At 66.9% G+C, this 51951-nt stretch carries 49 protein-coding genes and 1 pseudogene (1 of these 50 running past the window's edge); 19 read left to right on the top strand and 31 right to left on the bottom strand.

Annotated elements, in window-relative coordinates:
- Both ACFFJ7_RS20740 and ACFFJ7_RS20735 read right to left on the bottom strand, forming a co-directional pair.
- Positions 1-719 (bottom strand): sulfite exporter TauE/SafE family protein (locus ACFFJ7_RS20740; RefSeq protein WP_377594953.1); only part of this gene is annotated, 719 nt, incomplete at its 3' end.
- 77 nt (positions 720-796) lie between these two features.
- On the bottom strand, positions 797-1900 hold the full coding sequence (locus tag ACFFJ7_RS20735) for an enoyl-CoA hydratase/isomerase family protein (RefSeq protein ID WP_166951725.1): 1104 nt from the start codon (positions 1898-1900) through the stop codon (positions 797-799).
- 203 nt (positions 1901-2103) lie between these two features.
- On the opposite strand from ACFFJ7_RS20735, the gene zigA reads away from it, so the two are divergent.
- Positions 2104-3336 (top strand): zinc metallochaperone GTPase ZigA, encoded by a 1233-nt coding sequence (zigA, locus tag ACFFJ7_RS20730; protein ID WP_377594952.1) that lies wholly within the window; start codon positions 2104-2106, stop codon positions 3334-3336.
- Between the two features lie 53 nt (positions 3337-3389).
- Here the strand turns inward: zigA and clpB are convergent, their stop codons facing one another.
- The 5 genes and pseudogenes from clpB to ACFFJ7_RS20705 form a co-directional block, all read right to left on the bottom strand.
- Positions 3390-6005 (bottom strand): ATP-dependent chaperone ClpB, encoded by a 2616-nt coding sequence (gene clpB, locus ACFFJ7_RS20725; protein WP_377594951.1) that lies wholly within the window; start codon positions 6003-6005, stop codon positions 3390-3392.
- Positions 6006-6427: 422 nt separating this feature from the next.
- Positions 6428-6688, bottom strand: a pseudogene (gene minE / locus ACFFJ7_RS20720) (cell division topological specificity factor MinE); the annotation flags it as partial.
- The gene (minD, locus tag ACFFJ7_RS20715; RefSeq protein ID WP_377594950.1) at positions 6685-7500 is read right to left on the bottom strand and encodes a septum site-determining protein MinD; all 816 of its coding nucleotides are present in this window, start codon (positions 7498-7500) and stop codon (positions 6685-6687) included. The gene minD and the pseudogene minE, both read right to left, overlap by 4 nt.
- A gap of 12 nt (positions 7501-7512) precedes the next feature.
- A complete protein-coding gene (gene minC, locus ACFFJ7_RS20710; RefSeq protein WP_377594959.1) occupies positions 7513-8271 on the bottom strand; it encodes a septum site-determining protein MinC in 759 nt (252 codons plus the stop codon).
- A 235-nt stretch (positions 8272-8506) separates the two neighbouring features.
- A complete protein-coding gene (locus ACFFJ7_RS20705; protein ID WP_377594949.1) occupies positions 8507-9079 on the bottom strand; it encodes a DJ-1/PfpI family protein in 573 nt (190 codons plus the stop codon).
- Positions 9080-9227: 148 nt separating this feature from the next.
- Here ACFFJ7_RS20705 and ACFFJ7_RS20700 point away from each other — a divergent pair, with 148 nt between their 5' ends.
- The gene (locus ACFFJ7_RS20700) at positions 9228-10445 is read left to right on the top strand and encodes a lytic murein transglycosylase (protein ID WP_377594948.1); all 1218 of its coding nucleotides are present in this window, start codon (positions 9228-9230) and stop codon (positions 10443-10445) included.
- Positions 10446-10454: 9 nt separating this feature from the next.
- Here ACFFJ7_RS20700 and ACFFJ7_RS20695 read toward each other — a convergent pair whose 3' ends face one another.
- Positions 10455-10988 carry a GNAT family N-acetyltransferase gene (locus ACFFJ7_RS20695; protein WP_377594945.1) on the bottom strand — a complete coding sequence of 178 codons (534 nt, stop codon included), beginning with the start codon at positions 10986-10988 and terminating at the stop codon, positions 10455-10457.
- A gap of 122 nt (positions 10989-11110) precedes the next feature.
- The gene (locus tag ACFFJ7_RS20690) at positions 11111-12241 is read right to left on the bottom strand and encodes a type III PLP-dependent enzyme (RefSeq protein WP_377594943.1); all 1131 of its coding nucleotides are present in this window, start codon (positions 12239-12241) and stop codon (positions 11111-11113) included.
- A gap of 684 nt (positions 12242-12925) precedes the next feature.
- Between ACFFJ7_RS20690 and ACFFJ7_RS20685 the strand changes: the two genes are divergently transcribed.
- Positions 12926-14554 carry an OpgD/OpgG family glucan biosynthesis protein gene (locus ACFFJ7_RS20685; RefSeq protein WP_377594941.1) on the top strand — a complete coding sequence of 543 codons (1629 nt, stop codon included), beginning with the start codon at positions 12926-12928 and terminating at the stop codon, positions 14552-14554.
- 11 nt (positions 14555-14565) lie between these two features.
- On the opposite strand, the gene ACFFJ7_RS20680 is transcribed toward ACFFJ7_RS20685, so the two are convergent.
- Positions 14566-15357, bottom strand: a complete 792-nt coding sequence (locus ACFFJ7_RS20680) for a creatininase family protein (protein ID WP_377594939.1) — start codon at positions 15355-15357, stop codon at positions 14566-14568.
- 272 nt (positions 15358-15629) lie between these two features.
- Between ACFFJ7_RS20680 and ACFFJ7_RS20675 the strand changes: the two genes are divergently transcribed.
- The gene (locus tag ACFFJ7_RS20675; RefSeq protein WP_166951693.1) at positions 15630-16127 is read left to right on the top strand and encodes a MarR family winged helix-turn-helix transcriptional regulator; all 498 of its coding nucleotides are present in this window, start codon (positions 15630-15632) and stop codon (positions 16125-16127) included.
- Between the two features lie 8 nt (positions 16128-16135).
- On the top strand, positions 16136-17101 hold the full coding sequence (locus tag ACFFJ7_RS20670) for a 2-hydroxyacid dehydrogenase (RefSeq protein WP_377594936.1): 966 nt from the start codon (positions 16136-16138) through the stop codon (positions 17099-17101).
- Positions 17102-17176: 75 nt separating this feature from the next.
- On the opposite strand, the gene ACFFJ7_RS20665 is transcribed toward ACFFJ7_RS20670, so the two are convergent.
- From ACFFJ7_RS20665 to ACFFJ7_RS20650, 4 genes are all read right to left on the bottom strand, one after another.
- Positions 17177-18166 (bottom strand): WD40 repeat domain-containing protein, encoded by a 990-nt coding sequence (locus ACFFJ7_RS20665; protein WP_377594934.1) that lies wholly within the window; start codon positions 18164-18166, stop codon positions 17177-17179.
- A gap of 4 nt (positions 18167-18170) precedes the next feature.
- Positions 18171-19283 carry a CobW family GTP-binding protein gene (locus ACFFJ7_RS20660; protein WP_377594932.1) on the bottom strand — a complete coding sequence of 371 codons (1113 nt, stop codon included), beginning with the start codon at positions 19281-19283 and terminating at the stop codon, positions 18171-18173.
- Between the two features lie 103 nt (positions 19284-19386).
- Complete coding sequence (locus tag ACFFJ7_RS20655; protein WP_377594931.1) at positions 19387-21027, bottom strand: OpgD/OpgG family glucan biosynthesis protein; 1641 nt, start codon at positions 21025-21027, stop codon at positions 19387-19389.
- A gap of 136 nt (positions 21028-21163) precedes the next feature.
- A complete protein-coding gene (locus ACFFJ7_RS20650) occupies positions 21164-21457 on the bottom strand; it encodes a hypothetical protein (protein ID WP_377594930.1) in 294 nt (97 codons plus the stop codon).
- 187 nt (positions 21458-21644) lie between these two features.
- Here ACFFJ7_RS20650 and ACFFJ7_RS20645 point away from each other — a divergent pair, with 187 nt between their 5' ends.
- The gene (locus ACFFJ7_RS20645; protein WP_377594929.1) at positions 21645-22361 is read left to right on the top strand and encodes a DUF1045 domain-containing protein; all 717 of its coding nucleotides are present in this window, start codon (positions 21645-21647) and stop codon (positions 22359-22361) included.
- Positions 22362-22637: 276 nt separating this feature from the next.
- Here ACFFJ7_RS20645 and hslU read toward each other — a convergent pair whose 3' ends face one another.
- On the bottom strand, positions 22638-23945 hold the full coding sequence (hslU, locus tag ACFFJ7_RS20640; protein WP_166951671.1) for an ATP-dependent protease ATPase subunit HslU: 1308 nt from the start codon (positions 23943-23945) through the stop codon (positions 22638-22640).
- Positions 23942-24517 (bottom strand): ATP-dependent protease subunit HslV, encoded by a 576-nt coding sequence (hslV, locus tag ACFFJ7_RS20635; protein WP_166951652.1) that lies wholly within the window; start codon positions 24515-24517, stop codon positions 23942-23944. The genes hslU and hslV overlap by 4 nt, the downstream gene beginning before the upstream one ends.
- A gap of 157 nt (positions 24518-24674) precedes the next feature.
- Here hslV and hisB point away from each other — a divergent pair, with 157 nt between their 5' ends.
- Genes hisB through coaA form a run of 7 tightly spaced genes read left to right on the top strand, consistent with a single transcriptional unit; the run spans position 24675 to position 29428 of the window.
- Positions 24675-25262, top strand: coding sequence for an imidazoleglycerol-phosphate dehydratase HisB (hisB, locus tag ACFFJ7_RS20630; RefSeq protein ID WP_166951647.1), 588 nt, complete (start codon positions 24675-24677; stop codon positions 25260-25262).
- A 12-nt stretch (positions 25263-25274) separates the two neighbouring features.
- Entirely contained in the window at positions 25275-25820 is a 546-nt protein-coding gene (locus ACFFJ7_RS20625; RefSeq protein ID WP_377594928.1) for a DUF2628 domain-containing protein, read from the top strand.
- Positions 25817-26467 (top strand): imidazole glycerol phosphate synthase subunit HisH, encoded by a 651-nt coding sequence (gene hisH / locus ACFFJ7_RS20620; protein WP_377594927.1) that lies wholly within the window; start codon positions 25817-25819, stop codon positions 26465-26467. Before ACFFJ7_RS20625 ends, hisH begins: the two co-directional genes overlap by 4 nt.
- Complete coding sequence (gene hisA / locus ACFFJ7_RS20615; RefSeq protein WP_377594926.1) at positions 26455-27195, top strand: 1-(5-phosphoribosyl)-5-[(5-phosphoribosylamino)methylideneamino]imidazole-4-carboxamide isomerase; 741 nt, start codon at positions 26455-26457, stop codon at positions 27193-27195. Before hisH ends, hisA begins: the two co-directional genes overlap by 13 nt.
- Positions 27192-28001, top strand: a complete 810-nt coding sequence (gene hisF / locus ACFFJ7_RS20610; protein WP_166951627.1) for an imidazole glycerol phosphate synthase subunit HisF — start codon at positions 27192-27194, stop codon at positions 27999-28001. The genes hisA and hisF overlap by 4 nt, the downstream gene beginning before the upstream one ends.
- Before the next feature lie 3 nt (positions 28002-28004).
- Positions 28005-28340, top strand: coding sequence for a phosphoribosyl-ATP diphosphatase (locus tag ACFFJ7_RS20605; protein ID WP_377594925.1), 336 nt, complete (start codon positions 28005-28007; stop codon positions 28338-28340).
- Positions 28341-28378: 38 nt separating this feature from the next.
- Positions 28379-29428 (top strand): type I pantothenate kinase, encoded by a 1050-nt coding sequence (gene coaA, locus ACFFJ7_RS20600; protein WP_166952523.1) that lies wholly within the window; start codon positions 28379-28381, stop codon positions 29426-29428.
- A 67-nt stretch (positions 29429-29495) separates the two neighbouring features.
- On the opposite strand, the gene ACFFJ7_RS20595 is transcribed toward coaA, so the two are convergent.
- From ACFFJ7_RS20595 to ACFFJ7_RS20575, 5 genes are all read right to left on the bottom strand, one after another.
- A complete protein-coding gene (locus ACFFJ7_RS20595; RefSeq protein ID WP_166951621.1) occupies positions 29496-29945 on the bottom strand; it encodes an RrF2 family transcriptional regulator in 450 nt (149 codons plus the stop codon).
- A gap of 315 nt (positions 29946-30260) precedes the next feature.
- Positions 30261-31088, bottom strand: coding sequence for a dihydropteroate synthase (gene folP, locus ACFFJ7_RS20590; protein ID WP_377594923.1), 828 nt, complete (start codon positions 31086-31088; stop codon positions 30261-30263).
- Positions 31088-32290 (bottom strand): N-acetylglucosamine-6-phosphate deacetylase, encoded by a 1203-nt coding sequence (gene nagA, locus ACFFJ7_RS20585; RefSeq protein ID WP_377594921.1) that lies wholly within the window; start codon positions 32288-32290, stop codon positions 31088-31090. Before nagA ends, folP begins: the two co-directional genes overlap by 1 nt.
- Positions 32287-33204 carry a glucosamine kinase nucleotide-binding domain-containing protein gene (locus ACFFJ7_RS20580; RefSeq protein WP_377594919.1) on the bottom strand — a complete coding sequence of 306 codons (918 nt, stop codon included), beginning with the start codon at positions 33202-33204 and terminating at the stop codon, positions 32287-32289. The genes nagA and ACFFJ7_RS20580 overlap by 4 nt, the downstream gene beginning before the upstream one ends.
- An 89-nt stretch (positions 33205-33293) precedes the next feature.
- Positions 33294-34337, bottom strand: a complete 1044-nt coding sequence (locus ACFFJ7_RS20575) for a cysteine synthase A (protein WP_377594917.1) — start codon at positions 34335-34337, stop codon at positions 33294-33296.
- A 138-nt stretch (positions 34338-34475) separates the two neighbouring features.
- Here ACFFJ7_RS20575 and ACFFJ7_RS20570 point away from each other — a divergent pair, with 138 nt between their 5' ends.
- The 3 genes from ACFFJ7_RS20570 to ACFFJ7_RS20560 all read left to right on the top strand — a co-directional run bounded on the left by ACFFJ7_RS20570 (position 34476) and on the right by ACFFJ7_RS20560 (position 36387).
- A complete protein-coding gene (locus tag ACFFJ7_RS20570; protein ID WP_166951604.1) occupies positions 34476-34820 on the top strand; it encodes a rhodanese-like domain-containing protein in 345 nt (114 codons plus the stop codon).
- A gap of 186 nt (positions 34821-35006) precedes the next feature.
- Positions 35007-35453: a c-type cytochrome gene (locus ACFFJ7_RS20565; RefSeq protein WP_166951601.1), complete on the top strand. Its 447-nt coding sequence runs from the start codon at positions 35007-35009 to the stop codon at positions 35451-35453.
- A gap of 10 nt (positions 35454-35463) precedes the next feature.
- Positions 35464-36387, top strand: a complete 924-nt coding sequence (locus tag ACFFJ7_RS20560) for a c-type cytochrome (protein ID WP_377594913.1) — start codon at positions 35464-35466, stop codon at positions 36385-36387.
- Positions 36388-36426: 39 nt separating this feature from the next.
- On the opposite strand, the gene ACFFJ7_RS20555 is transcribed toward ACFFJ7_RS20560, so the two are convergent.
- From ACFFJ7_RS20555 to ACFFJ7_RS20545, 3 genes are all read right to left on the bottom strand, one after another.
- The gene (locus ACFFJ7_RS20555) at positions 36427-37050 is read right to left on the bottom strand and encodes a helix-turn-helix domain-containing protein (RefSeq protein WP_166951595.1); all 624 of its coding nucleotides are present in this window, start codon (positions 37048-37050) and stop codon (positions 36427-36429) included.
- 150 nt (positions 37051-37200) lie between these two features.
- Entirely contained in the window at positions 37201-38583 is a 1383-nt protein-coding gene (gene gltX / locus ACFFJ7_RS20550) for a glutamate--tRNA ligase (protein WP_377594910.1), read from the bottom strand.
- 4 nt (positions 38584-38587) lie between these two features.
- On the bottom strand, positions 38588-40282 hold the full coding sequence (locus ACFFJ7_RS20545) for an NAD+ synthase (protein WP_377594908.1): 1695 nt from the start codon (positions 40280-40282) through the stop codon (positions 38588-38590).
- A 382-nt stretch (positions 40283-40664) separates the two neighbouring features.
- Here ACFFJ7_RS20545 and dps point away from each other — a divergent pair, with 382 nt between their 5' ends.
- Positions 40665-41153 carry a DNA starvation/stationary phase protection protein Dps gene (dps, locus tag ACFFJ7_RS20540; protein ID WP_166951586.1) on the top strand — a complete coding sequence of 163 codons (489 nt, stop codon included), beginning with the start codon at positions 40665-40667 and terminating at the stop codon, positions 41151-41153.
- A gap of 143 nt (positions 41154-41296) precedes the next feature.
- Here the strand turns inward: dps and thiD are convergent, their stop codons facing one another.
- The 7 genes from thiD to ACFFJ7_RS20505 form a co-directional block, all read right to left on the bottom strand.
- A complete protein-coding gene (gene thiD, locus ACFFJ7_RS20535) occupies positions 41297-42100 on the bottom strand; it encodes a bifunctional hydroxymethylpyrimidine kinase/phosphomethylpyrimidine kinase (protein ID WP_377594905.1) in 804 nt (267 codons plus the stop codon).
- Entirely contained in the window at positions 42097-42828 is a 732-nt protein-coding gene (thiE, locus tag ACFFJ7_RS20530) for a thiamine phosphate synthase (protein ID WP_377594903.1), read from the bottom strand. Before thiE ends, thiD begins: the two co-directional genes overlap by 4 nt.
- A 241-nt stretch (positions 42829-43069) precedes the next feature.
- On the bottom strand, positions 43070-44443 hold the full coding sequence (gene accC, locus ACFFJ7_RS20525; protein ID WP_166951577.1) for an acetyl-CoA carboxylase biotin carboxylase subunit: 1374 nt from the start codon (positions 44441-44443) through the stop codon (positions 43070-43072).
- Positions 44444-44446: 3 nt separating this feature from the next.
- A complete protein-coding gene (gene accB / locus ACFFJ7_RS20520) occupies positions 44447-44920 on the bottom strand; it encodes an acetyl-CoA carboxylase biotin carboxyl carrier protein (RefSeq protein ID WP_166951574.1) in 474 nt (157 codons plus the stop codon).
- Positions 44921-44931: 11 nt separating this feature from the next.
- Positions 44932-45420, bottom strand: coding sequence for a type II 3-dehydroquinate dehydratase (gene aroQ / locus ACFFJ7_RS20515; RefSeq protein ID WP_166951570.1), 489 nt, complete (start codon positions 45418-45420; stop codon positions 44932-44934).
- Between the two features lie 183 nt (positions 45421-45603).
- Complete coding sequence (locus tag ACFFJ7_RS20510) at positions 45604-46374, bottom strand: DsbA family protein (RefSeq protein WP_377594899.1); 771 nt, start codon at positions 46372-46374, stop codon at positions 45604-45606.
- 116 nt (positions 46375-46490) lie between these two features.
- Positions 46491-47498: an adenosine kinase gene (locus ACFFJ7_RS20505; protein WP_377594897.1), complete on the bottom strand. Its 1008-nt coding sequence runs from the start codon at positions 47496-47498 to the stop codon at positions 46491-46493.
- Positions 47499-47812: 314 nt separating this feature from the next.
- On the opposite strand from ACFFJ7_RS20505, the gene ACFFJ7_RS20500 reads away from it, so the two are divergent.
- Both ACFFJ7_RS20500 and ACFFJ7_RS20495 read left to right on the top strand, forming a co-directional pair.
- A complete protein-coding gene (locus ACFFJ7_RS20500; RefSeq protein WP_377594895.1) occupies positions 47813-48979 on the top strand; it encodes an efflux RND transporter periplasmic adaptor subunit in 1167 nt (388 codons plus the stop codon).
- Positions 48980-48997: 18 nt separating this feature from the next.
- Positions 48998-51951: the 5' portion of an efflux RND transporter permease subunit gene (locus ACFFJ7_RS20495; RefSeq protein WP_377594893.1), read on the top strand. 169 nt of this gene lie beyond the right edge of the window; 2954 of the gene's 3123 nt are visible here — the first part of the coding sequence; the start codon lies at positions 48998-49000; the stop codon falls past the right edge of the window.

Raw genomic sequence — 51951 nt, 5'->3', positions numbered from 1 at the left:
ATCAGCGACACCACGAACAAGCCCACCTCGACAAGGGCATAGAAGGTCTTTTCCGGGATGACGTTCAGCGCCCGCCGGCCGGCCACCGCGCCGAGGATGGCTGTGGGCAGCAGCCATGCCACCAGTCGCAACTGGTCGCCGGACAACGGCGACAGCATCCAGAACGGCACGACCTTGGCGGCGTTGATCGCGGCGAAGACGATCGTCGTCGTGCCGACGAAGGTCAGCTTGTCGAGCTTTTGCGGCAGGACATAAATCTGATAAGGCGGCCCGCCGGCGTGCGACAGAAAGCTGGTGAAGCCGGCGGCCGTGCCCCATAGCAGGCCGCGCGGCACATCCGCCGGGCGGGGCGGCATCTCGACGCCGCGTTTGAGCCACGAGTTGAGGGAAAACAGGAGGCCGACCCCGCCCACGATCAGCGCGACCATGGCGTCCGATACGGCCGCGACCGTCAGAAAGCCGAGCAGCACGCCGGTGAGGCCCGCGGGGACGAGAATCAGCAGGTTGCGGCGGCTGAAATGGCGGCGGTAGAGCCATATGCTGATGGCGTCCGTGAAGACGAAGATCGGCAGCAGCAGCGCCGCCGCCTGGAACGCCGGCATGATCAGCGCCAGTGTCGGCACCGCCAGCATGCCGATGAGCGGCAGGCCGCCCTTGGACAGGCCAACCAGAAACGAGGCGACGCAGGCCGCCAGAAAAAACACGTTGTCCTGCGGCATGCGCCGGGTCCCGACGAGAGAAGCGAATGGCGTCGCCGCTGGCCCGACAGGCTCAGCGGCGGCGCGGGAGAGTCGACTCAGGAGAACACGCGCTCGGGCGCGGGGACGAAGTACTGCGCGAGGCCACTGTCGCTCACCGCGTCGAGGGTGGGCGGATTCCAGCGCGGGTTGCGGTCCTTGTCGACGATGGCGGCACGCACGCCCTCATAGAATTCGTGCCCGGCGAGCACCGCGGCCCCCGCCGCGTATTCGCGCTCCAGCGTCTGTTCGAGGCTGGCGTCGTTGCGCGCGAGGCGCAGCAGCTTCAGCGTCAGCTTGAGGCTCGTCGGCGAGCGCGTCTGCAGGGTGGCGAGCGTCTTGCGGGCGAATTCGCTGCCGGATGCCACGAGCGCGGCGACGATCTCCTCCACCGCGTCAAAGGCGAAGGCCGCATCGATCTCGGTCTCGTGCCGTTCCACCGGGCCGGGTTCGCCAGCGGTGGCCAGCATCCGGATGGCCTGTGCCACCGCTTCGGCATCCGCCGTGGCGGGCAGCGCGGACAGGCTCTCCACGAGGGCGGCCAACCGCGCCGCCGGCACCAGATAGTCCGCGAGGCCGGCATGGATGGCGTCCGCTCCGTTGATCTGCTCGCCGGTGAGCGCCAGATAGGTGCCGATCTCGCGCGTGCCCGCATCCGCCCGGCCGCGCGACAGCAGCCAGGTGCCGCCGATGTCCGGGAAGAAGCCGATGCCGGTCTCCGGCATCGCGAGCCGCGTGCGGTCCGTGACGATGCGATGGCTGCCGTGCGCCGACACGCCGACGCCGCCGCCCATGACGATTCCGTCCATGAACGCGATATAGGGTTTTCCGTAACGCTTGATGTGCGCGTTGACGACGTATTCCTCGCGCCAGAACTGACGGCCCGCCGCGCTGTTCTCCGGCCCGCCGTCATAGAGGGCGCGAATGTCGCCGCCCGCGCAGAAGGCGCGCTCCCCCTCGCCGGTGATGAGCACCGCGGCGACCTGCGCATCGTCCTCGAAGCTGTCGAGTGCGCCCGCGATGAGGCGCACCATGTCGAGCGTCAGGCTGTTGAGCGCCTTCGGGCGGTTGAGGTGGATGCGTCCGAGCGTTCCCGAACGGCCGATCTGCACGTGAGCATCCCGCGCTTGGGCGTCGGCCTGATTATTGTCCGTCAAAGGCATGTCGATGTCCGTATGTGGCGTGTCGGTTTCCGGTTCCTGCATTCTTGCACATCGCACGGATCGGCGCGCGCGCCTATGGGGAAATCCGCAGAACCGCCTTGGACAAAACCGCCCCCGCGCAAAGCCTTGCCGAACCGGATTGACGGCATCGGTCTGGAAGGATTAAATTATGCAATAATATAACATTACATATCGAGGTCATGATGCTGGAGAAGAACCGGGGCGACACGCGGCTCCCCGTCACCGTCCTGTCCGGGTTTCTGGGTGCCGGAAAAACCACGCTGCTCAACCACATCCTGAACAACCGCGAGGGCCGGCGCGTCGCGGTGATCGTCAACGACATGAGCGAGGTCAACATCGACGCCGATCTCGTGCGCGAGGGCGGGAGCAACCTGTCCCGGACCGAGGAGAAGCTCGTCGAGATGACGAACGGCTGCATCTGCTGCACCCTGCGCGACGATCTGCTGACGGAGGTGCGCCGCCTCGCCGGAGACGGGCGCTTCGACTACCTGCTGATCGAGGGCACGGGCATCGCCGAGCCGCTGCCGGTCGCCAGCACGTTCTCGTTCCGTGACGAGAACGACGAGAGCCTGTCGGACATCGCCCGCCTCGACACGATGGTGACGCTGGTGGACGCCGCAAGCCTGCTGCGGGACTACGGCTCCAACGATTTCCTGCGTGAACGGGGCGAGAGCAACGGCGAAACGGACGAGCGCACCATCGTCGACCTGCTGGTCGAGCAGATCGAATTCGCCGACGTCATCGTGCTCAACAAGGTGTCGGACATCCCGCCCGCGCAACTGGCGCTGGTGCGCAGCGTGGTGAAGTCGCTCAACGCGGATGCGCGTGTGGTGGAAACCGACTTCGGCCGCGTGCCGCTGGGCGCGGTGCTGGACACGGGCCTCTACAGCGAGGAAAAAGCGCAGGAACACCCGCTCTGGTTCAAGGAACTCTACGGCTTCGCCAACCATGTCCCGGAGACGGAGGAATACGGTATCGCAAGCTTCGTCTACCGTGCGCGACGGCCCTTCCACCCGGAAAAGTTCAACGCCTTCATCAACCGCACCTGGCCGGGCCTCATCCGCGCCAAGGGTCACTTCTGGCTTGCCACCCGTCCGCGCTGGGTGGGCGAATTCTCGCTTGCCGGCGCGGTCGCGCGCGTTTCCGCCATGGGATACTGGTGGGCGGCGATCCCGCGGCAGCACTGGCCGGATCATCCTGAATGGCGGGAGAACTTTCGCCGCCACTGGAACAAGATCTGGGGCGACCGGCGGCAGGAACTGGTGTTCATCGGCACCGGCATGGACGAGACCGCCATCCGTGCCGCACTCGACGATTGCCTCGTCGGACCGGCGGATGCGACGGCGTTCGAGCCGTCCCGCTATCGCGACCTGCCCGATCCATTCCCGCGCTGGGGACAGCCCGACGCCATGTGAGGCGCCACAAAAACCGGGAAGCGGATGCCGCTTCCCGGTTTCTCATGGTTGGATCAGTTCAGCGCAGTATTCGGCGGGCGCTCGACCGATACCGCAACGTCGCCGATGACCAGGCCAAGGGGGCCCGCGGTGACGGGTACCGTCTCGCCGTCCCTGATCTTGCCGCTCAGGATCAGCTCCGCCAGCGGATCCTGCACGTTCTTCTGGATCACGCGCTTCAGCGGGCGCGCGCCATAGGCGGGGTCGTAGCCGCGCTCGGCGAGCCAGTCGCGGGCGCTTTCGTCGAGGTCGAGCGTGATCTTGCGCTCCTCCAGCAGGCGGGCGAGCCGCTGAAGCTGGATGTCGACGATGGCGTTCATCTGCTCCCGCTTCAGGCGGTGAAACAGGATGATCTCGTCGACGCGGTTGAGGAACTCCGGCCGGAAGTGGGCGCGCACGACGGACATGACTTCCTCGCGCACGGCTTCCGTATCCTCGCCCGCCTTCTGCGCCACCAGATACTCCGCGCCGAGGTTCGACGTCATGATGATCAACGTGTTGCGGAAGTCGACCGTGCGGCCCTGTCCGTCCGTCAGCCGCCCGTCGTCGAGCACCTGCAGCAGCACGTTGAACACGTCCGGATGCGCCTTCTCGACCTCGTCGAACAGCACGACCTGATAGGGCCGGCGCCGCACCGCTTCCGTCAGCGCACCGCCTTCCTCATAGCCGACATAGCCGGGAGGGGCGCCGATGAGCCGCGCGACCGAGTGCTTCTCCATGTATTCAGACATGTCCATGCGCACCATCGCCGTCTCGTCGTCGAACAGGAAGGTGGCGAGCGCCTTGGTCAGCTCCGTCTTGCCGACGCCCGTGGGGCCGAGGAACATGAACGAGCCGATGGGGCGGTTGGGGTCCTGAAGGCCGGCCCGCGCGCGCCGCACGGCGGTGGAGACGGCGATCACAGCCTCCTCCTGGCCGACGACGCGCTTCGACAGCACCTCTTCCATCCGCAGCAGCTTCTCGCGCTCGCCTTCCAGCATGCGGTCTACGGGCACGCCCGTCCAGCGCGAGACGACCTGCGCCACGTTGTCGGGCGTCACTTCCTCGCGCACCGCGCTTTCCTTGCCGGCGTGGGCCTCGATCTCCTGCAATTCCTTTTCGAACCCGGGAATGATGCCGTAGGCCAGTTCGCCGGCGCGCTGGTACTGGCCCTGCCGCTGGGCGATGGCGAGTTCGTTGCGGGCTTCGTCGAGCTGCTTCTTGAGGCTCGCGGCGCGGCCGAGCTTGTCCTTCTCCGCCTGCCATCTGGAGGTGAGGGCGGACGAACGCTCCTCAAGCCCGGCGAGTTCCTTCTCCAGCCGCGCCAACCGGTCCTTGGAGGCGGCGTCCTGCTCCTTCTTGAGCGCCTCGGCCTCGATCTTCAGGCGCACGATCTCGCGGTCGATGGAGTCGAGTTCCTCGGGCTTGGAGTCCACCTGCATGCGCAGCCGCGCGGCCGCCTCATCGACGAGGTCGATGGCCTTGTCCGGCAGGAAGCGGTCGGTGATGTAGCGGTTCGACAGCGTCGCCGCCGCAACCAGCGCTGAGTCCTGGATGCGCACGCCGTGGTGCTGCTCGTACTTTTCCTTCAGGCCGCGCAGGATGGAGACGGTATCATCGACCGTGGGCTCGGAGACGAAGACGGGCTGGAAGCGCCGCGCCAGCGCCGGATCCTTCTCGACATGCTTGCGGTACTCGTCGAGCGTGGTCGCGCCGATGCAGTGGAGTTCGCCACGCGCCAGCGCGGGCTTCAGCAGGTTCGAGGCATCCATCGCGCCGTCGGACTTGCCCGCCCCCACCAGCGTGTGCATCTCGTCGATGAACAGGATGATGTTGCCTTCCGCCGCCTGCACCTCGTTGAGCACGCCTTTCAGGCGCTCCTCGAACTCGCCCCGATACTTCGCGCCGGCGATGAGTGCGCCCATGTCGAGCGCGAGCAACTGCTTGTCCTTGAGGCTCTCCGGCACGTCGCCATTGACGATGCGCAGCGCCAGCCCCTCGACGATGGCCGTCTTGCCGACGCCCGGCTCGCCGATCAGCACCGGGTTGTTCTTGGTGCGGCGCGACAGCACCTGGATGGCCCGCCGGATTTCCTCGTCGCGGCCGATCACCGGGTCGAGCTTGCCCTCGCGCGCGGCGGCCGTCAGGTCGCGGGCGTACTTCTTGAGGGCGTCATAGGCATTTTCGGCGGAAGCGTTGTCGGCGGTGCGCCCCTTGCGCAGGGCCTCGATGGCCGCATTCAGATTCTGCGGGGTCACGCCCGCCTGCGCCAGCGCCTTGCCGGCCTCGGTATCCTTCTCCACCACAAGCGCGAGCAGCAGCCGCTCGACCGTGACATATGAATCGCCTGCCTTTTCCGCCGCCTTCTCGGCGGTGTCCAACACGCGCGCAAGGCCCGGCGACAAGTAAATCTGCCCCGATCCGCCCTGCACCTTCGGCAGCTTCGCAAGCGCCTGTTCGGTCTGTTGCAGCGCCAGCCGCGACTGGCCGCCCGCGCGGTCGATCAGGCCGGAGGCAAGGCCCTCGTTGTCGTCGAGCAGCACCTTCAGCAGATGCTCGGGCATGAACTGCTGGTGGTTCTCGCGCAGCGCCAGCGACTGGGCCGATTGCAGAAAGCCTTTCACACGGTCGGTATACTTGTCGATGTTCATCAATCGCGCTCCTCTCGGCAATGCCGACCGTCACTTGGCCCTCCGGAGCTTTTCGCTCCGCAGGGCGCCTGGCCCGGCAAGGCATCCCGCGTCGAATGTCCTCCACGCGGTTCCAGTTGGCAACCGCACGGTGCTGAAAACACTGATCGGCGTCAACCGATCATGAGGCTCATGTAGGTGTTGCGGGGGTGCAACAACAAGAGGAGTGCGACGAGGTGGTGCGATAAATTTCCTCTCCGGCAGAAGCCTTTGGTGCGACGGACCGGGCCGGGAGGGATGCCCGGCCTTCAGGCGCTCGCCGAGCGGGGCAGGGCGCCCGAGGCCGTCTTGGTGTCCGAGACCGCCTTGGCAGCGGGTTTCGACGTGCCGCCCTGCGCGTTCCTGGCCGCCGGCGCGTCGGCGTCCTTCTTCGCGGCGTCCCTGGCGGCGGGCGGCGCGATATGCGAGGGGATCTCGATATCGACCTCAAGGGTGGAGACGGCGTTGCCGCGGTCCATCGTCACCTTCACCTTGTCGCTGTCGAGCTGGATGTGCTTGGCGATGACGGCCAGGATTTCCTCGCGCAGCACGGCGACGAGGTCGGACTGGCCGGTCGAGATGCGCTCGTGGGCGAGCAGGATCTGCAGCCTTTCCCGCGCGACGGGCGCGGAGGAGCGGCGGTTGAACAGTTTGAAGAAACTCATGCTGCCCTCCGTCCGAACAGTTTGTTGAACAGGCCCCGCTTGTCGCTGGGGATGGTCATCTCCACGGTCTCGCCACGCAGCCGGCGGGCGGCGTCGAGATAGGCGCGCGCGGGTGCGCTGGTCGGGTTGCTGATGGTCACCGGCGTGCCGAGGTTCGAGGCGCGCAGCACTTCGTCGCTTTCCGGGATGATGCCGATCAGCGGGATCGAGAGGATTTCCAGCACGTCCTCGACCTTGAGCATCTCGCCGCGCTCGGCGCGCACCGGATCGTAGCGCGTGAGCAGCAGGTGCTTGTCAACCCGCTCGCCGCGCTCGGCCTTCAGCGTCTTCGAGTCGAGGACACCGATGATGCGGTCCGAGTCGCGCACCGACGACACTTCCGGATTGGTGACGACGACGGCGATGTCGGCGTGGCGCATGGCGAGCGTGGGGCCGCGCTCGATGCCGGCGGGGCTGTCGCAGATGATCCAGTCGAACTTGCTGCGCAGCTCGTCGATCACCCGGTCGACGCCTTCTTCCGTCAGCGCGTCCTTGTCGCGGGTCTGGGAGGCGGGCAACAGCGACAGGGTCTCGACCCGCTTGTCGCGGATGAGGGCCTGCGCGAGCTTGGCCTCGCCCTGCACGACATTGATGAGATCGTAGACGACGCGCCGTTCCGCGCCCATCACCAGATCGAGATTGCGCAGGCCGACGTCAAAGTCGATGACGACGACGCTCTGGCCCGATTGCGCCAGCGCCGCTCCGAGGGCGGCCGTGGAGGTCGTCTTGCCGACGCCGCCTTTACCCGATGTCACGACCAGAACCTTGGTCATTTCTTTTCCCTCTCAGTTCAGGGGCGCGATCTTGATCGCGTCGCCCTCCAGCCACAGTTGAACGGCCTGTCCGTGAAATTGCGAATCGAGAACCTCCGCCGTCTTGTAGAGGCCATCGATGGCGACCAGCTCGGCCTCGAGCTTGCCGCAGAAGATGCGCGCGGAAGCATGTCCGGCACAGCCCGCGAGCGCCCGCCCGCGCAGGGCGCCGTAAACGTGGATCGAGCCGCCGGCGATCACCTCCGCCCCCGAGGCGATCGAACCGATGATGGTGACATCGCCCTGCGGATAAACGATCGACTGCCCGGAGCGCACCGGGCGATCCACCAGCAGGGAGGGGCGGATCGCCTCTTCCGCGATGGCGATGGGAGCGGCGTTGTGCGCCGTGTTCGCGGGCTCTGGCGCGGGGGCGGGCGGCGCGCTTTCCGCCCTCGGCTTCGCCGCCGCAGGCGCCTCTTCCCGGGGTGCGGGGATGTCGACCTCGTTCACCTGCTTTCCGCCGCGCACCAGCGGCGGAAAGCCCGGCCCGAGCCATGATTCCTTCGCGCCCTCGATGCCCATCACCTGGATGCGGCGTTCGTTGAGGCGCGCGAGGAGATCGGCGAGCCCTTCCCTGTCGAGGTCGAGATTCGAGACGTCGAGGATGACGGCACGCGCACCGAAGAAGCCGGGCGAGCGGTCGATCAGGCTGGAGAGTTCTTCCAGCCAGATGTCGAGCGGCGCCTCTGGCGACAGCATCAGCGCCAGAAACGAGCGTCCGCGGAAGCGGATGGTGGGGCGCTGCGACTTCGGGGCCGGGCTGCCGGAAGCGGCGCTGGGAGAGGAAATGGCTGTGTCTGTCACGGAACTTCTTCAGGTTTCTGCGCTGTTAACATTTGGCGGCAGTATGGTTACCACTTGGTTAACGCAGGGCAGAAAAGTGAGCCGTCGCCGCTTACCATCTGTTGACAAAGATGAAACGGGAGACATCGTCTCCCGTTCCGTTATCCGCGCGGCTGAGGCCGCGTCACAGCTCTATTTTCGCCCCGAGCACGGCGAGAAACTGGGCGATCCACGCCGGATGGGCGGGCCACGCCGGGGCGGTGACCAGCAGGCCGTCGGTGACCGCCTCCGTTACGGCGATCTCGGCATAGGTCGCTCCGGCCTGTTCCACTTCGGGACGGCAGGCAGGATAGGCGGAGACGCGCTTGCCGCGGATGACGTCGGCCGCCGTCAGGATCTGCGCGCCGTGGCAGACGGCCGCGACGGGCTTGCCGGAGAAGGCCTTCACCAGCGCGATGACGGCGGGATCGAGCCGCAGGTATTCCGGCGCCCGGCCGCCGGGGATGACGAGGCCGGCGTAGTCGTCTGCATTAACCTTCGCGAAATCGGCGTTCAGCGTGAAGTTGTGGCCGGGCTTCTCGCTGTAGGTCTGCGCGCCCTCGAAATCGTGAATGGCGGTTTTCACGCTCTCGCCGGGCTTCTTGCCGGGCGTCACCGCATGCACTTCATAGCCGACGGCGGCAAGCGCCTGAAACGGCACCTGAACTTCGTAGTCCTCGACATAGTCCCCGACGAGGAACAGCAGCTTTTTGGACATCGGACTTTCCTCCTGTTGACACACGCCCACAGGCCCGCGGCCCGGCGCATGCGCATATGGTAGACGAAACGTTATCGAATTTCTCCGATGATCCGCGCCACACTTTAACGACGCGCAGCATGGAAAAGGATTCGTGATGGAGGCACGCATGCGGGACAGGTTCGAAGGGCGCCGCTCGCCGGCAGGCGCGGTCATGGCGCTGGCGGGCGCGATGGCGGTTATGGCGGTCACGGCCTCGCCGGCGTCCGCCAATTTTTCCGCCTGCGTCACCAACCTGAGGGACGCGGCGGCGAAAGCGGGCATCAGCCGGGCGGTGGTGTCGCGAGCGCTCGACATCAGTGCGCCGGACGAGAAGGTGCTGCGCCTTTCCAAAGTGCAGCCGGAATTCAAGACGCCGATCTGGGACTATCTCGGCTTTCTCGTCGATGACCAGCGGGTCGCCGATGGCCAGGCGATGATGCGCCGCTACGACAGCGTGCTGCGGGCCGCCGAGCGGCAGTTCGGCGTCGACAGGCACGTGATCGCCGCCGTGTGGGGCGTGGAGACGGATTTCGGCCGTGAGGCCGGCGACAGTTTTCTGCCGCATGCGCTTGCGACGCTGGTGTGCGAGGGCGGGCGGCGCCGGGATTTCTGGCGCGGCGAACTCATCGCGGCGCTCAAGCTCGTCGACCGCGGCGATCTGGAGCTGAACAAGCTCTACGGCTCATGGGCCGGCGCCTTCGGCCAGACGCAGTTCATTCCCAGCACCTACCAGCGTCTCGCCGTGGACTTCGATGGCGACGGGCGGCGCGATCTCGTCAGCTCCGTGCCGGATGCGCTGGGGTCCACCGCCAACTATCTCAAGCGGGCGGGCTGGCGCACGGGCGAGCCGTGGATGATCGAGGTGAAGGTGCCGGCCGGCTACAGCGGGCCGACGGGACGGCGCAACCGGGCCGCCATCGCCGACTGGTCGCGGCGGGGCGTCACCCGCGCCGATGGACGTCCGCTGACCGGCGGCGGGGAGGCAGGTCTCCTGCTGCCGGCCGGCGGCCGGGGGCCGGGCTTCCTCGTGTTCCGCAACTTCGATGCGATTTATTCGTATAATCAGGCGGAGTCCTACGCGCTCGCCATCTCGCATCTGGCGGATCGCCTCGCCGGCTATCCGCCGCTGCGCACGCCGTGGCCCACGGACGACCCCGGCCTCACCCGCGCGCAGCGCCTCCACCTGCAAAAGCTGTTGCTGGCGAAGGGCTACGCCATCGGCGATGCGGACGGCAAGATCGGCCCGGTGACGCGCGACGCCATCATGGACGTTGAGCGCCAGCTCGGCATGCAGCAGACCGGGCGCGCCGGCACCAAGGTGTACCGGGCGCTCGGCGGGCGGTGAGGCGGCGGTTTACGCAGCCCGCGGAATGGCGATGGCCGGGACGGGCGCCTGCGCGCCGGTGGCGCGGATGACACCGCGGGCGCCCTTCAGCGCATCCGGCGCGAGTTCCAGCGCCAGGAAACGGTGGCGCTCGAACGGCCCGGGCATCCACAGGGCGGCCGTCTTCCCGGCGCTGAAGCCGAAGCGGGCATAGTAGGGCGCATCGCCCACCAGCAGGATGGCGTCGTGGCCGAGGCGGGCGGCGCTGTCGATGGCCTCGCGCATCAACGCGCTGCCGACGCCGCCGGCCTGGCAGGTGGGATCGACAGCGAGTGGGCCGAGCAGAAGGGCCGGGCGGTCCAGGCCGGCCGAGATGTGCCACAGCCGCACGGTGCCGATCAGGCAGCCGTCGGTCAGGGCGGAGAGCGACAGTCCTTCGGCCGGCAGGCGGCCCTCGCGCAGCCGCTCGCTGGTCTTGGCAAAGCGGTTCGCGCCGAAGCAGACGTCAAGCAGGGCTTCGCGCCCGGCGACATCGGCGGGTATTTCCTCACGAATGGCGAACATGGCAAGTTCCTCCCCGCCCGGGCCGAAAGCCGGGCAGCCGGAAAAACGATATGATTGTTGAGAAAATTCGCCGGTCAGGTGCGACCGGCGAACGTGTTGCGCCCTCCCTCCGGAAGGCGCGATCAGATGTGATAGGCCTTCAGCGGCGGGAAGCCGTTGAACGCCACCGCCGCATAGGTGGTGGTGTAGGCGCCCGCGCCCTCGATCAGCACCTTGTCGCCGATGGCGAGGCTGACCGGCAGCGGATAGGGCGTCTTCTCATAGAGCACGTCGGCGGAGTCGCAGGTCGGCCCGGCGAGGATGCAATCCTCCAGGGTATCGCCATCCCGCTCCGTGCGGATCGGGTAGCGGATCGCCTCATCCATGGTCTCGGCGAGGCCGCCGAACTTGCCGATGTCGAGGTAAACCCAGCGCACCACGTCGTCCGCGCTCTTGCGCGACACCAGCACCACTTCCGCCTCGATCACGCCGGCGTTGCCGACCATGCCGCGGCCCGGCTCGATGATCGTCTCGGGGATCGCGTTGCCGAAATGCGCGCGCAGCGAGTCGAAGATCGACGAGCCGTACGCCTCGACCGCCGGAATGTCGTTGAGGTATTTCGCCGGGAAACCACCGCCGAGGTTGACCATCGACAGGCCGATGCCGCGTTCCGCGCAGTCGCGGAAGATGCCGGCGGCGGAGGCGAGCGCCTGGTCCCACGCGCGCGGGTTGCGCTGCTGCGAACCCACGTGGAAGGAGACGCCGTAAGCCTCAAGGCCAAGCCGGTGCGCATGCTCAAGCACGCCCACGGCCAGCGACGGATCGCAGCCGAACTTGCGCGACAGCGGCCATTCCGCGCCGGCGCCGTCGCACAGGATGCGGCAGAACACGCGCGAGCCGGGGGCGACGCGCGCCACCTTCTCGACCTCGGCCTCGCAGTCGACGGCGTAGAGGCGGATGCCAAGCTCGAAGGCACGCGCGACATCGCGCTCCTTCTTGATGGTGTTGCCGAAGGAGATGCGGTCGGGCGTCGCGCCGGCGGCGAGCGCCATCTCGATCTCGGCCACCGACGCGGTGTCGAAGCACGAGCCGAGCGAGGCGAGCAGCTTCAGCACCTCCGGAGCGGGGTTCGCCTTGACGGCGTAGAAGACGCGCGTATCCGGCAGGGCGTGGGCGAAGGCAAGGTAGTTGTCGCGCACCACGTCGAGATCGACCACGAGGCACGGGCCGTCTTCACGTCGGTTGCGGAGAAATTCGCGAATGCGGTCGGTCATTGTATTTCCCTAACACGTGCTCTCAAGGTCGACAGGGGCACCAGCGATATCTGGAGCCCGGCAAATGCGCAGACGGCCGCTCACGTCGTTGTGCTGTGGAGACACAAAACGATACAGACCGAACACGCCCGGGTTGCGCATCAGCAACAACCCGACTGGCTGCCTTGGATTGGAAGGGAAAAACCCGACCGCACGCCTGGCAATGATGGACAAGCCTCTTCGGTGAACCGCCACCAGCCTGTGGAAAGCTGGCAGAGACCAAAAAAGCCCGTTCCGTCGTTGCTTTAAGTCCCGTCCCCTGCGGGAGAGCAGGGTGGGCCGGTTTTCGCCTCCGGCTGCCGGTCGGTCGATGAACGTGGGAACGCAAACTCCCCACGCCACGGGCGAGAAAACCGGCCTCTTGTCCGGCGACCCGCCAACCGGCACGCGACCACAGGCACGTGCGAAATTGGGCAAGCCGACATATAGGGCCATTCTTGATGATTCTCAAGCAATGTTGCGGCTGTTATGCACGGGAAAGCATCGACGTGCTGCATTTCAGGCATGCGATTGACGCATGAGTGGGCACACGAAGCGTTAACCATTTTTCGTGAAAGCCGGTAAGGCTCCGCTATGTCGCCATTATCGTGTGCCAGACGCCACCGACGCGCATAGTTTGCCAGCGAACACCGAGAAGGACGCCTCATGTCTCGCCCCTCCATGTTTCGGTCCTCAGGCCAGTCGCCGCTTTCCCGGCGCGGTGTGCTTAAAAGCCTCGCGGCCACGCTTGCGGCTTCCGCGGCACTCGTGCAGCCGGCGGGCATGGGCTTCGCACAGACGCCGCCGGCCGATGCCGCCGGGGAGGAGACGCCGCAGGTGGCGCGTTTCGGCTATGAGGATGTGGTGCAACGCGCCCGCGAGCTGGCGGCCGTCGCCTTCGACGACCATGTGCCGCCGCTGCCGGAGGGCGTCGCCAACCTCGATTTCGACGCTTACCGCAACATCCGTTTCCGGCCTGACAAGGCGCTGCTCGGCTCCGGGGGCGGGCCGTTCCGGCTGCAGATGTTCCACCTTGGCTTCCTCTTCCGGCGCCCGGTGACGGTCAGCATCATCCGCGACGGCGTGCCGACGCCGGTACCCTATTCGCCGCAGCTATTCGACATGGGCGGCGTGAAGCTCGACAACGAACTGCCCGTCAACCTCGGCTTTGCCGGCTTCAGACTGCATTATCCACTCAATAATCCGCATGTGCTCGACGAGTTGATCTCGTTTCTGGGGGCGAGCTACTTCCGCTTTCTCGGGCGCGGCCAGCAATACGGCCTCTCGGCACGCGGACTTGCGGTCAACGCGGGCGCGCAGGAGGAGTTTCCGTTCTTCCGCGCCTTCTGGATCGATAATCCCGGCCCGGGCGCGGAGCGCGTCACCGTGCTCGGCCTGCTCGACAGCGCATCCGTGACAGGGGCGTTCCAGTTCTTCGTCTACCCGGGCGAGGAAACGGTGGTCGACGTGACGGCGACGCTGTTCGTGCGCCAGCCGATCGAGTGGCTGGGCGTGGCGCCGCTGACATCGATGTATTTCGTCGGCGAGAACGACCGGCGCTTCCTCGACGAGTTCCGGCCGGAACTGCACGATTCGGACGGGCTGCTGGTGCATGCCGGCTCGGGCGAATGGATCTGGCGCCCCCTGCGCAACCCGCCCGAACAGGCGCGCTCCTCCTTCATCGACAAGAACATCCGCGGCTTCGGCCTGCTTCAGCGCGACCGGAATTTCGAGCACTATCAGGACATCGATCTGCATTACGAGCTGCGGCCCGGCTACTGGGTGGAGCCGGTGGGCGACTGGGGGCCGGGGCATGTCGAGCTGCTCGAAATCCCCACCAACGACGAGACGAACGACAACATCGTGGCCTTCTGGGTGCCGGACGCCAAGCCCCAGCCGGGGCAGACCCTCGTCTACCGCTACCGCATCCGCGCCGTGGCGGACGCGGAGGGGCTGCATCCGGGCGGGCGCGCCGTCAACACCTATCAGGGCAAGCCCAAGGCGGCGGGCTCCACCGAGGCCGTGTTGCCCGGCACGCGCCGCTTCCTGGTCGACTTTGCCGGCAACGATCTGGCCTATTACGCGCTCGACCCCGCCAGCGTCACCATCGATGCCTCCGTCTCGAAGGGGCAGGTCGTGCGCACCTTCCTGTCCAGTAATGCCAAGATCAACGGCTTCCGCGCGGGTATCGACGTCGCCGTTCCGCCTGGCGAGACGGTGGATATCCGCGCCTTCCTGCGGGCAGGCGGGCGGGCGCTGACCGAGACGTGGATCCACCCCTGGACGGCGCGCTGATCCGCCGGCGATCAGGGCGTCTCACGCCATTCGAAGGAGCGCACCTCGCGCAGCAGCTCGACGAAGGCGCGCGCGCCGTGCGCCGCCGCCGCCTCGCCCTTCTCGCGCGTGGCGAGCGCCGCGTTTCCGATGGCACCCGTCGGATTGAGATCGTCCGCCATCCAGCCGAGGCCGGCAGGCCGCGCGGCGTTGAGGTGCCGATACCGCTTAGCCAGTTCAATGTTTCGTGAAGGGAAGTCGGCCGCCTTGTCCATGCGGACGAGATCGGGACGGAAGGCGAGCATCAGCGATGTCTCGATATCGCCGCCGTGGATGCCGTGGCGGATTTCCTCCGGATCGAAAAGGCCCTCCGGATAGCCGAATCTTTGCCAGGAAACTGTCGCTGTGACCATGCCGAAGCGTACGCGCAGGTCGCGCGCGACGATATCCATGACCGGCGAGTTGCCGCCGTGAGAGCTGACGATCACCAGCTTGCGGCAGCCGGACCGGTGCAGGCTTTCGCCGATTTCCGTCCACACGCGGATGGCGGTCTCCGGCTGCAGTGTCAGCGTGCCCTTGAAGGCGAGATGCTCGTTCGACAGGCCAACGGGCTGCACCGGCAGGACAAGGGCCGGGGTGTCGGCATCGAGCACGGCGGTGACGTGGGCCAGATAGCCTTCCATGATGAAGACGTCCGTGCCCAGCGGCAGGTGCGGCCCGTGCTGCTCGACGGCGGCCACCGGCAGAACGGCGATCGCCTCGCCGATCGCCTCGCGCTCGAAATCGCCGGTGGTCAGATATGTCCATTGGCTCGAAGGAAGCATTGGAAAAGTCCCTGATATTTCGTGATCCGTATCTTGTGTCACGCAATTTGTCATTGCTGCGTCATAAGAAGGCATGCATTATTTCGACGGCAACCTATCTCACGGTAGCACTGGCAGGTGACAGGTGCATTGTGTTCGTCCGGCCGCATTGGACGTGCCGCCGGGGCATCGCGAATCGCTCGACAATGCCGGCGCCTCGACAATCCTGATCCGCTTCCGGGTCAAAGATGTTCCATAGCAGGGGCTTGCCCTGACACGAGGAGGAAGGGACGATGAAACACCCGGTCGCCAAGAGCGTCGGATGGGCACTCGTCCATGCCGCGCGGCTGCACCGCACGCGCATCGGCGAGAGGCTGGCGGCGCTCGGCCTGTTCCCGGGACAGGAGCAGGTTTTGCAGGCCCTGTCCACCGTCGATACCATGACCATGGGGGAGCTGGCGCATATCCTGCGCGTCAAGCCGCCGACGGCCTCGAAGACCATCGCCCGCCTCGCGGCGCAGGGGCTCGTCGAACGCATCGCGGAGCCGGGCGACGCCCGCATCGTCATCGTGCGGCTGACGGAGGAAGGGGCAATCCGGGCCATCGCCATCGATAAGCTGTGGACAGAAGTCGAGAACGAACTGCTCGACGACTTCGACAACAAGGAACGCAAGCGCCTGCGCAAGCTGCTGCGCAAGGCGGCCCGCAATCTCGCCGGGCTGCAGGCTCTTGACGATGCCGACGAGGACATCGAAACTGACGGGGAAGATGTCGACGACATCGTCGAATAGGGACCCCCATGACGGATATCGATATTGTACTGGTCGGGCGCCTCGTGCCCTCCGCCGAGGCGGCGCTCGACCGCGCGTTCACGGTTCACCGGCTGCGCGACATCGCGAACCGGGAGGAATGGCTGGCGGAGCACGCGCCGATCGTGCGCGGCGTCGCGGTGGCCAATGGCCTGCCGGTCGACGCGGCGTTCGTCGGGGCTCTGCCCAACCTTGAGATCGTCGCCGGTTTCGGTGTCGGCTACGACAACATCGATGCGCGCGCCGCCGCGCGGCGGCGCGTCGTCGTCACCAACACGCCGGACGTGCTGACGGACGAGGTCGCGGACCTCGCCGTCGGCCTGCTGCTCGCCACTATCCGGCAGATTCCGCAGGCGGACCGTTACCTGCGCGCCGGAAAATGGCTGGAGAAGCCGTTTCCGTTCACCGCGACGCTGCGCGGGCGCACCGTCGGCATCTTCGGGCTCGGCCGTATCGGCCTCGCCATCGCCGAGCGTCTTGCCGCCTTCGGCGTGACCATCCTTTACCACAACCGCCAGCCGCGCACGGACGTACCCTTCCGCTACGTCGACAGCCTGAAGGGGCTCGCGGGGGAGGCGGATGTGCTCATCGTCGCCACGCCGGGCGGCGAGGGCACGCGCCATGCCGTCGACGCGGAGGTGCTGGCGGCGCTGGGCAGCGACGGCGTGCTGGTCAACATCGGCCGGGGCAGCGTCGTCGACGAGGTGGCGCTGATCGCGGCGCTGGAGCAGGGCGCGATCCTGTCCGCAGGGCTCGATGTCTTCGCCGACGAACCGCGCGTGCCGCAGGCGCTGATCGATCTCGACCGCGCGGTGCTTCTGCCCCATGTCGGCTCCGCCTCCGTCCATACGCGCGACGCCATGGGGCAACTGGTTGTGGACAACCTGCAATCGTGGTTCGCCGGCAAGGGGCCGCTCACGCCGGTGCCGGAAACGCCGGTGCCTCCGAAGTCCTGAAGCGCGTTCCGATCAGAATTCGCTCAAAGTAAGGAATCCGGAATCTGTCCTGTTTCAACGTAAACAGGACAGATTCTACGGCAGGGTGAGGATGCCCGCCTCGCCGTCTTCGGTGCCGAAGGCGAGCCTTGTGCCCTTGCGGTCCCATGCGAGGGCGGTCACAGGCGCCTCGTCCGCCGTGCGCACCATCAGTTCCGCCGCGTCGGTCAGCCTTATGACCATCGCCGCGCCATCCGCATAGCCCGCCGCCAGCACGAGCGCGGTGGGGTGGAAGGCGACCTGCGTGACGACGGCGGGGCGCACGCCGCATTCGCGGGGGGCCTTGCCCATGGGGCCGCCCTTGGCGAAGGGCCAGACGATGGCCGCCTCCGCGCCGGAGGTCGCGAGCCACTCGCCGTCATGCGACCAGCTCAGCGAGCGCGTCTTGGCCGGATAGCCCGCCATCCGCATGTCCTTGCCGTCCGCCAGCCGCCAGCCGTGCAGCGTGTTTTCCTGCATGGAAGTGACGACGTAATGTCCGTCCGGCGAGACGGCGATATCGAGGTGGGAGCCCTTCCACATCAGCTGTTCGGTGCCGTTTTCGACGGCGGGAAACCACAAGGTCACGCCGTTGTAATGTGCGATGGCGAGGCGGAAGCCCTTCGGCGCGAAGGCCAGCCCCTGCGCGGTGGCCGGCACCTCTGTCGCGGCTTCGCGGCCCTTTGCATCCCGCGCGCTGACCCGCTTGCCCGTGGCCCAGGCAAAGGCGCCGTCGTCGCGGGCGGTGAGCGCCGTGATCCAGCGGCCCTTCTCGTCGACCAGCGTCTCCACCGTGCCGTCGGCGGCGGTGGCCACGATGCGGCCGTCGTCCCCACCGGTGAGCAGGCGCTTGCCCGCCTGCGCGACGACGAGGGCGCCGGCGTCGGGATGCGCCTCCACGCGCCGGCGCTCGCCGGCGCGGTCGAGCAACACCCCGCCGTCGCCGAGCGCGAAGGCGGCCGTCCCGTCGAGCCAGCGGACGCCGGTGACGTGAGCGCCGGCCTCGAAGCCGGCGACCTTGTCGAGCAATGAGACCGCGCTCGTCATCGGATCACGCCGCGCAGGCGAGGAAGCCCTCGCGGATGGCTTTTTCGTCGAGATCGCGGCCGATGAACACGATGCGTGAATCGCGTTTCTCGTCCGGCTTCCATTCGCGCTGTAGATCGCCCTCGATGATCATGTGCACGCCCTGGAACACGAAGCGGCGCGGCTCGCCGCGGAAGGAGAGGATGCCCTTCGAGCGCAGGATGTTCGGCCCGTCGCGCTGCACGAGATCGTTGACCCACGGCAGGAACCTGTCGGGGTTCACGTCGCCCGGAATGACGATGGATACCGACTGCATGTGCTCGTCGTGATAGTGCTTCAGGCCGCCGTGGTGATGGTGGCCGTGCGCGTGCTCATGCTCATGATGGTGGTCATGGTCATGATGGTGATCGTGGCCGCAACCGCAGTTCTCGCCATGCTCATGGTCGTGATGATGGTGGTCGTGCCCGTCGTGATCGTCTTCTTCGAGGAAGGCGGGTTCGAGCGTCAGAATGCGGTCGAGGTCGAAGGCGTTGCGCTCCAGAACCTCGGCCAGCGGCACGGCGGCGCGCTGCGTCTTGTGCAGGCGCGCGTAGGGATTGATGGCGCGGATGCGGCCGACCACCTCCTCCAGTTCCTCCGGCGTCACGAGATCCGTCTTGTTGAGCAGGATGACGTCGGCGAAGGCGATCTGGTTCTTGGCCTCGGGCGCGTCCTTGAGGCGTTCGCTCAGCCACTTGGCGTCGGCGACTGTCACGACGGCGTCGAGCTTCGTGCGCGCCGCCACGTCCTGGTCGACGAAGAAAGTTTGCGCGACGGGCGCGGGGTCGGCGAGGCCCGTCGTCTCCACGATGATGGCGTCGAACTTGCCGCGCCGCTTCACCAGGCCCTCGATGATGCGGATGAGGTCGCCGCGAACGGTGCAGCAGATGCAGCCGTTGTTCATCTCGAACACTTCCTCGTCAGCGCCGACGACGAGGTCGTTATCGATGCCGATCTCGCCGAACTCGTTGACGATGACGGCATATTTGCGTCCATGCTCTTCGGAGAGGATACGGTTCAGCAAGGTGGTCTTGCCGGCGCCCAGATAGCCCGTGAGCACGGTGACGGGAATCTTGTCGCTGGAAATCTTGTCGCTCATGGAAAGCTCCGCAAACGCGCCCCGGCGCGTTCAATCATTTTTGCCGAGAATGTTATATTGTTCAAACCGGAAAAAATGAAAGCCGCAAAAAAGAAACCGTCCGTCAGAACGGATGGTACTGGAACGCCCACGTCTCCGACAGCGTCCTGTCGCCGGCGCGCAGGAAGAGGCGCATCTCCACCGGTTCCGTGCCTTCCACCGTGAGGTCGAACTGCGCGCGCCAGTGGCCGGGCACGTCGTCGGGCACCGCCTCCGTGAACACGTAGGAGAAGGCGCCGCGCGAGGCCCAGAGCACCGCCTCCGGCTTGACGCCGAAAGGCAGTTCCGCCAGCGGTCCGCCGAGAAACTCCACCATGAACTTGCGCACGCCCCTGGGGCGCGGCAGGCCGGGCTGCCCGCCGTTGCCGAGCCGCGTGGCGACGACATGGGCGAGCGGCGAGGGATAGGGATCGCTGTCGCGCCAGTGCAGCCGGTAGCGGAAACGATAGCTGTCGCCCGCCCGCGCAGGCGCCTCCGGCACCCAGAAGGCGACGACGTTGTCGTGAATTTCGTCGTCGGTCGGGATTTCGATGAGTTGCACCGCGCCCCGGCCCCAGGAGCCCTGTTTCGAGGCACCCTGTTCCGCGTTGTCGAGCGGCTCCACCCAGGCGCTGGGGCGGCGCTCGTAATGCACACCGTCCTGATAATGGTCGAACAGGCGGTCGCGTTGCAACAGGCCGAAGCCGCGCGGCGCTTCGTCCGCGAAGGCGGACGCGGTGGTGACGGCGGGATTGTTGAGCGGCCGCCAGATGCGCTCGCCAGCCCCCGTCCACAGCGCAAGGCCGTCGGAGTCGTGGATTTCAGGCCGCCAGTCGACAGCGGTCTTCTTGGCCGTTTCCGAATACCAGTACATGGACGTGAGCGGCGCGATGCCAAGGCGTGCAACATCCCGGCGCAGGAACAGGGCCTTGTCGATGTTCATCAGCACGCCTGCCTGTGGCCCTGCGGCCTCCCGATTCATCTCGAAGCGGAACGCTCCGGCGATGCTCGGCCCTTCGAGCAGGGCATGGACAGTGACAGCGGTAGAATCGGCTTCTGGCGTATCGAAATAGAACTGCGTGAAGGCGGGGAACTCCTCCGCCCGGCCGGGCACGGCGACATCGAGCGCCACGCCGCGCGCCGAAAGGCCGTACTGGAAGGATTCGCCGATGGCACGGAAGTAGGATGCGCCGAGGAAGGCGACCCAATCGTTCTTGCGCCAGTCCAATTTGTTCTGGTCGCCGAGCCGGCTCTCCTGAAAGCGGAAGCCGGCGAAGCCCGCATCCGGCGGCAGCTTGCGCGCCGGGCTGTCGGCCGGCATGTCGAAATACGCGGGGTCGTAGAGCACCTCCCGCGCCTCGCCCCCGTCGACGACGAACATATGCACCGGCAGGCGGAAGAAGGTGCCGAGATGGAAGAAGGTGATCGGGAACCGGCTGTGGGGAAAGCGGTCGGGATCGGCGAACAGCGCCGCGTCGGTATTGAAGCGGATCTGGCCATGCGCCGCGTAGTCGAGCGCGTCGAGGATGGCGCTGTCCTGTGCGGGCGGCGGCGCGTAGGACTGCGCGGCGAGGCTGCGTGCCCGCTCGATCAGCGCGTCGAAGGAGAAGGCAGCGGGCTGGCCGAGCCTGAGGCCCGATTGCGCCAGCGCGGGCGGGGCGAAACCCGTGCGGGAGAGGGCGGCGGTCGCGAGGGCGGCGGAAAGAAGGGCGCGGCGGCTGATCATCGTGAGGGCGATTTCCTGATGGGCGGTAACGTCCGGGGAATGCTCGCGGAAATGCGGCGGGAGGCGCCGAGGATAGAAAACATTCAGGCGCAATGAAGGCATTGCGCCGCGCGTTTCGCGCGCAGGCGGGGGATTTTCAGGTGTGCTGGTGCTCGGCCTCCAGCCGCCACGCGCCGCGGGCGAAGCGCACGGTCGCCCACAAGCCGATGAGGCCGAAGGCCGTCATGAGGACGTATTCGAAAGCGTTGCCGAGTTCGAGCAGGCCCGCGACAGCCCAGCCCGCTGCAACGCCGAGGGCGATAAACTCCGTCGCGACGAGGATGATCGTGCTCACGACGGTGACCAGGCTCCTGAGGCCGAGTTTGCTGTTCGGACGGTTGTTGATCGGCCCATTGCTCTGGCCAGACGGGGAAACGGCGGATTCGGCCAAGGGGATATCCTTCCCGGACAAACGATGCATCCGATCAGATAGCCCGGATACCCCGGTTGACGCAAGGATGTCGTCTGTGGCTTCTATGCGTTCCGTTTCGAACCGCCTGCCGCACGCAACCGGTGTGCGCCGGAACGGCCGATTGACGATCGCGGCATTGCCGATAACCGAAAGGGATGAGGTCGATATGTGCGCGCAGCCCGTTTCCCGATACGCCGTCTATTTCGCGCCGGAGCCGGCGGACGCCTTGTGGCGTTTCGGTTCCGCCGTTCTGGGCTACGACGGTGCGACCGGCGAGGAAGTGCCCCAGCTCGTGCCGGAGGGCTTCGACGCCCCCTCGTGGCGCCTGCTGACCGCAGATCCGCGGGCCTATGCCTTCCACGCCACCATCAAGGCGCCTTTCCGTCTGGCGGAAGGGCAGACGGAAGAATCGCTCGCCGCGGCGCTCGCGGCGTTTTCCGCCGGCCGGCAGCGCTTCGTCCTGCCCCCGCTGCAGGTGACGGCGATCGGGGACCGGCAAGGGGGGGCGTTCATCGCCCTCACCGAATCGCAGCCCACGCCCGCGCTGGAGGCGCTGGAGCGGGACACCGTGGAGGCGCTGGAGCCGTTCCGCGCGCCGCTGACCGACAAGGAGTTCGCCAAGCGCTGTCCGGACGCGCTGAGCGAGCGCCAGCTCGGCTACCTGAAGGCCTATGGCTACCCGCATGTGTTCGAGGATTTCCGCTTCCACATGACGCTGACGGGCCGTGTGCCGGAAGCGCAGGTGGAAAAGGCGCTGAACGGCCTCTCCGCGCTCTACGGCGAGCATGTCGGGCAGGCGCGCGTGCCGGTGGAAGCGCTGGCGCTCTACCGGCAGACCGGCAGCGAACGCTTTCGCGTGGTCGCCCGCGCGCCCTTCGCCTAAAGCGTTTTCAAGCAAAGTGGATACCGGTTTGCGTGAAGAAGGCTTGTAATATCAAAAACTTATAGCATTTCGACGTTTCAATGAAATGTCGAAATGCTATAGAGTGTTTCTGTTGAAGACAGAAACACTCCAGCATGTGCCGGCGGCAGAAAAAGATTCGCTTTTTCAACGCTCAAACACCGCGCGGGCTCAAGATAAGGAACCTGGAATCTGTCCTGTTTCAACGTAGACAGGACAGATTCCAGGGCATCGCGGAACGTCCCTGGCCGTGTGACCTCAGAGAATGAACCGGCTGAGGTCGGTATTCTTCGCCAGGTCGCCGACGCCGTTGCGCACGAAATCGCCGTCGATGGTCACCGTCTCGCCGGAGCGGTCCGGGGCGGTGAAGGAGATGTCGTCCAGCACCCGCTCGATCACGGTCTGAAGGCGGCGGGCGCCGATGTTCTCGACGGACGAGTTCACCTCCACCGCGACGCGGGCGATGGCGTTGATGGCGTCCTCCGTGAACACGAGCGTGACGCCCTCTGTCGCCAGCATCGCGACGGACTGCTTGATGAGGCTCGCCTCCGTCTCGGTGAGGATGCGGCGGAAGTCGTCCTCGTTGAGCGGAGAGAGTTCCACGCGGATCGGCAGGCGGCCCTGCAGTTCCGGCAGCAGGTCGGACGGCTTGGCGACGTGGAATGCGCCCGAGGCGATGAACAGAATGTGATCCGTCTTGACCGGGCCGTACTTGGTGGAGACGGTCGTGCCCTCGATCAGCGGCAACAGGTCGCGCTGCACGCCCTCGCGCGAGACATCGGCGCCGGAACGCCCCTCGCGGGCGCAGATCTTGTCGATCTCGTCGAGGAAGACGATGCCGCTTTCCTCCGTCTCGCGGATGGCCTCCTGCACGATGCTGTCGTTGTCGAGCAGCTTGTCGCTCTCTTCCGTCACGAGCGGCTCGTAGGCGTCGCGTACGTTGAGCCGGCGGTTGCGCGTGCGCCCGCCGCCGAGCTTGCCGAAGATGTCGCCGAGCGATATCGCGCCCACGGATCCGCCGGGCATGCCGGGCAGGTCGAACATCGGCAGGCCGGCGGGCTGCGTCTGCACCTCGATCTCGATCTCCTTGTCGTCCAGTTCCCCGGCCCTGAGCTTGCGGCGGAAGGCGTCGCGCGTGGTCTGGCTGGCGTTGGTGCCGACGAGGGCGTCGAGCACGCGCTCCTCCGCCGTCATCTGGGCCTTGGCCTGTACATCCTTGCGTTTGGCCTCGCGCACCAGGCCGATGGCGACCTCCGCGAGGTCGCGCACGATCTGTTCGACGTCGCGGCCGACATAGCCGACCTCCGTGAACTTGGTGGCCTCTACCTTGAGGAAAGGCGCGCCCGCGAGCCTCGCCAGCCGGCGGGAGATTTCCGTCTTGCCGCAGCCGGTGGGGCCGATCATCAGGATGTTCTTGGGCAGTACTTCGTCGCGCAGATGGCCGGTGAGCTGCTGGCGTCGCCAGCGGTTGCGCAGGGCGATCGCGACCGCGCGCTTGGCTTCGCGCTGACCGACGATGTGGCGGTCGAGTTCGGACACGATCTCGCGGGGGGAAAACGCGCTCATAAGTTTTCTGCCTCATCCAGTGCCTCGATGATGAGGCTGGTGTTAGTGTAAACGCATATCTCGGCCGCGATCGCCATCGAGCGGCGCACCATCTCCTCGGCGTCGAGCGCCGAATCGGCCAGCGCGCGCGCCGCCGACAGGGCGTAATTGCCGCCCGAGCCGATGGCCATGATGGCGGCGTTATCGCGCACCTCCGGCTCCAGCACGTCACCGGTGCCGGAAATCAGCAGGCCGACGTGCCTGTCCGCCACCAGCAGCATGGCTTCGAGCCGGCGCAGATAGCGGTCGGTGCGCCAGTCCTTGGCAAGTTCGACGCAGGCGCGCATCAACTGGCCGGGATATTGCTCAAGCTTCGCCTCCAGCCGCTCGAACAGCGTGAAGGCGTCGGCGGTGGCTCCCGCGAAGCCGCAGATGACGCTGCCATTGGCGAGCCGGCGCACCTTGCGCGCATTGCCCTTCATGATGGTCTGCCCGAGGCTGACCTGCCCGTCGCCACCGACGACGACACGGCCGCCCTTCCGGACCATGAGGATTGTGGTGGCGTGAAACTGTCCGTCACTCAGTGAATTCATGAACGATATGCCTCTCTGTTCGCGTCCATGTAATGCCGATTCTTTACAAAGCAAAATGTAAATGGACACCTGTGCATGCAAGCCGCTCTGGCGCGGGGAGATTTCTCTTGCTACAAGCGCGGCAAGGAATGCCCGTCCGAACAGGAGACCCCGCTTCATGCGCGCCGCCACCGTGGAACGCCGCACCAAGGAAACCGATGTTTTCATCAGCCTCGACCTGGACGGCACCGGACGGGCGGAAATTACCACCGGCGTGGGCTTTTTCGATCATATGCTGGATCTGCTGGCGCGCCACGCCCTCTTCGATCTCAAGGTAAAGGTGACGGGCGACCTGCACATCGACCAGCACCACACGGTGGAAGATACCGGCATCGCGCTCGGCGAGGCGTTCCGCAAAGCGCTCGGTGACAAGCGGGGCATCACGCGCTACGCGGATGTGCATCTCCCGATGGACGAGACGCTGACGCGCGTCGCCCTCGACATCTCCGGCCGGCCGTTTCTCGTGTTCCGCACCGAGTTCAGGCGTGAAAAGATCGGCAATTTCGACACGGAGCTGGTGCGCGAGTGGTTTCAGGCTTTCGCCATCAACGCCGGGCTGACGCTGCATGTCGAAACGCTGTATGGTGAGAATGCGCATCACATCGCGGAAAGCAGCTTCAAGGGGCTGGCGCGGGCGTTGCGCAACGCGGTGGCTGTCGACCCGCGCGAGGGCGAGCGCGTTCCCTCGACGAAAGGGTCGCTGTAACGGGGGCGCGTCATGGCTGTCTACACGTTTCATGTGCCGGCGGGGGCGTCGCCGGGCGACCGGCTGGCGCTGGAGCGCGCGGAGGTGGTGCGGGACGGCTTTTCCTGGGCCGCGCTGATCTTCCAGCTGCTCTGGTGCCTGTGGAACCGGCTGTGGCTCGTCGCGGCCGGCTTTCTGGCGCTGAGCTTCGCGCTTTCCTTCGGGCTGGAATGGGCGGGCGTGCCGGAGGCGGCGGTGGGCATCGCGGGCCTTCTGTTCGTGCTGCTGTTCGCTTTCGAGGCCAACAATCTGCGCCGGTTGACGCTGGAGCGGCGCGGCCTCGCGCTGCGCGGCGTTGTCGTGGCGGACAGCGCGCAGGAGGCGGAGCGGCGGGCTTTCGCTATCTGGCTCGGCGAGCGGGAGGCCGGCGAATCGCACGCCGCCGGCGCACCGGCCGCGAAACCGCCCGGCCCGCAATTGCAGCCGCGCCCGCCTGCCCATATCTATGCGTCGTCGGGGCGGGAACCGCGCGAAGGCGAGGTGATCGGGCTGTTTCCCGCAGCGGAGGAACCGCGTTGAGTACCGTTATTGTCGATTACGGGTCTGGCAATCTGCATTCCGTCCACAAGGCTTTCGAACGTGCCGCGCGTGAGGCGGGGCTGGCGGAGACGGCCGTCGTCTCCGGCGATCCCGCCGTGGTCCGCGCGGCGGAGCGCATCGTGCTGCCGGGGGTGGGCGCCTTTGCCGACTGCCGCCGGGGCCTCGATGCCGCAACCGGCATGGTCGAGGCGCTGACGGAGGCGGTGGCGGGCCGGGGCCGGCCGTTCCTCGGCATCTGCGTCGGCATGCAGCTGCTGGCCACGCGCGGTCTCGAATATGTGACAACGCCAGGCTTCGGCTGGATTCCCGGCGACGTGACGCTGATCGAGCCCGCCGACGAGACGCTGAAGATCCCGCATATGGGCTGGAACACGCTGGATATCGTCCACGACCACGCGCTCTTTGCCGGTATTCCGACGGGGCCCGACGGCCTGCACGCCTATTTCGTGCATTCCTATGCGCTGCATCCCGAGAACGACGCCGATCTCGTCGCGACGACCGACTATGCCGGCCCGCTGACCGCGGCGGCAGCGCACGGCAACGTTGCCGGCGTGCAGTTCCATCCCGAGAAGAGCCAGGCGCTCGGCCTCGCTCTCATCGCCAATTTCCTGAGGTGGCGCCCGTGATCCTGTTTCCCGCAATCGACCTGAAGGATGGCCGCTGCGTGCGCCTCGTGCAGGGCGACATGAGCCGCGCCACGGTTTTCAACGACGACCCGGCCGAGCAGGCGGAAATCTTTGTGGAACAGGGCTTTTCCTGGCTGCATGTCGTCGATCTCGACGGTGCCTTCGCCGGCAAGCCGGTCAACGCGACCGCGGTGGAGGGCATCCTGTCGCGGCTGTCCATTCCCGTACAGCTCGGCGGTGGCATCCGCAACCTCGCCACTGTCGAGGGCTGGCTCGCGAAGGGCGTCACGCGCGTCATCATCGGCACGGCGGCGGTGCGCGATCCCGGTTTCGTGCGTGAGGCCGCGCGCCGCTTCCCCGGCCGCGTCGCGGTCGGCATCGATGCGTGGGACGGCAAGGTCGCGGTCGAGGGCTGGGCGGAAACGTCGGAGCTGACGGCGCAGGAACTCGGCCAACGCTTCGAGGACGCGGGCGTCGCAGCCATCATCTACACGGACATCGCGCGCGATGGCCTGGTGCAGGGCCTCAACATCGACAGCACGCTGGCACTGGCGCGGGCGGTGAGCATTCCCGTCATCGCCTCCGGCGGGCTCGGTTCCATCAGGGACATCGAGCGGCTGCTGGAGCCCGACTGCACCATTCTCGAAGGGGCGATCACCGGCCGCGCGCTCTATGACGGGCGGCTCGATCCGCGCGAGGCGATCGCGCTTCTGAAGAGGGCGGCATGACGCTGAAGAACCGTATCATCCCCTGTCTCGACGTGAAGGACGGGCGCGTGGTCAAGGGCGTGCAGTTCACGGAGCTGCGCGATGCGGGGGACCCCGTCGAGGCGGCGCGGGCCTATGACGCGGCGGGGGCAGACGAACTCTGCTTCCTCGACATCACGGCAAGCCACGAGGACCGCGGCACGCTGCTCGACGTGGTGCGGCGTACGGCCGAGGCCTGCTTCATCCCGCTCACGGTGGGTGGAGGCGTGCGCAAGGTCGAGGACATCCGGGCGCTGCTGCTCGCGGGCGCGGACAAGGTGTCGATCAACACGGCGGCCGTCAACAATCGCCGCTTCGTGCGCGAGGCGGCGGAGAAATTCGGCAGCCAATGCGTCGTCGTCGCCATCGACGCCAAGCGCGTGTCGGCGGAGGGTGAGGCGCCGGCCTGGGAAATCTTCACCCATGGCGGCCGCAAGGCGACCGGCATCGACGCCATCGCTTTCGCGGAGGAGGTCGTGGAACTCGGGGCGGGCGAGCTGCTCGTCACCTCCATGGACCGAGACGGGACGAAGTCTGGCTACGACATCGCGCTCACGCGCGCCATCGCGGACGCCGTGCCCGTGCCGGTGATCGCGTCGGGCGGCGTCGGCGCGCTCGACCACCTGGTGGCGGGCATCCGCGACGGCCACGCGACGGCGGTGCTCGCCGCCTCCATCTTTCACTTCGGCGAGTTCACGGTCGCGCAGGCGAAGGATGCGCTGGCGCAGGCAGGGCTCGCGGTGCGGCGCGACCACCTGGCAGCGGGTATCGCGGGAAACGGGAACTGAACGATGACGGACCGGCAAGACAAGCCCTTCAGCCTGAGCGATCTTGAGGCCATCATAGCCCGGCGCGCCAAGGAAAGCCCGGATGTTTCCTATACCGCGAAGCTCGTCGCGGCGGGTGTGGGGCGCTCGGCCAAGAAGCTGGGCGAGGAAGCGGTCGAGGCGGTGATCGCCGCCGTCGAGAACGATCGCAACGGCCTTGTCTCCGAGAGTGCGGATGTGCTTTATCACCTGCTGGTTGTGCTGCACGCGCGTGATATTGCATTGCAGGATGTGCTGAACGAGCTTGAAAGACGGACAGCACAATCGGGCCTTGCGGAAAAAGCGTCACGTGGGGCGTAGGGTTTGACCCCCAGCCTCGGGGAGCGAAACGAATGAACATGCGCGAAACCGGCCGTGGGGCGCTGCCCGACCAGGTGGAATCGTTCGATCGGCCGCAACCCGCTCCGGTGGACGCCGGCGCGGCGACGGACGGCGGCATCGTGCCGCTGAACGGCGAACTCTCGCCGTATCGTGTGTTCACCCGCGCCGAGTGGGCGAGCCTGCGTGCCGATACGCCGATGACGCTGACCGTCGACGAACTCGTGCGTCTGCAATCGCTGAACGACCAGTTGTCCCTGTCGGAGGTGGCGGAAATCTACCTGCCGCTCTCGCGCCTGCTGTCGCTCTATGTCGCGGCCATGCAGGGGCTTTTCCGCGCGACGGAGCGCTTCCTGGCCGTGGAGGACGGCAAGGTTCCCTACATCATCGGCATCGCGGGATCGGTGGCGGCTGGCAAGTCCACCACCGCGCGCGTGCTGGAGGCGTTGCTCGCGCGCTGGCCGAACACGCCCAAGGTCCAGCTCGTGACGACGGACGGCTTCCTGTTTCCGAACGCGGAGCTGAACCGCCTCGGCATCATGAAGCGCAAGGGTTTTCCGGAAAGCTACGACATGCAGGCGCTGCTGCGCTTCCTGTCCGCGATCAAGGCCGGCGCCCGCAACGTGCGCGCGCCCGTCTACTCGCACCTGACGTACGATGTGGTGCCGGGTGAGGAAATCGCCGTCGACCGGCCGGACATCCTCATCGTCGAGGGCCTCAACGTGCTGCAGACCGCGCGCCCGCCTCGCGACGGGCGGGCAGTGCCATTCGTTTCCGACTTCTTCGACTTCTCGATCTATGTCGACGCCAACGAGGAACTGCTGCATCAGTGGTATGTGAACCGGTTCATGCGGCTGCGCAAGACGGCTTTCCGCAACCCGCAGTCCTACTTCCGCCGCCATGCCGACGTGCCGGAGGAGGAGGCGCGGCAGACGGCGGAGGAACTGTGGAGCGGCACCAACCTCATCAACCTGCGGGATAACATCCTGCCCACGCGCCAGCGCGCCAGCCTCATCCTGCGCAAGGGCGACAGCCACCGCATAGAGGAAGTGGCGCTGCGGCGGCTTTAGAATCTGTCCTGTTTACGTTGAAACAGGACAGATTCCCGGTTCCTTATTTTGAGCGAATTCTGATCGATCAGATATGATAGACGAAGGATTCCATCTCGTCCTTCGGCATGTCCCGCATTTCGGCGAGGTTGCGGTTGTCCAGCACGCGGGCGATCGATTCGCGTACTTCCAGCATCATCAGCCGCACGGCGCACATCTGTTCGTCCGGACAGTCCTCGCAGGGGCGGTAGGCCGTCTTGCTGGCGCAGGGAAGGGGCGCAAGCGGGCCGTCGAGCACGCGGATGATGTCGCCGACGATGATGGTTTCCGGCGGGCGCGCCAGCATGTAGCCGCCGCCCTTGCCCTTCTTGCTGTGCAGAAAACCGGCGTTGCGCAGCTCGCCCAGAATGGCGTCGAGGAACTTCTTGGGGATGCTGTTGCTTTCCGCGATATCCGCCACGAGGGCGGAGGTGCCCGGCGGAAGCGTAGCCAGGTGGACAGCAGCCTTGAGACCGTATTTCCCCTTTTTCGTCAGCATGTCGAACCGTCTTTTGCTTTCATGTTGGCTGCAGCGAATGGCGTCCGCCCGGTGTCGGCAGGATGACCCGATGCGCATCCAGGCCCGGCGGCCGGGTTTGCCGACGCAACCGGACCGGTCGGTCCGTATGATTTCCTGCCGAGGATAAAGACTGGAATCACTTTAAGGAATGTCTCTTTATACCCTTTCCCTATATTTTACAAAATATATGACGTTATTTTTCCTGTGCAAGACGACACGCTTCGCGGCGTGGACGCGATGGATACGCCGGATCGGGCGTGGGGAAGGGGCCTCGGCATCGCAACCGGTGCTTTTTCATTGGCGGGAAGCGATGGCCTGCCAGACGCGCACCGCCTCCACATGGGGGAGGACGTCGTGGACGCGCAGGATGTCGGCGCCCTGCGCCAGGGCGGCCAGATGCGCCGCGAGCGTGCCGTAGAGCCGTGCGTCGGGCGGGCGCTGGATCAGATTGCCGATGAACGACTTGCGCGACGCGCCCACGAGCACCGCAAACCCCATGCGCCGGATTTCCGCAAGCCTGCCAAGCGCCTCGATGCTTTGCTCCGGCGTCTTGCCGAAGCCGATGCCCGGATCGAGGACGATGTCAGCATCCGCGATGCCGGCCTGGCGGGCGATTGCGATGGAACGCAGGAAGAAGTGGCGCATCTCGTCGACGATGTCGAGCGAGGCGTCGGGCGCCTCCCGGTTGTGCATGACCACGACGGGCGCGCCGAACGCGGCGGCCGCTGCGGCCATGTCCGGGTCCCGCTGCAGGCCCCAGATGTCGTTGACGATGGTGGCGCCTGCGGCCAGCGCCGCGCGGGCCGTCTCCGCCCTGTAGGTGTCGATCGAAACCGGCACACCGCGCGCACGCGCCAGCGGCGCCACGGCCTCGATCACGGGCAGCACGCGCGCCAGCTCTTCCGCCGCGGCAAGCGGCACATGGCCGGGGCGTGTCGATTCACCGCCGATGTCGAGGATGTCCGCGCCCTCGTCCAGCAGCGTCTGTGCCTGCGCCAGCGCGGACGCGGGCGAATCGAAGCGTCCTCCGTCGGAGAACGAATCCGGCGTCACATTGAGGATGCCCATGATCAGCGGTTTGCCGGTGGCAAGCCGGTCGCCGATGGAACGGATGGCGGTCATCATTGGCTCCACGATGAAGAGGCGTCCGCGTGGTCGATCCCCTCGCCATCGATCCACGTGGCGGTGACGGCGAGGTTTTCGTCGAGCGCGACGAGATTCGCCCGCCTGCCGGGGGCGATGCCGCCGATCTCCTTGTCGAGGCGGAGAAAGACGGCCGGGTAGAGCGACGCCATGCGCAGCGTCTCCGGCAGCGAAACGTCGAGATGCGCCACGGTGTTGCGCACGGCGCTCGCCATGTCGAGGTCCGAGCCGGCGAGGGTGCCGTCCTGCGCCGTCAGGCGTCCGTCGGCGCGGGTGATCGTGCGGCCGGCGAGGGTGAAGGTGTTCCCGCTGCTGCCGACCGTCGGCATGGCATCGGTGACGAGCATCATGCGCGCGCTGCCGTGGGCGCGGATCGCCGCCTTCAGCGAAACCGGCGAGACGTGATGCAGGTCGACGATGATGCCGCAGCAGCTTTCCGGATCGGTGAGCGCCGCGCCCACCGGGCCGGGCTCGCGCCCGGCGAGCGGCGGCATGGCGTTGAACAGGTGTGTGAAGCCGGTGAGGCCCCCCGCGCGGGCGCGGGCGACGGTCGCCGCGTCGGCGGCGGTGTGACCGGCGGACAGCACCACGCCTGCTTCCGCGAGCCGCTCGATGCTGTCCAGCGGCACGCACTCGGGCGCGAGGGTGACGAGTGTGGCGAAGCCGGCAGGCAGGCTGCGGGCGAAATCCCCGATCAGCCGGATGTCGTCGTCCGTTATCGGGCGGATGAGCGCCGGGTCGTGGATGCCCTTGCGGGCGGCGTTGAGGAACGGCCCTTCGAGGTGGACGCCGAGCAGGCCGGGAACCCGCCGGTGCACGGCCTCGTGCACGGCGGCGAGCGCCGCGCGCATGCGCGCGGGCGTGTCCGTGATGAGCGTCGGCAGGAAACCCGTGGTGCCGTAGCACCGGTGCGCCGCGCCGATGGCGGCGATGCCTTCCCAAGTTGGCGTATCGTTGAACAGCACGCCGCCGCCGCCGTTCACCTGCACGTCGACGAAGCCCGGCACCAGCAGGCCGTCGATCTGCCGGCGTGGCAGGGCGTCGCCAAGCGCGGCGTTCGCGGTTATCGCCGCGATCCGCCCGTCGGCGACGACTACGGCGTGGTCGTCCAGCCAGACGCGGTTGTCGCTGAAGATGCGGGCGCCAGTGAGCGCATACGGCGGGGCGGGTGCGGGCGTCATGGCGCGGCCTTGCCCGGCTGGCCGGGGCAGTTCTCCCGCGCCATGGCGACGGCGCCCGCAAGGGCGTCCGCATCCGGCGGCGCGAAGTGATGTCGGACGGCGTCGGCGAGCCACGGCCGGACCGTGTCCGTGAGGCCGCCGATGAGGTGGACGCGCGGTGCGCCGAGTTCGACGAGGCGCAGCGTCAGGCGGCCGATGGCCAGCGCGGCTTCCGTCGCGACGGCGCGTGCAAGTGCGTCGCCCTGTGCAGCATGGGCATAGACGACGGGGGCGAAGCGCGCGTAGTCGGCCGGGGTGGCGCGGTCTCCCCAGTCGATGATCGCTTCCGGCGTCGGGCCGATATCGGCGAGGATCGCATCCGAGAGCGAGCCGGGCGGCGCGAGCCCGTCGCACACATGCAGCGTGCGCCGGATGGCCTCGCGGCCCGTGACCGCGCCGCTGCCGTCGTCCGAAAGGGGGAAGCCCCAGCCGCCGATGCTGATGCGCCGTCTCTCCGGCCCCTCGCCTTTTTCCATGTAGCCGCAGACACCCGTGCCGACGATCAGGATGGCGCCGCGGTCGCCTTCGGCGGCCTTCGCGGTCGCGCCGAGCCAGGCTGCGCGCGCATCCGTGTCGAGAGCGATACTCGCGAAGGGGAAAGGCTGGCGCATGATGCGTTCGCGCGCCGACGTCTGCCCGGCGCCGGCGAGTCCGAAGCCGGCATGCGTCCGCCGCCACGCCGCCTCGTCGAGGCCCGCCCGTTCGCGCGCCCCGGTCGCCGCCGTCAGGATGGCATCGCGGACGCCCTCCGGCGCGAGCCTTATATTGGCCGCGCCGCCCATGCCTTCGCCGAGCGTGCGGCCATCCGCATCGCACAGTCGCGCGCGGCAGCGCGTGCCGCCGCCGTCGATCCCAAGAAACAGAGGTTGTTCCATCGCCCGTCCCGACCGATTCCCGTTTTCCTCAACCGGCTATCGATACCCCATCCGGGCCGGCGATGGAAATCGGGCGATGGCGCCGCCGTTCAGACGAGGTTGGGCTCCACACCGGGCACGCGCTCCAGCCACTCCGGCACAGGGAGGTCGCGGGCGCGCAGGAACTCGGGATTGAAGAGCTTCGACTGGTAGCGGTTGCCGTAGTCGGCGAGGATGGTCACAATGGTGTGGCCGGGGCCGAGTTCCTTCGCCAGCCGGATGGCGCCGGCGATGTTGATGGCGGAGGAACCGCCGAGGATGAGGCCTTCCTGCTGCACCAGATCGAAGATATAGGGCAGCGCCTCGGCATCGGAAATCTGGTAGGCGAGGTCGATCGGCGCGCCCTCCAGATTCCGGGTGATACGCCCCTGGCCGATGCCTTCCGTGATGGAGGAGCCTTCCGACTTCAGCTCGCCGGTGGTGTAATAGCTGTAGAGGGCTGCGCCCAGCGGGTCGGCGAGGGCGATCCTGACATCCTTGCTGCGCTCCTTCAGCGCGATGCCGACGCCCGCCAGCGTGCCGCCGGAGCCGACCGAGGCGACGAAGCCGTCGACCTTGCCTCCGAGCTGTTCCCAGATCTCGGGGCCGGTGCCCTCGATATGTGCCTGGCGGTTGGCGACGTTGTCGAACTGGTTCGCCCATACCGCGCCCTTGGGGTCGGACGCGGCGAGCGCCTCCGCCGTGCGGCCGGAGACTTTCACGTAGTTGTTGGGGTTGGAATAGGGCACGGCCGGCACTTCGAGCAGCTCCGCGCCCAGAAGGCGCAGGGCGTCCTTCTTCTCCTGCGACTGCGTCTCCGGAATGACGATCACCGTGCGGTAGCCGAGCGCGTTGCCGATCACGGCGAGACCGATGCCGGTGTTGCCGGCTGTGCCTTCCACGATGGTGCCGCCGGGCTGAAGCGCGCCGCGCGCCACCGCGTCGTTGATGATATAGAGAGCGGCACGGTCCTTCACCGATTGTCCGGGGTTGAGAAACTCCGCCTTGCCGTAGATCTCGCTGCCGGTCAGTTCGGACGCCTTGTTGAGCCGGATAAGCGGCGTGTTGCCGACGGCCTCGACCACGTTGCGCGCGACCCTTGCTGCAGTGCTCATGGAGACTCACCTTTCGATCATGATTTTTGCACAGGCTAGAAGAGATCGGCAGTTTTGTCTATTTACCTTGTAGAATGAATTTTAAGCCCGTAGAAATCTGTGGAATGCGGCGAGCGATTTGCGCCGGAGGAGAGCCGAATGAACGCGAATACCCCCAACGAAGTGATCGATGTCGATATCGATGATGTGAAGCGTGGCCTTGCCGATGGCTCGCTGCTGCTGATCGATGTGCGCGAGCGCGAGGAATATGCGGCGGGCCACATTCCCGGCTCCGTCTCCGTGCCGCTGTCGACCTTCGATCCGGATGCGCTGCCGGAGGCCGACGGCCGCCGCGTCGTCTTCTCCTGCGCCTCGGGCGGGCGCACACTGCGGGCGCTCGCCGCGACGCGCGCGGCGGGCCTCAGTCTCCGGGAACATTACAAGGGCAGTTTCAAGGACTGGGTTGCGCATGGCGAACCGGTGAACACCGGCGAGGAGCCCTGACGGCGCAGGGCGAGGCTCCGGAAAAGGCAGCGCTTTCTCAAATGGATAGATAGGGATGGGGCCAGCCGGAAGCCGTCCCGCGCTGGCGCTCACACCCTCGTTATTCTGGAATTAGTCCAGGTCGTGATAGGAATTCCCGGTCTCATCGCCGGGATTCGGCCTGCTCCAGAAACGAGGATTGTCGTGATGCTTCGCAAGGTTGTTGTCGCTGCTACCGTCGCCGCCGGCGTCGTCGCTTATGGGGCGGGTTCGCTTCTCGCCCAGACCGATGTCATTGCCGAACGGCAGGCGCTGATGAAGCAGGCGGGCGGCGCCACGCGCACGGGCTCGCAGATCGCCAAGGGCGAACTGCCCTTCGACGAGGCGAAAGCCAAGGAAATTTTCGCCGTTTATCAGGCGGTCGCCGAAAAGGCGCCGGCGCTTTTCCCGGAAGGCTCCGACAAGGGCGACACGACGGCCGCGCCGACCGTGTGGACGGACAAGGCCGGGTTCGAGGCGCAGTTCGCCGCCTTCGGAGCGGCGGCGAAGCAGGGTGCCGCGGCGGCTGGCGACCTCGACGGTTTCAAGACTGCCTTCGCCGCGATTAGCCAGGAATGCGGCGTCTGCCACCAGACTTTCCGCGTGAAGAAGTAGGAGGCAAGCCATGCAGCGGTGGCTCGTGCGCGCACTCGTCCTGCTGCTGGTGGCCGCGGTCATTGGCGGCGGCGCCTTCTGGTGGCTGACGAGTCCCGACCGCATCACGATCGGACGTGAGCCGGTGCCGGCAGGGGGGGCGGATATCGCCAACGGCCGCCTGCTGTTCGACGCCGGGGATTGCGCTGCCTGCCACGCCACGCCGGGTGGCGACCGTCTGCATCTTGGCGGCGGGCTCGCCATGCATACGCAGTTCGGCACCTTCCACGTGCCGAACATTTCCCCGCACGAGACGGACGGCATCGGCGGCTGGAGTGTGCAGGATTTCGTGCGCGCGATGCGGGCGGGCGTCTCGCCGGACGGCCGCCACTACTACCCGTCGTTCCCCTACACTTCGTTCCAGCGCATCGGCCCGAAGGACCTCGCCGACATGTTCGCCTATGTGCGGACGCTGACGCCGGTCCCGGGTCGCGCGCCGGCGCACGACCTCGCCTTTCCCTTTAGCATGCGCCGGGGGGTGGGCCTGTGGAAGCTCGCATTCCTCGATGGCAGGGAATTCGAGCCCGACCCCTCGAAATCCGCCGAATGGAATCGCGGCAAGTTTCTCGTCGAAGGGCCGGCCCATTGCGCCGAGTGCCACAGCCCGCGCAATTTCGCGGGCGCGATCATCGCGGAGCGGCGCTTCTCCGGCGGGCCGAACCCCGACGGCGCGGGCTTCGTGCCCAACATCACCCCGCATGAGACCGGCATCGGAGGCTGGTCGAAAAGCGATGTCGTGGAGTTGCTGACCACCGGCTTCACGCCCGAATTCGATTCGGTCGGCGCCAGCATGAGGGCGGTGGTGGAGAACACGGCGCGCCTGCCCCCGGAGGACAGGGAGGCGATGGCGGAATACCTGTTGTCCCTGCCGCCCGTCGCCTCATCGCCGCGATGATACCGCCGCGCGCGGCTCTAACAGCCTCCAGGCACGGTATCAGTCCATCACTGCGGCCTTGAGGATGCAGACCATGACGGCGCGCCCCGGCGCGTCGCCGACGCAGCGGACGATGTGCGGACGGTCGCAGCGGTAGCGCAGGCTCTCCCCGGCGCGCGCCTCATGCACGATGCCGGCGATTTCCACCTCGAACACGCCTTCCAGCACCGACAGGCTTTCCACCGAGCCGCGCTGGTGCGCGTCCGAATCGAGCACGCTGCCCGGCTCGGCGCGCACGTCGTACCATTGCAGCCACTCCACCGTCTTGATCCAGCCGATGATGCTGAGCCGCATCTTGCCGTCGTCCGAAACGAGGATCGGCGTATCCGGACGAGAGATCTTCTCGATGAACGGCTCGTCGGTGTCGCTAGTCAGCACGCGGTCGATGGAGACGTCGAGCGCCTGCGACAGCCGCCAGATGGTGGCGAGCGTCGGGTTCGTTTCGTTGCGCTCGATCTGGCTGATGATGGACTTCGCCACGCCGGACTGCTCGGCAAGTTCCGACAGCGACAGGTTATAGGCCTTGCGCAGGCGCTGCACCGTCTTGCCCAACTGGCCCGACAGCAGTTGCGCGCCCGAATCGTCGCGTATCCGCTCCCGTCCGCCCTCGTTGTCGCCGGCCATGCCTGTCCCCCGATCCCTCGCCCCGGCGGTTGCGCCGCGACCGACCAAATTCCGTATGGCGGATATTTGTTTGATCCGCAGAACGACATGTGGTCACGGGGGCGCGGGCGTCAATAGCAAAATCGCTGTACAGCCCCGCAACCTTCGCTATTACGCCGCTCGCCCCTCAAGCCGCGCGCGGGCGCGGTCGTGGCCGATGAGCGGCAGGAGGCTCGCGAGTTCCGGCCCCCGCTCGCGCCCGGTGAGAGCGAGTCGCAGCGGGTGGAACAGCGCCTTGCCCTTGGCGCCCGTCTCGGCGGCGATTGCCTGCGTCCACATCTGCCAGGCGAAGGGCGACCACGCATCCTTCGTCCACGGGCCTGGCGGCAGATGGCGGGCGGCGGCGCGGGTGACGCCCTCGTTCTCGACGATGGGAACGAGTGGCTTGCTGACGACATCCCACCAGGCGGCGGCGTCGGAGAGGCGCAGGATGTTGCCGCGCACGGCGAGCCAGAACTCTTCCCCACCGCCGGCGTGCAGCGCCTCCAGCCTCTCGCGCACCGCCTCGTAGGGCAGTTCGAGCAGCAGGCGGGCGTTGAGATGCGCCAGTTCCTTCTCGTCGAAACGGGCCGGCGCGTGGGAGAGGTGGCCGATGTCGACGATCTGCGCCAGTTCCTCCAGCGAGCCGACGGGCCGCACCGGCTCCGAGGAGCCGACGAGCACGGCGAGCGACGCCACCGCCATCGGCTCCATGCCCGCCTCGCGCAGATGCCGCAGGGAGAGGTGACCCAGTCGCTTCGACAACCCCTCGCCGCTCGCCGTGGTGAGCAGGTTGTGGTGGCCGAAAACGGGCAGCCGGCCGCCGTCCAGCGCCTCGAATATCTGGATCTGCACGGCGGTGTTGGTGATGTGATCCTCGCCGCGAATGATATGGGTGACGCTCATGTCGATGTCGTCGACGACGGACGGCAGCGTGTAGAGATAGGTGCCGTCCTCGCGCCGCAGGATCGGGTCCGACAGCGAGGCGCAGTCGACGCGCAGCGTACCGCGCCCGAGATCATCCCATGTGACGATCTTGTGATCCAGCAGGAAGCGCCAGTGCGGGCGGCGGCCTTGCGCCTCCAGCGCCGCGCGATCCGCGCCGCTGAGCTTCAGCGCCGCACGGTCGTAGACGGGCGGCAGGCCGCGCGCGAGCTGCAGCTTGCGGCGGCGCTCCAGTTCCTCCGCCGTCTCGTAGCAGGGGTAAAGCCGACCCTCGCCGATCAGCCGCTCGATGGTGGCATCGTAGAGCGCGAACCGTTCCGACTGGCGGAAGAAAGCATCCGGCAGAATGCCGAGCCAGGTGAGGTCCTCCACCAGCGCCTGCGCGTATTCCTCCGTCGAGCGCAGGCCGTCGGTGTCGTCGAGCCGCAGGATGAAGCGGCCGTTGTGGCGCAGGCGGAACAGCCAGTTCAACAGGGCCGGCCGGGCGTTGCCGATGTGGAGAAAGCCCGTGGGCGAGGGCGCGAAGCGAACGACGGGCGCGGTCGCGGCCGTGGTGCCGGTATCTGTCATGGGGTCAGCGATCGTTCGGCGGCACGGGCAGCAACTGGTCCCGGAAGCCGTTGGTGATGGGATAGCGGCGGTCGCGGCCGAAATTGCGCCGCGTCACCTTGACGCCGGGCGCCGACTGGCGGCGCTTGTATTCGGCGATGTACAGCAAACGCTCCACCTTGCGCACGATCTCGATGTCGTGGCCGGCCGCGACGATGGCCTCGACCGAGCGGTCGTCGTCCACAAGCGCGCGCAGGATGTCGTCAAGCACCTCGTAGGGAGGCAACGAATCCTGGTCCGTCTGGTTCTCGCGCAGCTCCGCCGTTGGCATCTTGGTGATGATGCGTTCGGGAATGACCGGTCCCTCCGGGCCGAGCGCGCCTTCCGGCCGCCAGCCGTTGCGCAGTGCGGCCATGCGGAAGACCTGCGTCTTGTAGAGGTCCTTCAGCGGGTTGAAGCCGCCGTTCATGTCGCCGTAGAGCGTGGCATAGCCGACGGCCATCTCGGACTTGTTGCCGGTGGTGAGCAGCATGGAGCCGAACTTGTTTGACAGCGCCATCAGGATGGTGCCGCGCGCGCGGCTCTGCAGGTTCTCCTCCGTAACGCCGCGTTCCGTGCCGGCGAAGAGCGGCGCCAGCGTCGCTTCCAGCCCCTCGACCGCCTCGGCGATGGGCAACACATCATAGCGGATGCCGAGCAGACTGGCGCAGGCGGCTGCGTCCTCAAGGCTTTCGCTGGCCGTGAAGCGGTAGGGCAGCATGACGGCGTGAACGCGCGCCGGCCCCAAGGCGTCGGCGGCCATCGCCGCCGCGAGCGCGGAATCGATGCCGCCCGAAAGGCCGAGCACCACACCGGGGAAACGGTTTTTCGTCACGTAGTCGCGCAGGCCCAGCACGCAGGCGGTGTAGTCGGCCTCGTCGCCCCTCGGGTTTTCCGTCAGCGGTTGCGGCACGACGGTCCAGCCCGCCGGCGACCTCCGGGCCTCGACAACGGTCAGCGCCTCGCGGAAAGCCGGCAGGCGCACGACGAGCGTGCCGTCGCCGTCAAGCACGAAGGACGCGCCGTCGAACACGATCTCATCCTGCCCGCCGACCTGGTTGAGGTAGACAAGCGGCAGGCCGCTTTCCGCGATCCGCGCGCGGACGATGTCGAGGCGTTCCGCCTCCACCTCCGCGCGATAGGGGGAACCGTTGGGCACCAGCAGCAGCGCGGCGCCGGCCTCCCGCAGCGCGGCCACGGGACCGGGCTTCCAGATATCCTCGCAGATCGGCACGCCGACAGGCACGCCGCGCACGGCGAGCGGCTGCGGCGCTGGGCCGGAGTCGAACACGCGCTTTTCGTCGAAGACGCCGTAATTCGGCAGGTCGACCTTCAGCCGCCTGTCGACGATCCGCCCTTCGTCGAGCAGTGCGACAGCGTTGTAGAGGCCGCCATTCTCCCGCCAGGGCAGGCCGACGAGCACGGCCGGCCCGCCATCCGCCGTGTCGCGCGCCAGATCGTCGCAAGCGTCGCGGGCGGCGGCGGTGAAGGCGGGCTTGAGAACGAGGTCTTCCGGCGAGTAGCCGGTAAGGAAAAGCTCGGGAAACAGAACGACATCGGCACCCGCGGCCCGGGCTTGCGCCCGCGCGGCGCGCGCGCGCGCAAGATTGCCGGCGACGTCGCCGACGACGGGATCAAGTTGCGCGAGCGCAATGCGCAGGGAGGAGCGAAGGTCTGTCATGCGCGTGGTTTAGACTATCTGCGCATAAAGGAAAAGGCGGTTTCCCCGACTCGCGCACGCGAGGCAGGGGCGCGGGAGCCGCCGGTTTGCGAGGGAGGGGGCGGTTATTTTTGACTTTATCCAGAGAATTGGCGCAGATATACAATACGCTGTATTATGAAGCTGCTGCCTGCCCATTCTCGCATTCGGCCCCTTTTCAGCCGGAACCGCAAGGGCGACAATAGCATCGGTGCGCCGGAACGGCGTTGCCGAACGTCGCTGCAGCGTTTTCGGAAAGGGTGGTTTCCGCCTTTTCGGTGCGAAAACGCGCCACATCGGGAACTGAGAGACAGGTGAGCGATTCGACGAACAGCGAAGACGCTCCAACCATGAGGAACCGAAGATGAGCATCAAGACACGTAACGATCTTGGGCAGAATGTCCGCAAGAAGTCGATCGAACTGCTGAACGAGCATCTGGCCCAGTTCGTCGATCTCGGCGCGCAGGTCAAGCATGCGCACTGGAACGTCAAGGGTCCGCACTTCATCGCCCTGCACGAGCTGTTCGACAAGCTCTACGCGAACGTGGTCGAATACACCGACACCGTCGCCGAACGACTCACGGCGCTTGGCGGCATCGCGCACGGCACGGTGCAGGCGTCGGCCGAGACGACCAAGCTGAAGGCCTATCCGCTGCAGATCACCGACGGGCTGGAGCACGTGGACTATCTGTCGCGCTCGTTCGCCGACGTTGCCAAGGCGACCCGCGAGGCCATCCGTACGACGGCGGAAGCCGGCGACGACGCCACCTCCGACGTGTTCACGGAAGTGACCCGCGCCCTCGACAAGGACCTGTGGTTCCTCGAAGCGCACATTCAGGAAACCAACAAGTAACACGGAGGCTCCCGGTCTGCAGCCGCCCGCGCGCGGGTCTTGCTCACGCGCGGCAGGGGGGGGGTGACCGTATAGAGTCCGGCAAATAATAGCGGGGCCGACGAGCCAGGGCTCATCGGCCCCCGCAGGTCCGCCCGCCGGTTTCACCACCACTCGTGAAAATGATGCACCGGGCCATGGCCCTTGCCGATGGTGAGCCTGTCGGCAGCGGCGATGGCGCGGCTGACGTAGTCTTTCGCCGCCACGACTGCCTCTTCGAGCGTCAGGCCCCGCGCCAGTCCCGCCGCGATGGCGGACGACAGCGTGCAGCCCGTGCCGTGGGTGTTCTGCGTCGCGACGCGCGGCGCGGGCAGCCGCACGATGCCGGCTGCATCGACGAGCAGGTCGACGCTTTCCTCACCCCGTGCATGGCCGCCCTTGATCAGCACGGCGCGCGGGCCGAAGGCGAGCAGCGCGTGGGCCTGTGCCAGCATCTCCGCCTCGCTCTCCGCCGGCTCGGCATCGAGCAGCACGGCTGCCTCGGGCAGATTGGGCGTGATGACGGCCGCCTGCGGGATGAGCTCTTCCCGCAACGTCATGACGGCTTCCTCGGCGAGCAGCCTGTCGCCGCTTGCGGCGACCATAACGGGATCGAGCACGACGGCCTGCTGTCCCCAGCGTCGCAGGCCGTCTGCAACCGCCACGATGGTCTCCGGGCGCGAAAGCATGCCGATCTTGACCGCGCTGACCGGCAGGTCGGAAAAGACGGCGTCGATCTGCGCGGCGATAAAGCCGGCGGGCACGTCGTGGATGGCGGTCACGCCCAGCGTGTTTTGTGCCGTGAGCGCGGCGATGACGCTGGCGCCGTAGACGCGGAGCGCCGAAAACGTCTTGAGATCGGCCTGGATGCCGGCGCCGCCACCTGAATCGGAGCCGGCGATGGTGACAGCGATGGGCGTCGCGCTCATTGGTCTGCTCCCTGACCGTAGCCGGCGGGCCTGCCGCGGGCGGCGAGGCTGTTGTCGACGATAGCGCGCAGGCGTCGCGCCGCCAGCGTCACGTCGTCCGCCATCAGGATCGCCGAGATGACCGAGACGCCTTCCGCGCCCGCGGCGATAACGGCAGCGGCGTTCGTCTCGTCAATGCCGGCAATCGCGGCGAGCGGCAGATGCGGCGCATAACGCTGCGCCGAGGCCACGACGTCGGCAAGCCCGCCGAGGCCGATCGGGGGCTTGGGGTTGTCCTTGCTGGAAGTCGCGAACACGCCGCCGATGCAGCCGTAGTCGATGGGTTCGCGGGTGGCGTCGGCGGCCTCCTGTACATTGTTCAGGGTCAGGCCCACGATGGCGTCCGGCCCCAGCAGGCGGCGGGCGTCGGCGGGCGTCATGTCGTCCTGCCCCACATGGACGCCATCGGCACCGGCCGCGAGCGCCACGTCGACGCGGTCGTTGATCAGCAGCGGCACGCCTGTGCCGGCAATTGCCGCGAGAATGGCGCGGGCGTTGGCCACGAAGGGGCGCGTGTCGGCGTATTTGTCGCGGTACTGCAGCAGGGTCACGCCGCCCGCGATGGCGGCGCGGGCAAGCTCCGGCAGCGGGCGTCCGCGCGACCGCTCCGGATCGAGAATGGCATAGAGACGCAGGTCGACCGGACGGGGGGAGTGGCGCGTTTCCGGGTTTGTTGTTGAAGCCGGCATGGTTCTGGCTCGCTGGCATCGCGAGGATGCGCTTGTCGCGATCATGCCGAACGGAAGGCCGCCCGCGTAAAACCTTCCGCGGGCGCATCTCGCTTCCCTCCGCCGGCATGATCCGGTTCAGGTTCGGTGGGTTGGCGCAAGCCTCTCAGCCCGGTGCGAAACGCACGACATGCGGAACGCGGGGCACCCCAAGGAGATAAGCCATTGTGACAGAAAACGGAATTTAGGCAAGTCCGTCCGGTCAGACCGTACGCAGCGCCTCGATCTCCGCCGGCCCCTCGGCCTCAAGATAGTGTTCGAGCCAGTGGATGTCGTAGAGGCCGTTCTGGACATCCTGGTTGCGCACCAGCGCCCGGAACAGCGGCAGCGTGGTCTCGATGCCGTCGACGACGAACTCGTCGAGCGCCCGCCGCAGCCGCATCAGGCATTCCGTGCGCGTGCGGCCGTGCACGATGAGCTTGCCGACCAGCGAATCGTAATTCGAGGGGATGCGATAGCCCTGATACACCGCCGAATCGACTCGCACCCCGAGTCCGCCCGGCGGGTGGTAGTAGGTGATGGTGCCCGGCGATGGCCGGAAGTTGGACGGATGCTCGGCGTTGATGCGGCATTCGATGGCATGGCCGTGCAGCACGATGTCCTCCTGCCGGATGGACAGCGGCGCGCCTGCGGCGACACGAATCTGCTCGTTGACGAGATCGATGCCGGAAATCATCTCCGTGATGGGATGCTCCACCTGGATGCGGGTGTTCATCTCGATGAAGTAGAACTCGCCGTTCTCGTAAAGGAACTCGACCGTGCCGGCGCCGAGATACTGCAGCTCCTGCATCGCGCGCGAGACGACGTCGCCGATGCGTTCACGCTCCGAACGGTTGAGGGCGGGCGAGGGCGCCTCCTCCCACACCTTCTGGTGGCGGCGCTGCAGCGAGCAGTCGCGCTCGCCCAGATGAATGGCGCCGCCGCGCCCATCGCCCATCACCTGGATTTCGATGTGGCGGGGCTTTTCGAGATACTTTTCCAGATAGACGGAATCGTCGCCGAAGGCGGCTTTCGCCTCCATGCGCGCGGTGGCGAGCGCATCGCTCAGGCTCGCCGCGTCGCGAGCCACCTTCATGCCGCGCCCGCCGCCGCCCGCCGCCGCCTTCACCAGCACGGGAAACCCGATGTCGGCCGCGACGCGGTGCGCCTCCTCGTCGTCGGTGATGCCGCCCTCGGAACCGGGAACGCAGGGAATGCCCAAGGTGCGCGCGGTGCGTTTGGCCTCGATCTTGTCGCCCATCAGGCGGATATGATCGGCCTTGGGGCCGATGAAGGCGATGCCATGTTCGGCCAGCACATCGGCGAAATGCGCGTTTTCCGACAGGAAACCGTAGCCGGGATGCACGGCGTCCGCGCCGGTGATCTCACAGGCGGCGATGAGCGCGGGGATGTTGAGATAACTGTCGCGCGCGGGCGGCGGACCGATGCACACGCTCTCGTCCGCAAGCCGCACGTGCATGGCGTTGGCGTCGGCGGTGGAGTGGACGGCGACGGTCGCGATGCCGAGTTCCTTGCAGGCCCTCAGGATGCGCAGTGCGATCTCGCCCCGGTTTGCGATCAGAATCTTGTCGAACATCGATTACTCGATTACCAGCAGCGGCTCGCCGTACTCGACCGGCTGGCCATCCTCCACAAGCACGGCGGTGACGGTGCCCGCGCGCGGGGCAACGATATCGTTGAAAGTCTTCATGGCCTCGACCAGCAGAAGCTTGTCGCCCGCCTGCACTTTCGATCCCACCTCAATGAAGGGCTTGGCGTCAGGCGAGGGGCGGCGATAGGCGGTGCCAACCATCGGCGACGTCACGGTGCCCGGGTTCTCGGCGAGAGAGACGACTGCCGGCACGGGCACGACCTCGGCCACCGTCGGTGCGAGCGCGGCCACGCTCGCTGCGACGGGCGCCGCCTGCGGCAAAACGACGTTGGCGGTGACGGTGCGCGCGACGCGAATGCGCAGATCGCCCTTGGCGACCTCGATTTCAGTCAGGTCGGTTTCCGAGATGAGCTTCGCCAGCTCCCGGACGAGTTCCGGATCGATAGGGCTGATTTTTGCCATGCTTTCTTCTGTCAATGGTTTCCAACGCCTTTAACGGTACCCGCGCGCTCCTGCAACAACGGCACGATGGCCTCCAGTGCGAGATCGTAACTTGCGGCACCGAAGCCGGCGATCACGCCATGCGCCACCGCAGCAATCATGGAATGATGGCGAAATTGCTCCCGAGCATGCACATTCGACAAATGCACCTCGATTGCAAGCGCCTGCGCGCCGGAAATCGCATCCCGCAGGGCGATGGAGGTATGGGTGTAGGCCCCCGCGTTCAAAATCACGCCCGCGCCCGCAAGCCCGGCGTTCTGCACGAGCGTGACGAGTTCGCCCTCGATGTTGGTCTGCGCGAAGGTCAGCTCGATGGTCGTGCCCATGGAGGCCGATAGAGCCGCAGCGCGTGCGCGCAGCCGCGTCTCGATGTCTGCCAGCGTGAAACGCCCGTAGACATCCGGCTCGCGCCGCCCGAGCAGGTTGAGGTTGGGACCGTTGAGAACGTGAATCGAGACCATTCGGCGGATGCTCACCCACAGGTTTGGCGCCGGGCAACCGCCGCGAGGCAGATGTGAAGGCGCGCCGGCGTATCGACGCACGGGAACTCCACCTCATAAACCGACACGGGCGGCAGGAAAAGGCACACAGCCTCGCTTTCCTGCGAATAACCGTGCTTTTTCCGCGGATTTACGCCGATAAGGTCAGCAGTCAATCTTGCCGCACTGACGCACGGAAGCGATGATCGTTTGCAGCGTCTCGATTCCGACCGCGCCGGGAACGACGCCGTCGCCGGCGACGAAGCTCGGCGTGCCAGTGAGCGAAAGCTGCTCGCCCGCCTGCATGTTGCGCGTCAATGCCTGGCGGACGGCCTCCGATTCGATGTCCGCCTCCAGCTGCTTCATGTCGACGCCGGCGGCCTTCGCGACCTCAAGCGCGCGCTCCTTGCCGACGACGCCGCGCGACATCAGCAGATCGGAATGGAAGCGGAAATACTTCTCGCCGGAGAGCTGCTTGCCGACCGCGATGCTGACCAGCGCCGCATCTGCCGATTCGGGCCGCAGGATGGGGAAGTCGCGGATGACGAGGCGCAGGCGCGGATCGGCCTTCGTCAGCGCCTCGATGTCGCCGAGCGCTTTCTTGCAGAAGCCGCAGTTGTAGTCGAAGAACTCGACGACGGTGATGTCGCCCTTCGGGTTGCCGAGCACGATGCCATCCGCCGCGCCCATCTCCCCGGTGACGGAGCGCACGGCGGTGGCCACGGCCGCGCGCTGCTCCCGCTCCTGGTGTGATTCCAGCGCCGCCAGTGCCTCCTTCAGCACCTGCGGGTTGTTGAGCAGGTAGTCGTGAATCACGCTTTCGATCTGCGCACGCTGTTCCGCGGTGACTTCCGCGGCAAGGACCGCGCCGCCTGACAGGGAAGCGATGCAGGTAGCGACGAGGAGCGAACGGCGAAGCCGGCGAAATGCGCGCATGAACAGGAATCCCACGGGAGGCGCCGGGCGCCGGGTCAACGAGGCTACTTATGTGGCTGCTGTCGCGGCCGGGGTCAATGACACAAGTTGGTGACCCGCGGCCGGGCGTTCGCCGGTCAGTCCGCGCTGACCGGCAGGCCGTTGTCGATGGCGTGCTGACGCAGGTTCTTCTGCGGGCGCGCGCCGATATGCTGAATGATGTGCGAGGCCGCCAGCGCCCCGTGGTGGGCGGCGGTGCGCAGGTCGAGACCATGCGAAACGCCGAACAGGAAGCCCGCCGCGAACAAATCGCCCGCGCCGGTCGAATCGGTCAGCTCCGCCACCGGATAGGCGGGAACCGCAATGGTTTCGTCCCGGGCAACGACCAGCGCGCCCTTTTCCGAGCGGGTGACGACGCCGAGCACGGCTTCCTGCCGCAGCGCCTCGACAGCCGCGTCGAAATCGGAAGTCTCGTAGAGGCTTTTCAACTCCGCCTCGTTGGCGAACACGATATCCACCGTCTGAGTCCGCAAAAGCCCCAGGAACTCCTCGCGGAAGCGCTCGACGCAGAAGGCGTCCGACAGGGTGAGCGCCACGTCGCGCCCGGCACCGTGGGCGATGCGCGACGCCTTGATGAAGGCTTCCTTCGCGTCCGCCGGGTCCCAGAGGTAGCCTTCGAGATAGGTGATTCGCGCGGCCTCGACCGTTTCGCGGTCGATGTCGGCGGGGGTGAGGTGCTGGCTCGCGCCGAGATAGGTGCTCATGGTGCGCTCGCCGTCCGGCGTCACGACGATCAGGCACACGGCGGTCGCCGGGCCGTCTTCGGCGGGCGCGGTGGGAAAGGCGACCGCGAGCGACCGGATGTCGTGGCCGAAGCGCCGGCCCGCGTCATCGTCCTTCACCTTGCCGATGAAGGCCGGCTTCGCCCCGAGCGAGGCAAGTCCCGCGACCGTGTTGGCCGCGCTGCCGCCCGAAACCCAGGTGACCGGCCCGAGCGCCGCGAAAAGTTCCTGCGAGCGCGCCTCATCGATGAGCTGCATGGAACCCTTGACGAGATTCTGCGCCACGAGGAAATCGTCTTCCGCGCGGGCGATGACATCGACAATGGCGTTGCCGATACCGAGCACATCATAATGAGCAGTCATGTCCTGTCCTGAGCTTGAGCCACATGTGACGCCCGTTGCGGGTAGAGCCTTATGGGGCGGTAAGTCAACCATGCAGGCCCTCTTGTGCATTGGAATAAATTGTTGTCGCATCTTTGATTGGACAGGCGTGGTACGATCCGCAAAAGTTCCGGAGCACGGCGCCGGGCGTGGAAACGTCAACATGAGGGAATGTTAACTTGCGCCGCAGATATGGTGCGATGCACCATGACGTCGGTGTGCGGAATGATCGGGGCGGGACACGCGAGCGGCGGCTGCGCGGTCATACGTCCGGCATGGCTATTCGAGGATGACACATGCGCAGGTTGTTGGCGGTCGGGCTGCTTGTTATCGTCATGGCCGTGGCCTGGGCGGTTGTGTTCGAGCGGCGGGGCGGGGATCTTGTGGCCCTTCTCGACGGCTCCCCCCTTTCCTCCCTGTTCCGCCAGCCGTCCGCGCAGGCGCAGTCGCAGACCGGGGGGGACAAGGCCACCGGGGACAAGGCGGCGACGCCCGCCGCGCCGGCAAAGAAATTCCCTGTGGAGACCGCCCCCGCCAGGGTCGGCGACGCGGTCTCGGACATCAACACCGTCGGCAGCCTGCAGTCGGACGAGAGCGTGCAGATTTCCTCCGAGATTGCCGGCCGCGTTGCCGAGATCAGCTTCTCGGAAGGCGAGCAGGTGGCGGCCGGCGACCTGCTGCTGCGGCTCGATTCGGCGTTGACGGAAGCTGAAATCGACGACGTGCGCGCCCGGCTCGACCTCGCCGAGGCCAATTTCCGGCGCACCAACGTGCTCGCCAAGGGCGGCAACGCCACCCAGCGCGCCAACGACGAGGCGGCGGCGGCGCTTGCCACCGCCCGTGCCGCGTTGGCGCTGGTCGAGGCGCGCTACAACAAGCTGTTCATCCGCGCACCTTTTTCCGGCATGCTCGGCGTACGCAAGGTTTCTGTGGGCGCGTATCTCAATCCGGGCGCGCAGATCGTCAATCTCGAAAAGATCGACCGGCTGAAGGTCGACTTCAAGGTGCCGGAAACCTATCTCGCCAGGGTTGCGGTCGGCCAGACGGTGGAGCTTTCCGTCGACGCGCTGCCGGGGCGCCGCTTCGTCGGCGCCATCTATGCCGTCGACCCGATGGTGGACGTGAACGGGCGGGCGCTCAACATCCGCGCGCGGCTGCCGAACCCCGACCTGGCGCTGCGTCCGGGCCTTTTCGCGCGCATCGCCATCAAGAGCGCGGCCGGCGGCGAGAGCGTGTTCATTCCGGAGGAAGCCATCGTGCCGCGGGGCGCGGACGCGCTCGTCTACCGCGTCGTCGACGGCAAGGCGGTGGAGACGGTGGTGCGGCTCGGCGCGCGCCGAGCCGGCGAGGTCGAGGTGCTGGAAGGGCTCGATGTCTCCGCCGTCGTCGTCACCGCCGGCCAGCACCGCCTGCGCAACGGCGCGGCGGTCGAGGTCGCGGTGGCAGCCGCCGGCCAGATCTGACGGGGAAGGGGCGCGGAAATGGGATTTGCCGAGCTTTGCATCCGCCGCCCGGTGTTCGCCACCGTGCTCAGCCTGATCATGGTGCTGATCGGCGTCGTCTCCTACAACAGGCTGACGGTGCGCGAGTATCCGAACATCGATGAGCCGGTGGTATCGGTGACAGTGAGCTATCCCGGCGCCTCCGCGTCCATCATCGAGAGCCAGGTGACGCAGGTGCTCGAAGGGTCGATCGCCGGCATCGCGGGCATCGATGTGCTCGAATCCGTCAGCCGGTCCGAATCGAGCCGCATCACCGTGCGCTTCAACCTCAGCGTCGATCCGGACGTGGCGGCGAACGACGTGCGCGACCGCGTGAGCCGCGTGCGCGGCCGCCTGCCGGACGAAGTAGACGAGCCCGTGATCGCCAAGGTGGAGGCGGATGCCCAGCCGGTCGTCTACATCGCCTTCATGAGCGACCGCATGAACGCGCTGGAACTCACCGACTATATCGACCGCTACGTCGTCAATCGCTTCAAGAACCTGACCGGCGTCGCGGACGTGACCATCTTCGGCGAGCGCCGCTATGCCATGCGCATCTGGATCGACCGCGAGCGGCTCGCCGCCTACAACCTCACGGTGCAGGACGTGGAGGCGGCTCTGCGCGCCCAGAATGTCGAGCTGCCGTCGGGCCGCATCGAAAGCTCCGGCCGCGAGTTCACCGTGCTGTCACGCACCGGCCTCACCAGCGTTCCGGAATTCGAGAATGTGGTGGTGAAGCTCGCCGGCAACTACCAGGTGCGCCTGCGGGACGTGGCGCGGGTGGAACTCGGCGCGGCGGACACGCGCCGCGACGGGCGCTTCAATGGCAAGACCAGCGTCACCGTTGGCATCGTCAAGCAGGCGGTGGCGAACCCGCTCGACGTGTCGGGCGCGATGCGGCAGGTGATGCCGGAGATCAACGCCTCCCTGCCGGAGGGCGTCTCGGCGCAGATCGGCAACGACAACGCGGTGTTCATCGACCGCTCCATCAAGGCGGTCTACCACGCCATCGTCGAGGCGATCGTGCTCGTGGTGCTGGTGATTCTCGTCTTCCTGCGCTCGCTGCGCGCCTCGCTCATTCCCATCGTCACCATTCCGATCTCGCTCGTCACCACCTTCGCGCTGATGCTGATGCTCGGCTTCAGCATCAACACGCTGACACTGCTTGCCATGGTGCTCGCCATCGGGCTCGTGGTCGACGACGCCATCGTGGTGCTGGAGAACATCCACCGCCATGTCGAGGAGGGCATGAAGCCGGCGGATGCAGCGATCAAGGGGGTGCGCGAGATCGGCTTCGCCGTCGTCGCCATGACGCTGACGCTCGCCGCGGTCTATGCGCCGGTGGCCTTCGCGGAAGGGCGCACCGGCCGCCTGTTCCTCGAATTCGCGCTCACGCTCGCGGGCGCGGTGATCGTCTCCGGCTTCGTGGCGCTGACGCTCACGCCCATGATGTGCGCGAAGCTGCTGCGGCAAAACCCGAACCCCGGCCGCCTCTTCCTGCTGCTGGAAAAGGGGTTCGCCGGGCTCGAATCGGGATACCGCCGGATGCTTTCGGGCGCGATGCGGGTGCGCTTCCTCGTGGTGGTGCTGGCGCTCGCCGTCGCCGGGCTAAGCGGCTACTACTTCACCGCGCTGCGTTCCGAACTCGCGCCGGTGGAGGACCGCGGGGTCGTGATGATCCGCGGCAGCGGCCCCGAGGGCGCGACGCTCGCCTACATGAGCCGCTACGTGAACGTCATTGAGCAGGACCTGCGCACCATTCCGGAAATGGACTCGGTGCTTGTCATCCTGGGCTTTCCCGAGATCACCGACTTCATGGCCATCGGCCGTCTGAAGGACTGGGACGAGCGCGGCGTGAAGCAGCAGCAGCTCGCTGCCGACATGCGCCAGCGCCTGCAGCGCATCCCCGGTATCGAGGCCTACGCCAACAACCCCGCCTCGCTCGGGCAGCGCGGCTCCTCGCGCCCTGTGGAGTTCGTGGTGCAGACATCGGGCACCTACGAGGAACTGCAGGAGCAGGTCGACGCGCTGCTGGAGCGCGCACGCGGCTGGCCCGGCTTCGTCAACCCCGAGTCTGATCTCAAGCTGAACAAGCCGGAGTTCCGCGTCACACTCGACCGGGCGAAGGTGGCCGATCTCGGTCTGGACGTCTCGGTGGTCGGGCGCACGCTGGAGACGCTGCTCGGCGGCCGGCAGGTCACCCGCTTCGAGGTGGATGGCGAGCAGTACGATGTCTACGTGCAGATGGCGGCGGAGGACCGCGCCTCGCCTTCGACGCTGTCCACGATCTTCCTGCGCGCGCCCTCGGGCGAGATGGTGCAACTGTCGAACATCGTGCAGGTGGCGGAATCGGTGGCACCGAAGGATCTGCGCCGCTTCAACCAGCTCCGCTCGGCCACCATCTCCAGCAATCTCGCGCCCGGTTACGCGCTCGGCGACGGCCTCGCCTTCCTGGAGCAGGCGGCGGCCGACGTGCTGCCGGACAGCATGCAGACGGATGTCGGTGGCCAGAGCCGCGAGTTCCGTGCGTCGAGCCAGAGCCTGCTCGCGGTGTTCGTGCTGGCGCTCGGCTTCATCTATCTGGTGCTCGCGGCGCAGTTCGAGAGTTTTCGCGATCCGGTCATCATTCTGCTCAGCGTGCCGCTGTCCATCACGGGCGCGCTCGCCGCGCTCTACTACGGCGGCGGCACGATGAATGTCTATTCGCAGATCGGCCTCGTGACGCTGGTGGGCCTCATCACCAAGCACGGCATCCTGATCGTGGAATTCGCCAACCAGCAGCAGGAGGCGGGGCGGGAGAGGCTCGCCGCCGTCGTGGAGGCGGCGACGCTGCGCCTGCGGCCCATCCTGATGACCACCGGCGCCATGGTGCTCGGCGCGGTTCCGCTGGCGATGGCGACGGGCGCGGGCGCGGAGAGCCGTCAGCAGATCGGCCTCGTCATCGTCGGCGGCAT

It is taken from the genome of Pseudochelatococcus lubricantis (assembly GCF_042432495.1).
Classification (GTDB): domain Bacteria; phylum Pseudomonadota; class Alphaproteobacteria; order Rhizobiales; family Beijerinckiaceae; genus Pseudochelatococcus; species Pseudochelatococcus lubricantis.
The sequence above is the reverse complement of the archived record's forward strand: the minus strand, read 5'-3'. Positions and strand labels throughout refer to the sequence as shown.

Excerpts from the sequence above, each read along its gene's own strand:
- dps (WP_166951586.1), top strand. The coding sequence starts at position 40,665 with ATGAGCATCAAGACACGTAACGATCTTGGGCAGAATGTCCGCAAGAAG.
- ACFFJ7_RS20660 (WP_377594932.1), bottom strand. The coding sequence starts at position 19,283 with ATGAGCGACAAGATTTCCAGCGACAAGATTCCCGTCACCGTGCTCACG.
- ACFFJ7_RS20565 (WP_166951601.1), top strand. The coding sequence starts at position 35,007 with ATGCTTCGCAAGGTTGTTGTCGCTGCTACCGTCGCCGCCGGCGTCGTC.
- ACFFJ7_RS20545 (WP_377594908.1), bottom strand. The coding sequence starts at position 40,282 with ATGACAGACCTTCGCTCCTCCCTGCGCATTGCGCTCGCGCAACTTGAT.
- accB (WP_166951574.1), bottom strand. The coding sequence starts at position 44,920 with ATGGCAAAAATCAGCCCTATCGATCCGGAACTCGTCCGGGAGCTGGCG.
- ACFFJ7_RS20580 (WP_377594919.1), bottom strand. The coding sequence starts at position 33,204 with ATGGAACAACCTCTGTTTCTTGGGATCGACGGCGGCGGCACGCGCTGC.
- ACFFJ7_RS20700 (WP_377594948.1), top strand. The coding sequence starts at position 9,228 with ATGCGGGACAGGTTCGAAGGGCGCCGCTCGCCGGCAGGCGCGGTCATG.
- ACFFJ7_RS20500 (WP_377594895.1), top strand. The coding sequence starts at position 47,813 with ATGCGCAGGTTGTTGGCGGTCGGGCTGCTTGTTATCGTCATGGCCGTG.
- ACFFJ7_RS20685 (WP_377594941.1), top strand. The coding sequence starts at position 12,926 with ATGTCTCGCCCCTCCATGTTTCGGTCCTCAGGCCAGTCGCCGCTTTCC.
- minD (WP_377594950.1), bottom strand. The coding sequence starts at position 7,500 with ATGACCAAGGTTCTGGTCGTGACATCGGGTAAAGGCGGCGTCGGCAAG.
- nagA (WP_377594921.1), bottom strand. The coding sequence starts at position 32,290 with ATGACGCCCGCACCCGCCCCGCCGTATGCGCTCACTGGCGCCCGCATC.
- ACFFJ7_RS20625 (WP_377594928.1), top strand. The coding sequence starts at position 25,275 with ATGGCTGTCTACACGTTTCATGTGCCGGCGGGGGCGTCGCCGGGCGAC.
- ACFFJ7_RS20510 (WP_377594899.1), bottom strand. The coding sequence starts at position 46,374 with ATGCGCGCATTTCGCCGGCTTCGCCGTTCGCTCCTCGTCGCTACCTGC.
- ACFFJ7_RS20555 (WP_166951595.1), bottom strand. The coding sequence starts at position 37,050 with ATGGCCGGCGACAACGAGGGCGGACGGGAGCGGATACGCGACGATTCG.
- coaA (WP_166952523.1), top strand. The coding sequence starts at position 28,379 with ATGCGCGAAACCGGCCGTGGGGCGCTGCCCGACCAGGTGGAATCGTTC.
- hisB (WP_166951647.1), top strand. The coding sequence starts at position 24,675 with ATGCGCGCCGCCACCGTGGAACGCCGCACCAAGGAAACCGATGTTTTC.
- ACFFJ7_RS20670 (WP_377594936.1), top strand. The coding sequence starts at position 16,136 with ATGACGGATATCGATATTGTACTGGTCGGGCGCCTCGTGCCCTCCGCC.
- ACFFJ7_RS20655 (WP_377594931.1), bottom strand. The coding sequence starts at position 21,027 with ATGATCAGCCGCCGCGCCCTTCTTTCCGCCGCCCTCGCGACCGCCGCC.
- accC (WP_166951577.1), bottom strand. The coding sequence starts at position 44,443 with ATGTTCGACAAGATTCTGATCGCAAACCGGGGCGAGATCGCACTGCGC.
- ACFFJ7_RS20735 (WP_166951725.1), bottom strand. The coding sequence starts at position 1,900 with ATGCCTTTGACGGACAATAATCAGGCCGACGCCCAAGCGCGGGATGCT.
- ACFFJ7_RS20595 (WP_166951621.1), bottom strand. The coding sequence starts at position 29,945 with ATGCTGACGAAAAAGGGGAAATACGGTCTCAAGGCTGCTGTCCACCTG.
- gltX (WP_377594910.1), bottom strand. The coding sequence starts at position 38,583 with ATGACAGATACCGGCACCACGGCCGCGACCGCGCCCGTCGTTCGCTTC.
- hslV (WP_166951652.1), bottom strand. The coding sequence starts at position 24,517 with ATGAATTCACTGAGTGACGGACAGTTTCACGCCACCACAATCCTCATG.
- thiE (WP_377594903.1), bottom strand. The coding sequence starts at position 42,828 with ATGCCGGCTTCAACAACAAACCCGGAAACGCGCCACTCCCCCCGTCCG.
- ACFFJ7_RS20575 (WP_377594917.1), bottom strand. The coding sequence starts at position 34,337 with ATGAGCACTGCAGCAAGGGTCGCGCGCAACGTGGTCGAGGCCGTCGGC.
- zigA (WP_377594952.1), top strand. The coding sequence starts at position 2,104 with ATGCTGGAGAAGAACCGGGGCGACACGCGGCTCCCCGTCACCGTCCTG.
- aroQ (WP_166951570.1), bottom strand. The coding sequence starts at position 45,420 with ATGGTCTCGATTCACGTTCTCAACGGTCCCAACCTCAACCTGCTCGGG.
- thiD (WP_377594905.1), bottom strand. The coding sequence starts at position 42,100 with ATGAGCGCGACGCCCATCGCTGTCACCATCGCCGGCTCCGATTCAGGT.
- ACFFJ7_RS20505 (WP_377594897.1), bottom strand. The coding sequence starts at position 47,498 with ATGACTGCTCATTATGATGTGCTCGGTATCGGCAACGCCATTGTCGAT.
- ACFFJ7_RS20570 (WP_166951604.1), top strand. The coding sequence starts at position 34,476 with ATGAACGCGAATACCCCCAACGAAGTGATCGATGTCGATATCGATGAT.
- clpB (WP_377594951.1), bottom strand. The coding sequence starts at position 6,005 with ATGAACATCGACAAGTATACCGACCGTGTGAAAGGCTTTCTGCAATCG.
- ACFFJ7_RS20645 (WP_377594929.1), top strand. The coding sequence starts at position 21,645 with ATGTGCGCGCAGCCCGTTTCCCGATACGCCGTCTATTTCGCGCCGGAG.
- ACFFJ7_RS20695 (WP_377594945.1), bottom strand. The coding sequence starts at position 10,988 with ATGTTCGCCATTCGTGAGGAAATACCCGCCGATGTCGCCGGGCGCGAA.
- ACFFJ7_RS20675 (WP_166951693.1), top strand. The coding sequence starts at position 15,630 with ATGAAACACCCGGTCGCCAAGAGCGTCGGATGGGCACTCGTCCATGCC.
- ACFFJ7_RS20705 (WP_377594949.1), bottom strand. The coding sequence starts at position 9,079 with ATGTCCAAAAAGCTGCTGTTCCTCGTCGGGGACTATGTCGAGGACTAC.
- hisF (WP_166951627.1), top strand. The coding sequence starts at position 27,192 with ATGACGCTGAAGAACCGTATCATCCCCTGTCTCGACGTGAAGGACGGG.
- ACFFJ7_RS20690 (WP_377594943.1), bottom strand. The coding sequence starts at position 12,241 with ATGACCGACCGCATTCGCGAATTTCTCCGCAACCGACGTGAAGACGGC.
- ACFFJ7_RS20560 (WP_377594913.1), top strand. The coding sequence starts at position 35,464 with ATGCAGCGGTGGCTCGTGCGCGCACTCGTCCTGCTGCTGGTGGCCGCG.
- ACFFJ7_RS20605 (WP_377594925.1), top strand. The coding sequence starts at position 28,005 with ATGACGGACCGGCAAGACAAGCCCTTCAGCCTGAGCGATCTTGAGGCC.
- hslU (WP_166951671.1), bottom strand. The coding sequence starts at position 23,945 with ATGAGCGCGTTTTCCCCCCGCGAGATCGTGTCCGAACTCGACCGCCAC.
- folP (WP_377594923.1), bottom strand. The coding sequence starts at position 31,088 with ATGACCGCCATCCGTTCCATCGGCGACCGGCTTGCCACCGGCAAACCG.
- ACFFJ7_RS20680 (WP_377594939.1), bottom strand. The coding sequence starts at position 15,357 with ATGCTTCCTTCGAGCCAATGGACATATCTGACCACCGGCGATTTCGAG.
- ACFFJ7_RS20665 (WP_377594934.1), bottom strand. The coding sequence starts at position 18,166 with ATGACGAGCGCGGTCTCATTGCTCGACAAGGTCGCCGGCTTCGAGGCC.